64 protein-coding genes, 1 other RNA gene and 1 pseudogene (1 of these 66 running past the window's edge) are annotated in these 57,017 nt (G+C 35.3%); 34 read left to right on the top strand and 32 right to left on the bottom strand.

Features of this window, described 5'->3' with window-relative positions; translation table 11 throughout:
- From P6N22_RS04530 to rpmI, 3 genes are all read right to left on the bottom strand, one after another.
- Positions 1-636, bottom strand: the 5' portion of a protein-coding gene (locus tag P6N22_RS04530; protein WP_280330612.1) for a GGDEF domain-containing protein. It extends 237 nt beyond the left edge of the window; only the first 636 of its 873 coding nucleotides appear in the window; its start codon is at positions 634-636; the stop codon falls past the left edge of the window.
- An 81-nt stretch (positions 637-717) separates the two neighbouring features.
- On the bottom strand, positions 718-1,074 hold the full coding sequence (rplT, locus tag P6N22_RS04525) for a 50S ribosomal protein L20 (protein ID WP_280330610.1): 357 nt from the start codon (positions 1,072-1,074) through the stop codon (positions 718-720).
- Positions 1,075-1,177: 103 nt separating this feature from the next.
- Positions 1,178-1,369: a 50S ribosomal protein L35 gene (gene rpmI / locus P6N22_RS04520; protein WP_280330608.1), complete on the bottom strand. Its 192-nt coding sequence runs from the start codon at positions 1,367-1,369 to the stop codon at positions 1,178-1,180.
- An 81-nt stretch (positions 1,370-1,450) separates the two neighbouring features.
- On the opposite strand from rpmI, the gene P6N22_RS04515 reads away from it, so the two are divergent.
- Complete coding sequence (locus tag P6N22_RS04515; RefSeq protein ID WP_280330606.1) at positions 1,451-1,678, top strand: hypothetical protein; 228 nt, start codon at positions 1,451-1,453, stop codon at positions 1,676-1,678.
- 8 nt (positions 1,679-1,686) lie between these two features.
- Here P6N22_RS04515 and P6N22_RS04510 read toward each other — a convergent pair whose 3' ends face one another.
- From P6N22_RS04510 to ffs, 4 genes and pseudogenes are all read right to left on the bottom strand, one after another.
- Entirely contained in the window at positions 1,687-2,052 is a 366-nt protein-coding gene (locus P6N22_RS04510) for a CZB domain-containing protein (RefSeq protein ID WP_280331121.1), read from the bottom strand.
- Positions 2,050-2,514: pseudogene (locus P6N22_RS04505) on the bottom strand (methyl-accepting chemotaxis protein); the annotation flags it as partial. The gene P6N22_RS04510 and the pseudogene P6N22_RS04505, both read right to left, overlap by 3 nt.
- Before the next feature lie 461 nt (positions 2,515-2,975).
- A complete protein-coding gene (locus P6N22_RS04500; protein WP_280330604.1) occupies positions 2,976-3,494 on the bottom strand; it encodes a PAS domain-containing protein in 519 nt (172 codons plus the stop codon).
- Between the two features lie 126 nt (positions 3,495-3,620).
- Positions 3,621-3,718, bottom strand: an RNA gene (gene ffs, locus P6N22_RS04495) — signal recognition particle sRNA small type.
- A gap of 55 nt (positions 3,719-3,773) precedes the next feature.
- Here ffs and P6N22_RS04490 point away from each other — a divergent pair.
- The 7 genes from P6N22_RS04490 to P6N22_RS04460 are packed head-to-tail and all read left to right on the top strand — an operon-like array spanning position 3,774 to position 11,036.
- Positions 3,774-4,301, top strand: a complete 528-nt coding sequence (locus P6N22_RS04490) for a hypothetical protein (RefSeq protein WP_280330602.1) — start codon at positions 3,774-3,776, stop codon at positions 4,299-4,301.
- The gene (locus P6N22_RS04485; RefSeq protein WP_280330600.1) at positions 4,298-5,950 is read left to right on the top strand and encodes a glycoside hydrolase family 3 N-terminal domain-containing protein; all 1,653 of its coding nucleotides are present in this window, start codon (positions 4,298-4,300) and stop codon (positions 5,948-5,950) included. Before P6N22_RS04490 ends, P6N22_RS04485 begins: the two co-directional genes overlap by 4 nt.
- The gene (locus P6N22_RS04480; RefSeq protein ID WP_280330598.1) at positions 5,943-7,415 is read left to right on the top strand and encodes a sodium:solute symporter; all 1,473 of its coding nucleotides are present in this window, start codon (positions 5,943-5,945) and stop codon (positions 7,413-7,415) included. Before P6N22_RS04485 ends, P6N22_RS04480 begins: the two co-directional genes overlap by 8 nt.
- Entirely contained in the window at positions 7,408-8,484 is a 1,077-nt protein-coding gene (locus tag P6N22_RS04475) for an anhydro-N-acetylmuramic acid kinase (RefSeq protein WP_280330596.1), read from the top strand. The genes P6N22_RS04480 and P6N22_RS04475 overlap by 8 nt, the downstream gene beginning before the upstream one ends.
- Positions 8,475-9,410, top strand: coding sequence for a phosphotransferase (locus P6N22_RS04470; RefSeq protein WP_280330594.1), 936 nt, complete (start codon positions 8,475-8,477; stop codon positions 9,408-9,410). Before P6N22_RS04475 ends, P6N22_RS04470 begins: the two co-directional genes overlap by 10 nt.
- Complete coding sequence (gene murU / locus P6N22_RS04465; protein WP_280330593.1) at positions 9,407-10,078, top strand: N-acetylmuramate alpha-1-phosphate uridylyltransferase MurU; 672 nt, start codon at positions 9,407-9,409, stop codon at positions 10,076-10,078. Before P6N22_RS04470 ends, murU begins: the two co-directional genes overlap by 4 nt.
- Positions 10,053-11,036: a lytic murein transglycosylase gene (locus P6N22_RS04460; RefSeq protein WP_280330591.1), complete on the top strand. Its 984-nt coding sequence runs from the start codon at positions 10,053-10,055 to the stop codon at positions 11,034-11,036. Before murU ends, P6N22_RS04460 begins: the two co-directional genes overlap by 26 nt.
- On the opposite strand, the gene P6N22_RS04455 is transcribed toward P6N22_RS04460, so the two are convergent.
- Positions 11,019-11,507: a GAF domain-containing protein gene (locus P6N22_RS04455; protein WP_280330589.1), complete on the bottom strand. Its 489-nt coding sequence runs from the start codon at positions 11,505-11,507 to the stop codon at positions 11,019-11,021. The genes P6N22_RS04460 and P6N22_RS04455 overlap by 18 nt on opposite strands.
- On the bottom strand, positions 11,500-12,009 hold the full coding sequence (locus P6N22_RS04450; RefSeq protein WP_280330587.1) for a GAF domain-containing protein: 510 nt from the start codon (positions 12,007-12,009) through the stop codon (positions 11,500-11,502). The genes P6N22_RS04455 and P6N22_RS04450 overlap by 8 nt, the downstream gene beginning before the upstream one ends.
- Positions 12,010-12,078: 69 nt before the next feature.
- Between P6N22_RS04450 and arsC the strand changes: the two genes are divergently transcribed.
- Both arsC and P6N22_RS04440 read left to right on the top strand, forming a co-directional pair.
- Complete coding sequence (gene arsC, locus P6N22_RS04445; protein WP_280330585.1) at positions 12,079-12,429, top strand: arsenate reductase (glutaredoxin); 351 nt, start codon at positions 12,079-12,081, stop codon at positions 12,427-12,429.
- A 69-nt stretch (positions 12,430-12,498) separates the two neighbouring features.
- The gene (locus P6N22_RS04440) at positions 12,499-13,452 is read left to right on the top strand and encodes an NAD(P)-binding domain-containing protein (RefSeq protein WP_280330584.1); all 954 of its coding nucleotides are present in this window, start codon (positions 12,499-12,501) and stop codon (positions 13,450-13,452) included.
- Between the two features lie 10 nt (positions 13,453-13,462).
- Here the strand turns inward: P6N22_RS04440 and P6N22_RS04435 are convergent, their stop codons facing one another.
- Together P6N22_RS04435 and P6N22_RS04430 are read right to left on the bottom strand one after the other, a co-directional pair.
- A complete protein-coding gene (locus P6N22_RS04435) occupies positions 13,463-13,900 on the bottom strand; it encodes a deaminase (protein ID WP_280330582.1) in 438 nt (145 codons plus the stop codon).
- Complete coding sequence (locus P6N22_RS04430; protein ID WP_280330580.1) at positions 13,900-14,739, bottom strand: SurA N-terminal domain-containing protein; 840 nt, start codon at positions 14,737-14,739, stop codon at positions 13,900-13,902. The genes P6N22_RS04435 and P6N22_RS04430 overlap by 1 nt, the downstream gene beginning before the upstream one ends.
- A 93-nt stretch (positions 14,740-14,832) precedes the next feature.
- On the opposite strand from P6N22_RS04430, the gene gltX reads away from it, so the two are divergent.
- Positions 14,833-16,218: a glutamate--tRNA ligase gene (gene gltX, locus P6N22_RS04425; RefSeq protein ID WP_280330579.1), complete on the top strand. Its 1,386-nt coding sequence runs from the start codon at positions 14,833-14,835 to the stop codon at positions 16,216-16,218.
- Between the two features lie 32 nt (positions 16,219-16,250).
- Here the strand turns inward: gltX and P6N22_RS04420 are convergent, their stop codons facing one another.
- From P6N22_RS04420 to P6N22_RS04370, 11 genes are all read right to left on the bottom strand, one after another.
- Positions 16,251-16,391, bottom strand: coding sequence for a hypothetical protein (locus tag P6N22_RS04420; RefSeq protein ID WP_280330577.1), 141 nt, complete (start codon positions 16,389-16,391; stop codon positions 16,251-16,253).
- 134 nt (positions 16,392-16,525) lie between these two features.
- Positions 16,526-18,226 carry a type II and III secretion system protein gene (locus P6N22_RS04415; protein ID WP_280330576.1) on the bottom strand — a complete coding sequence of 567 codons (1,701 nt, stop codon included), beginning with the start codon at positions 18,224-18,226 and terminating at the stop codon, positions 16,526-16,528.
- 9 nt (positions 18,227-18,235) lie between these two features.
- Positions 18,236-18,688, bottom strand: a complete 453-nt coding sequence (locus P6N22_RS04410; protein ID WP_280330575.1) for a hypothetical protein — start codon at positions 18,686-18,688, stop codon at positions 18,236-18,238.
- The gene (locus tag P6N22_RS04405; protein ID WP_280330573.1) at positions 18,678-19,562 is read right to left on the bottom strand and encodes an SAF domain-containing protein; all 885 of its coding nucleotides are present in this window, start codon (positions 19,560-19,562) and stop codon (positions 18,678-18,680) included. The genes P6N22_RS04410 and P6N22_RS04405 overlap by 11 nt, the downstream gene beginning before the upstream one ends.
- A 14-nt stretch (positions 19,563-19,576) precedes the next feature.
- Entirely contained in the window at positions 19,577-20,413 is an 837-nt protein-coding gene (locus tag P6N22_RS04400; RefSeq protein ID WP_280330571.1) for a type II secretion system F family protein, read from the bottom strand.
- Positions 20,413-21,363, bottom strand: a complete 951-nt coding sequence (locus P6N22_RS04395; protein WP_280330570.1) for a hypothetical protein — start codon at positions 21,361-21,363, stop codon at positions 20,413-20,415. Before P6N22_RS04395 ends, P6N22_RS04400 begins: the two co-directional genes overlap by 1 nt.
- Positions 21,345-22,910, bottom strand: a complete 1,566-nt coding sequence (locus tag P6N22_RS04390; RefSeq protein ID WP_280330567.1) for an ATPase, T2SS/T4P/T4SS family — start codon at positions 22,908-22,910, stop codon at positions 21,345-21,347. Before P6N22_RS04390 ends, P6N22_RS04395 begins: the two co-directional genes overlap by 19 nt.
- Complete coding sequence (locus tag P6N22_RS04385; protein ID WP_280330566.1) at positions 22,901-24,094, bottom strand: AAA family ATPase; 1,194 nt, start codon at positions 24,092-24,094, stop codon at positions 22,901-22,903. The genes P6N22_RS04390 and P6N22_RS04385 overlap by 10 nt, the downstream gene beginning before the upstream one ends.
- 2 nt (positions 24,095-24,096) lie before the next feature.
- A complete protein-coding gene (locus tag P6N22_RS04380; protein ID WP_280330564.1) occupies positions 24,097-25,749 on the bottom strand; it encodes a hypothetical protein in 1,653 nt (550 codons plus the stop codon).
- A gap of 17 nt (positions 25,750-25,766) precedes the next feature.
- Positions 25,767-26,048, bottom strand: a complete 282-nt coding sequence (locus P6N22_RS04375; RefSeq protein WP_280330562.1) for a hypothetical protein — start codon at positions 26,046-26,048, stop codon at positions 25,767-25,769.
- On the bottom strand, positions 26,045-26,443 hold the full coding sequence (locus P6N22_RS04370) for a prepilin peptidase (RefSeq protein ID WP_280330560.1): 399 nt from the start codon (positions 26,441-26,443) through the stop codon (positions 26,045-26,047). The genes P6N22_RS04375 and P6N22_RS04370 overlap by 4 nt, the downstream gene beginning before the upstream one ends.
- A 404-nt stretch (positions 26,444-26,847) precedes the next feature.
- Here P6N22_RS04370 and P6N22_RS04365 point away from each other — a divergent pair, with 404 nt between their 5' ends.
- Genes P6N22_RS04365 through P6N22_RS04345 form a run of 5 tightly spaced genes read left to right on the top strand, consistent with a single transcriptional unit; the run spans position 26,848 to position 32,817 of the window.
- Positions 26,848-27,234, top strand: coding sequence for a FixH family protein (locus P6N22_RS04365; RefSeq protein ID WP_280330559.1), 387 nt, complete (start codon positions 26,848-26,850; stop codon positions 27,232-27,234).
- Positions 27,235-27,280: 46 nt separating this feature from the next.
- Entirely contained in the window at positions 27,281-28,426 is a 1,146-nt protein-coding gene (locus P6N22_RS04360) for a TolC family protein (RefSeq protein WP_280330558.1), read from the top strand.
- Positions 28,423-29,424, top strand: a complete 1,002-nt coding sequence (locus P6N22_RS04355) for an efflux RND transporter periplasmic adaptor subunit (protein WP_280330556.1) — start codon at positions 28,423-28,425, stop codon at positions 29,422-29,424. Before P6N22_RS04360 ends, P6N22_RS04355 begins: the two co-directional genes overlap by 4 nt.
- Positions 29,424-32,543, top strand: coding sequence for a CusA/CzcA family heavy metal efflux RND transporter (locus tag P6N22_RS04350; protein ID WP_280330554.1), 3,120 nt, complete (start codon positions 29,424-29,426; stop codon positions 32,541-32,543). The genes P6N22_RS04355 and P6N22_RS04350 overlap by 1 nt, the downstream gene beginning before the upstream one ends.
- Positions 32,527-32,817, top strand: coding sequence for a heavy-metal-associated domain-containing protein (locus tag P6N22_RS04345; protein ID WP_280330552.1), 291 nt, complete (start codon positions 32,527-32,529; stop codon positions 32,815-32,817). Before P6N22_RS04350 ends, P6N22_RS04345 begins: the two co-directional genes overlap by 17 nt.
- Positions 32,818-32,832: 15 nt before the next feature.
- Here P6N22_RS04345 and P6N22_RS04340 read toward each other — a convergent pair whose 3' ends face one another.
- The 4 genes from P6N22_RS04340 to P6N22_RS04325 form a co-directional block, all read right to left on the bottom strand.
- On the bottom strand, positions 32,833-34,497 hold the full coding sequence (locus tag P6N22_RS04340; RefSeq protein WP_280330550.1) for a GMC family oxidoreductase: 1,665 nt from the start codon (positions 34,495-34,497) through the stop codon (positions 32,833-32,835).
- Positions 34,494-34,982 (bottom strand): gluconate 2-dehydrogenase subunit 3 family protein, encoded by a 489-nt coding sequence (locus P6N22_RS04335; RefSeq protein ID WP_280330548.1) that lies wholly within the window; start codon positions 34,980-34,982, stop codon positions 34,494-34,496. The genes P6N22_RS04340 and P6N22_RS04335 overlap by 4 nt, the downstream gene beginning before the upstream one ends.
- Before the next feature lie 104 nt (positions 34,983-35,086).
- On the bottom strand, positions 35,087-35,527 hold the full coding sequence (locus P6N22_RS04330) for a DoxX family protein (protein ID WP_280330545.1): 441 nt from the start codon (positions 35,525-35,527) through the stop codon (positions 35,087-35,089).
- A gap of 26 nt (positions 35,528-35,553) precedes the next feature.
- Complete coding sequence (locus P6N22_RS04325; protein WP_280330543.1) at positions 35,554-35,865, bottom strand: hypothetical protein; 312 nt, start codon at positions 35,863-35,865, stop codon at positions 35,554-35,556.
- Between the two features lie 82 nt (positions 35,866-35,947).
- Here P6N22_RS04325 and P6N22_RS04320 point away from each other — a divergent pair, with 82 nt between their 5' ends.
- From P6N22_RS04320 to P6N22_RS04305, 4 genes are all read left to right on the top strand, one after another.
- Complete coding sequence (locus tag P6N22_RS04320; protein ID WP_280330541.1) at positions 35,948-36,487, top strand: alpha/beta hydrolase; 540 nt, start codon at positions 35,948-35,950, stop codon at positions 36,485-36,487.
- 65 nt (positions 36,488-36,552) lie between these two features.
- Positions 36,553-38,175, top strand: a complete 1,623-nt coding sequence (locus P6N22_RS04315) for a methyl-accepting chemotaxis protein (RefSeq protein ID WP_280330539.1) — start codon at positions 36,553-36,555, stop codon at positions 38,173-38,175.
- Entirely contained in the window at positions 38,156-38,737 is a 582-nt protein-coding gene (locus tag P6N22_RS04310; protein ID WP_280330537.1) for a CheB methylesterase domain-containing protein, read from the top strand. The genes P6N22_RS04315 and P6N22_RS04310 overlap by 20 nt, the downstream gene beginning before the upstream one ends.
- On the top strand, positions 38,737-39,516 hold the full coding sequence (locus tag P6N22_RS04305; protein WP_280330535.1) for a CheR family methyltransferase: 780 nt from the start codon (positions 38,737-38,739) through the stop codon (positions 39,514-39,516). The genes P6N22_RS04310 and P6N22_RS04305 overlap by 1 nt, the downstream gene beginning before the upstream one ends.
- Before the next feature lie 9 nt (positions 39,517-39,525).
- Here the strand turns inward: P6N22_RS04305 and P6N22_RS04300 are convergent, their stop codons facing one another.
- The 3 genes from P6N22_RS04300 to P6N22_RS04290 form a co-directional block, all read right to left on the bottom strand.
- Positions 39,526-39,738, bottom strand: coding sequence for a hypothetical protein (locus P6N22_RS04300; protein WP_280330534.1), 213 nt, complete (start codon positions 39,736-39,738; stop codon positions 39,526-39,528).
- 131 nt (positions 39,739-39,869) lie between these two features.
- Positions 39,870-41,228 carry an ATP-dependent RNA helicase DbpA gene (gene dbpA, locus P6N22_RS04295; RefSeq protein ID WP_280330532.1) on the bottom strand — a complete coding sequence of 453 codons (1,359 nt, stop codon included), beginning with the start codon at positions 41,226-41,228 and terminating at the stop codon, positions 39,870-39,872.
- Entirely contained in the window at positions 41,225-42,454 is a 1,230-nt protein-coding gene (locus P6N22_RS04290; RefSeq protein WP_280330530.1) for an EAL domain-containing protein, read from the bottom strand. The genes dbpA and P6N22_RS04290 overlap by 4 nt, the downstream gene beginning before the upstream one ends.
- A 101-nt stretch (positions 42,455-42,555) precedes the next feature.
- Here P6N22_RS04290 and P6N22_RS04285 point away from each other — a divergent pair, with 101 nt between their 5' ends.
- Both P6N22_RS04285 and P6N22_RS04280 read left to right on the top strand, forming a co-directional pair.
- The gene (locus tag P6N22_RS04285; protein ID WP_280330528.1) at positions 42,556-43,209 is read left to right on the top strand and encodes a response regulator transcription factor; all 654 of its coding nucleotides are present in this window, start codon (positions 42,556-42,558) and stop codon (positions 43,207-43,209) included.
- A complete protein-coding gene (locus P6N22_RS04280) occupies positions 43,202-44,338 on the top strand; it encodes a HAMP domain-containing sensor histidine kinase (protein ID WP_280330526.1) in 1,137 nt (378 codons plus the stop codon). Before P6N22_RS04285 ends, P6N22_RS04280 begins: the two co-directional genes overlap by 8 nt.
- On the opposite strand, the gene P6N22_RS04275 is transcribed toward P6N22_RS04280, so the two are convergent.
- From P6N22_RS04275 to P6N22_RS04265, 3 genes are read right to left on the bottom strand one after another with little or no spacing between them, the layout of a single operon-like run.
- On the bottom strand, positions 44,328-45,209 hold the full coding sequence (locus P6N22_RS04275; protein WP_280330524.1) for an HpcH/HpaI aldolase/citrate lyase family protein: 882 nt from the start codon (positions 45,207-45,209) through the stop codon (positions 44,328-44,330). The two genes, P6N22_RS04280 and P6N22_RS04275, sit on opposite strands and share 11 nt — an antisense overlap.
- Positions 45,210-45,265: 56 nt before the next feature.
- Positions 45,266-46,246, bottom strand: coding sequence for an iron-sulfur cluster assembly scaffold protein (locus tag P6N22_RS04270; RefSeq protein WP_280330522.1), 981 nt, complete (start codon positions 46,244-46,246; stop codon positions 45,266-45,268).
- 33 nt (positions 46,247-46,279) lie between these two features.
- Positions 46,280-47,500 (bottom strand): NifS family cysteine desulfurase, encoded by a 1,221-nt coding sequence (locus P6N22_RS04265; RefSeq protein WP_280330520.1) that lies wholly within the window; start codon positions 47,498-47,500, stop codon positions 46,280-46,282.
- 183 nt (positions 47,501-47,683) lie between these two features.
- Between P6N22_RS04265 and P6N22_RS04260 the strand changes: the two genes are divergently transcribed.
- The 12 genes from P6N22_RS04260 (at position 47,684) to P6N22_RS04205 (ending at position 56,883) form a co-directional block, all read left to right on the top strand.
- Positions 47,684-48,193, top strand: a complete 510-nt coding sequence (locus P6N22_RS04260) for a hypothetical protein (RefSeq protein ID WP_280330518.1) — start codon at positions 47,684-47,686, stop codon at positions 48,191-48,193.
- Between the two features lie 34 nt (positions 48,194-48,227).
- Positions 48,228-49,487, top strand: coding sequence for a 3-isopropylmalate dehydratase large subunit (locus P6N22_RS04255; RefSeq protein WP_280330516.1), 1,260 nt, complete (start codon positions 48,228-48,230; stop codon positions 49,485-49,487).
- Positions 49,488-49,568: 81 nt separating this feature from the next.
- The gene (locus P6N22_RS04250; protein ID WP_280330514.1) at positions 49,569-50,690 is read left to right on the top strand and encodes an OmpA family protein; all 1,122 of its coding nucleotides are present in this window, start codon (positions 49,569-49,571) and stop codon (positions 50,688-50,690) included.
- Positions 50,691-51,275: a molybdenum cofactor guanylyltransferase MobA gene (gene mobA, locus P6N22_RS04245; RefSeq protein WP_280330513.1), complete on the top strand. Its 585-nt coding sequence runs from the start codon at positions 50,691-50,693 to the stop codon at positions 51,273-51,275.
- Positions 51,276-51,300: 25 nt separating this feature from the next.
- On the top strand, positions 51,301-51,771 hold the full coding sequence (gene moaC, locus P6N22_RS04240) for a cyclic pyranopterin monophosphate synthase MoaC (RefSeq protein WP_280330511.1): 471 nt from the start codon (positions 51,301-51,303) through the stop codon (positions 51,769-51,771).
- Positions 51,752-52,027, top strand: a complete 276-nt coding sequence (locus P6N22_RS04235) for a DUF493 domain-containing protein (RefSeq protein ID WP_280330509.1) — start codon at positions 51,752-51,754, stop codon at positions 52,025-52,027. Before moaC ends, P6N22_RS04235 begins: the two co-directional genes overlap by 20 nt.
- Positions 52,028-52,036: 9 nt before the next feature.
- Positions 52,037-53,032: a DUF6781 family protein gene (locus P6N22_RS04230; protein WP_280330507.1), complete on the top strand. Its 996-nt coding sequence runs from the start codon at positions 52,037-52,039 to the stop codon at positions 53,030-53,032.
- An 86-nt stretch (positions 53,033-53,118) separates the two neighbouring features.
- Complete coding sequence (locus tag P6N22_RS04225) at positions 53,119-53,700, top strand: DUF2231 domain-containing protein (RefSeq protein ID WP_280330505.1); 582 nt, start codon at positions 53,119-53,121, stop codon at positions 53,698-53,700.
- Between the two features lie 6 nt (positions 53,701-53,706).
- Positions 53,707-53,847 carry a hypothetical protein gene (locus P6N22_RS04220; RefSeq protein ID WP_280330503.1) on the top strand — a complete coding sequence of 47 codons (141 nt, stop codon included), beginning with the start codon at positions 53,707-53,709 and terminating at the stop codon, positions 53,845-53,847.
- The gene (locus P6N22_RS04215; protein WP_280330501.1) at positions 53,844-54,113 is read left to right on the top strand and encodes a hypothetical protein; all 270 of its coding nucleotides are present in this window, start codon (positions 53,844-53,846) and stop codon (positions 54,111-54,113) included. The genes P6N22_RS04220 and P6N22_RS04215 overlap by 4 nt, the downstream gene beginning before the upstream one ends.
- Before the next feature lie 239 nt (positions 54,114-54,352).
- Positions 54,353-55,744 (top strand): sulfite dehydrogenase, encoded by a 1,392-nt coding sequence (gene soxC / locus P6N22_RS04210; protein WP_280330500.1) that lies wholly within the window; start codon positions 54,353-54,355, stop codon positions 55,742-55,744.
- Positions 55,744-56,883, top strand: coding sequence for a c-type cytochrome (locus P6N22_RS04205; RefSeq protein ID WP_280330498.1), 1,140 nt, complete (start codon positions 55,744-55,746; stop codon positions 56,881-56,883). Before soxC ends, P6N22_RS04205 begins: the two co-directional genes overlap by 1 nt.
- Positions 56,884-57,017 lie beyond the last annotated feature (134 nt).

Here is a 57,017-nt window from a genome sequence, read left to right as displayed (position 1 = left end):
CCATCTGGCAAACACGTCACTAGTACGTATATTTTTACCAATAATCTTGGTTAACTCAATTAATACTTTATCCCCCATATCGTGACCGTAGTTGTCATTTACCATTTTAAAGTGATCAATATCAAATAAGATCAGCGAAACTTGTGCACCGTCTTTTTGCTTGTCAGCATAGGCTTGCTGTAGCATTGTATTGAAAATTTGTCTATTGTATATATCTGTTAAAGGATCTTTGTACGCTAGCTTTTCTAAAATTCTTTTTTCGTTTTGTAAAGAGGTAATATCTGTAAACACGATGACATACATGTCATGATACTCATCTAAACGGCCTATGCTTATCTCAAAAGCTCTTCCCTCTCCATGAGAGTTTAACATCGACACCTTTATACCTTTAGGATTTTTACATAAGAAATCAATCCAGCCTTCATCCTCTTCTAAATTTTTTGCAGAGAAATAATCAGGATGTTCTAAAAAAAAATTACATATGCATCTGTTATTTTTTTTTAAATCATCTAAAGAATCGAGTCCCAAAAAATCTAAAAAATTTTGATTTGACAGTACAACTTCTTTCCCGTTGGTCACAATAAGAGGGTTTGGAATGATATTAATAATAGTTAAAAAAGTGGAATCTTGGATCATAATATATTGTTACGTGATTATATTCGAAATTTTAATAGAGGATAAAAACAGACTAAACCCGAAGATGGGTTTAGTTTATAATTATGCTAATGCAGCTTTTGAAGCTTCTACTACTTTAGAGAAAGCAGCAGCATCATTCATAGCCATGTCAGCAAGAATTTTACGGTCAAGCTCGATGCCAGATTTTTTAAGTCCGTTCATGAAAGTTGAATAGTTCATATCGTTTAAACGACAAGCAGCATTGATACGGATGATCCATAATTTACGGAATTCACGTTTCTTTTGCTTTCTGTCACGGAACGCATACATCATTGAACGTTCTAATTGTTCCTTAGCTTTTCTAAAGTGTTTACGACGACCACTATAGAAACCTTTTGCTAATTTTAATATTTTTTTGTGTCTTCTTCTACGAACAACACCAGTTTTTACTCTTGGCATTTTATTTCCTTATTTTTCTTTACCTAGCTATTTTTATAGTCAAGGTGCCACTACTGTGGTGGACTTGCCCAACAAGAATGTTGGAGAGTTAAATCAACTAAAATTAGTTAATCATTGCCTTAATATTTTTAGCGTCAACTTTAGCAACCACTTTTGGAGTGTTTTGCTCACGACGAGTTTGTGCATCTTGTTTAGTTAAGATGTGGCTTCTAAACGCAGTTCCACGTTTAACTTGACCATTTTTCTTAACTTTAAAGCGCTTAACAGCACCTTTTACCGATTTCATTTTTGGCATCGTTGGCTCCTTTGTAAAATTCTCAAAATTTGAGACGCGAATTATACCATAATTTTTCTAATCTTTTGCTATACTTTGTATATGAATTCAATAAATCACGTAAAAAATGCTCTAAGCGAGCTGGATAACGAAGTAGAAAAAATATTATTGGATTGGTCGATTCCGCTTAATGAAAAAGACAATCTTATGCTGCCTCTGTTATTGCAGAAAAAGGTTTTAACACAAACTTTGGAAGACTTGGAATATCTACGCGATAATCCACCTTCACCAAACCAACCGTGCGGTATTTCAAAATACAGGGATGAATAGTTTCAAAACTATTCATGCGCCTCTTGCACCATAATATCCAGTAGTCTAAACAATTCACTGCTTGCCTCTTCCATTTCAGAAAAGTTTTTAATAATAACTTCTTTATTTTTAAAAACCGACTTTTCTTTAACAAATTTCATATTCTCTGTAACACGAGTATGGATAGTTTTGTGTGGCTGTTTCATTGCTATATAGGCTTTCGTGTGTCCGAACTCTGCTTCCCCTTCTCCATGATACCAATGTCCAAAACTACAATGGTCATGATCACACATAGAAATTTCATTTAATGATTCACTAATCACTGCAGAATATGCCATATTTTTATATACGATATGATCGATTTTTATAATTGTAGCGAGATTAGAGTTTTCCATTAATGAAGAAACTTGTGCGTTGTCAGCTGCACTTTGATTTACATTTTCTAAAGCTATTTTTAGCCCTTGAATCCCTTCATTAGATTCAACTGCTATGCTCTCTATTTCTTCGGAATTCTCGTGAATACCATTTGCTTCTTGTTGCAATGATTTTGTTGTCACAGAAATTTCCGCAGTAGCACGCTGTGTACGTTCGGCAAGTTTTCTCACCTCATCGGCAACAACGGCAAAACCACGACCATGTTCCCCTGCACGAGCAGCTTCAATTGCCGCATTAAGCGCCAGTAAGTTTGTTTGATCAGCAATGTCTTTGATCAGATCTAAAACTGATGTAATATCATTTGCTTGTGTTGAGAGAGTATCGATAGCTTCACTACTCTTGATAATCAGATTTGTTAAATGTTCTATCTTGACACTAAGCTCATCTATAGAAAGAAGACTTTGACCTGCTTCTCTAGCCATTTCTTTAGATGAACCAGCAATTTTATGAATATTTTCCAAACTATCATCCATGGCATGTTGGATTTTTTGCAAGCTAGATTTCATACCTCCGCCAAGTTTATTAAATGTGCTTGTTAATTCACCTTTAGTTTTAGATTTTTGCCCAAGTATAACACCTTCAACCCCTTGTGCTACAAGCAGAGCGTTCTGTTTAAAAGCACCCTTTAAGCCATGAGGATCAATATTTCTATAATCAAGCCCTGAATTGGCACTGTCGATTGAGGTTTTTGTTTCCCTCATAAACGCTTCTGTCTGATCGAGTAAATTATTAACGGACCATGCAATCTCTCCAAGCGGATCAGATTTATCAATACCCACAATTCTAGAGTCCAATTTTCCAGCCGCAGCATCTTTTACTACATTGAGAAGTTTTTCAAATAGTTTTTTGTCAACTTGCACTTCATTTGTATTTTTACCGAACATCATAAACTCCCATTTTGGACTGTATTGATGAACTCATCATAACTCATACCACGTTCTTGCAAGACATTTGTCAGATAAGTATTTGAAGCTTCTATGCCACCCTTCTTCTCTTCTTCTAAAAGTTTTTTATAAAGTTCTATGATAATATTTAGATTTTCTACATTCGGTTTTCTACGGACTGAATAATATCCGATTGCTTGATGATTTTCATCAACTGATGTAGTTACGTTCGCATATACCCAGTAGTAACTACCATCAGCTGAAAGATTTTTCACGTAGGCAAAGATCTCTTGCTTGTTTTGCACCCTATCCCACAAAAATTTAAAAATTAGTTTTGGCATATCGGGATGACGAATGATATTATGTGGCTGTCCCAACAACTCTTTTTCATCCAATCCAGCGAATTGGATAAAGATCTCATTACAATAGGTAATTCTTCCTTTTAGATCTGTTTTAGAGACGATAAAATCATCTTCTTGCATGACCAATTCATGGTTATTAGGAGTAACATCTTTCATAGATACAACCTTCAATATTTTTCTGTTATTAAAATAAATTATATAACTTGGATCTTAAAGTAATCTAATGAGTTTTGTTTTAATAAAAAGGTAAGTGATGAAATAATGATGATTTTTTGAAGGTGCCCCCCTCCAGATCCCTGCGGCACATAAGAGCGTAAGGTGTGCTGCTGTGTTCCCACCCTGACACATTATCTTACAAACCTATTGCACAGGTCTAAAGAAGAGCGACGGAATTATAACGAAAAAAGCTTAAACAAAATTTCTGTATAATTGGTCATGATCTATATAGTAACTGCACTTAAAAGCGAAGCACAAGCTTTTGTTGACAAATATAAGCTTACAAAAACAACTTTAAAAAACTATACTCTTTTCTTTAATGACACAATGAAAATAGTTGTCAGCGGCATTGGTGTGGAAAACACCCGTTTAGCGACACAAACTCTCATTAACCACTTTGATATAACAGATGATGATCTCTATGTCAATATTGGTGTATGCGGCTCGGATAAAAAATACGATATTGGAGAACTGCTCAAAGTCGGTTCAATCATCCACAAAGAACTCCCTTATAAATTTGATGAAGGTATTATCCTTACTTGTGTTGATGAAGAGATAACAGGTGGGGTATATGAAGCAGTTGATATGGAAAGTTACGGTTTTTACGATGCAGTTATTCATAATCCTGCCATTAAACATTTTACAATATATAAAGTTGTCAGCGATCACTTTGAGCCCCATACCCTAAATAAAGATATGGTAAAATCGCTAATATTTAAACAACTAGACAATTTGGAGCTTTTTTGAAACTACTGCTTAGCTTTTTACTCTTATTCCTTTCACTACACGCGGATGTAAGCGATACACAACTCAAAGATATGATCGCAAAGATGTTGATAGTAGGATTTGAAGGTGAGCAGACAGAACAAAAGTACAAACTCGGCGGAGTTATCCTTTTTGACAAAAACCTCAAAGAGCCTCAAAAAACAAAAAACATTATCTCTGTGGAACAACTAACACAACTAACAAACAAGATAAAAACAGCTAAAAATGCCCCGCTTTTTATCTCTATAGATCAAGAGGGCGGCAAAGTGGCACGTCTGAAAGAAGATCGCGGTTTTTCTAAAGCCCCTTCGGCTAAAGAGGTAGCAACTTTTTCTCTTGATAAAGTACATCATGCGTATCAAAAACAATCTCAAATGCTCCATCGATACGGTTTTAATATGAACTTTGCTCCGGTAGTTGATCTAAATCTCAATCCAGACAACAAAGTGATCGCAAAGCTTGAGCGTTCATACGGGAAAACACCCAAAGAGGTTGTCAAATACGCTTCAATTATGATCGAAGAACAAAACAAAGCGGGAATTGTATCAGTACTCAAACATTTTCCGGGACACGGTTCTTCTCTCGAAGACTCCCATAAAGGGTTTGTAGACATCACAAACACTTGGCAGGAAAAAGAGCTTGAACCCTATAAAGAGCTTATTGTACAACACAAAGTCGATGTGATTATGACAGCACATGTGTTCAACAAAAAGCTTGATCCTACATATCCAGCAACACTCTCATACAAAATCAATACAAAACTGCTTTGTGAACAACTCGGCTTTAAAGGCGTGATTGTGAGCGACGATATGCAGATGAAAGCGATTTCAGAGCACTATTCACTCAAAGAAGCTGTAACACTGGCAATTAACAGCGGTGTAGATATGCTCCTTTTTGGCAATCAATTAGGCACTAATACACCCGAAGAGCTTGTAGAGACTGTTTTTAAACAAGTCAAAAACCATAAAATTCCTCTGCAAAGAATTCTGGATTCCAATAAGAAAATAGACCTCTTGGCTTTTAAATCTAAACTTGTACAAAAACCTATCATCTTTACAAACCGTAGAATTACAATGACCAAAGAGTATATCAAACAACACTACGGCAAAAACGTTGAGAATATTAGAATCACACCGGAGATGATTGTCCTGCACTGGACGGCGGTGATCGGCTTTGAAGACTCCTATAAACGTCTCTATCAGGAAGAGCTATTTACCGATCGCAAAGATATAGCATCTGCATCACTGCTCAATGTCTCTGCCCATTTTTTGGTTGACAGAGACGGTACAATCTACCAGCTTATGCCGGACAACTGGATGGCCCGTCATGTAATTGGGTTGAACTACTCTACAATCGGTGTTGAAAATGTCGGCGGTGAAGGGAATAAAAAAGAGGATCTCACACCTGCACAGGTAAAATCTAATATAGCTCTTGTTCGCTATCTCAAAGCTAAATACCCTACGATTAACTACCTTATCGGTCATCAAGAATACCGCGAATTTGAAAACACTCCGCTTTGGCTTGAACGCGACAAAGGATACAGAACAGAAAAAGCAGATCCCGGAGAGAAATTCATGAATGCAGTCCGCTCCAAAGTTCATGATTTAGGATTAAAATCTCGCTATGAATAGTGCATTTTCCCCTCTTGACTGGGCAATATTTGTTTTTTATCTGCTTGTTTTAGCTTTTAGCTCCTATATCTTTTCACGTGCAAAAATAAACTCGACAAAAGAGTACTTTACTTCATCAAACTCTATCTCGGCATTAGCTGCGGCAATTTCAATTGTGGCAACAACACAATCTGCCGCGACTTTTTTAGGTGTTCCTGAATTTTCTTACAAAAACAACTTTACTCTCCTTGGATTTTACTTTTCATCTTTACTGGCAGTGTTATTTGTAGCCTATGTTTTTGTCCCTAAATTTTATGAGATCAAAGCCCTCACCGTGTACGAACTCTTAGAAAAACGCTATGGAGCAAAAGCAAAACAGCAAGCAGGTTTAATGTTTCTGGTCGGACGTGTATTAGCAAGCGGTGCACGCCTTTACATCGCTGCACTTGCGATTAGCATGATACTCTTTTTAGATATCTCTTTATTTCACATGCTTATCTCGATTTCACTTTTACTTGCAGGAGCTTTGATCTATACCTATTTCGGCGGTGTCCGCTCAGTCATTTACAGTGATATTATCCAAACTATCGTCTATGTAAGTGCCGGTATTGTCGTGTTTTATTATCTGTATACTTCATTGAGAATAGAAAATATCTACGAAACTCTAAACTCTCTTGGAAAATTACAAGTTGTTGAAACATCACTAGATGGAAAGTTCAGTATCTTTGGTCTTCTTGGAGGCTGGCTGCTTTTAAACATTGCCGCTTTCGGACTTGATCAGGATATGACACAAAGAGTTTTATCTTGTAAAGGGACTAAACAAGCACAATACTCACTCATACTCTCTATAGTTATTACGATTCCTATCGTTCTTTTATTTCTTGGACTTGGAGCCCTACTGTTTTTACATTATCAAAACAACGACGTGGTTCAAAGTTTCGGCTCTGAAAAAATCACTATATTCATGTACTATATCCTCAATGAGATGCCTGAAGGTTTACGCGGTTTTGTAACGGTAGGGGCAATTGCCGCGGCTCTTTCTTCAACTAACTCCGTTTTAGGTGCTATGAGTTCGGTAGCTATAGAGGATCTTTACAAACCCTACAAACTAAAACACTCTAAAAATATCGATGAAACACACTTTTTAAAAGCTTCCAGATTGAGCGTACTGTTTTTTGCATTTTTACTCTTTGCCATGGCAACTCTGAGCTATTTTTGGCAAAGATATTTAGAAGTTTCTTTGATCTCTTTTGCTCTTGGCGTAATGGCGTTTGCCTACACGGGACTTTTAGGTGTATACTTTGGAGCTATATTTACAAAACGAGGAAGTGCCAAGCTTGTACCGGTAGCTCTTTTTGGCGGATTTATCACTGTACTGCTTTTACAAACTTCTGCTTTTGGCTTTTCGCTCGGATATGATTGGCAGATTGTAGCAGGTTCTGTGGTAGCATTTTGTATTATGATGATAGGGAAAAACAATGGCTAAATATATCGGCGTAATGAGTGGGACTAGTCTTGACGGTATTGATTTAGTATTATGCGAAATAGACCAATCAACGTGTACACTCCTAAAAGCAGGCGAATTTTCCTACGATCAGAGTTTAAAAACAGAAATCCTTGATATGATTCACTCTACAACAACTCTAAAAGCCATAGGTGAACTAGATGTAAAACTGGGAAAAATGTTTGCCTCTGCCATCAATACGTTTATAGAACAAAACAAAATTTACAAAGAGGAAATAACTGCTATCGGTCTGCACGGGCAAACACTTTGGCATGAACCGAATTCTGAACATCCATTTTCTATGCAACTGGGAAAATCAAGTGTTGTAGCGGCACAAACAGGTCTGCAAGTAGTCAGTGATTTTCGCTCAAACGACATAGCAAATGGCGGACAAGGAGCGCCTTTTGCTCCCGCATTTCATCATTTTGTTTTTGACAGACTCTATAAAAACATCGCAGTTGTAAACATTGGAGGGATGGCAAATATCACGCTTCTTGGCGATAAGTATCTCGGATGGGATAGTGGCTGCGGGAATGTCTTACTCGATTACTGGATCGAAAAAACACAAAACAAACCTTACGACAAAGAGGGTGAATTCGCAAAGAGCGGCAAACTCAATGAAGCACTTTTAAATAAGATGTTGGATGACCCCTATTTTTCGAAAAAGCCGCCAAAAAGTACGGGACGTGAGTATTTCAATCCTACATGGTTAGAGCATTATCTCATCAAATTTTCAGATCTAAGTGATGCAGATATTCAAGCAACGCTTACCGAGCTTACCGCTCAAACAATTGCCAAAGATTGTACTGATGCAGAGGATATAATCCTTTGCGGAGGCGGAGCTAAAAACAGCTATCTGCAAGAGCGAATTGCAGATTTAAGTCAAAAGAGTGTCAAAACCACTAATGACTACGGTGTAGACAGCGACTTTTTAGAAGCAATGATCTTTGCCTGGCTTGCACACAAAAGGATCCATGAAGAACACGTTGATCTTCAATCTGTAACCGGAGCACAAAAAAATTCGATCCTAGGTGTAATTACATGCAATTAGAACAGGTTTTACAAAACACCCCCTATCAAGATTATAAAATTGAAGTAGCCTCTGCAGATGCAAGTTTTAGAAGTTACTACCGTTTAAAAAATAAAGAGCAAACTTATATTTTAATGGATGCTTCACTTGAAAAAGAATCTCTCAAACCATTTTTAGATGTCACGAAAAAACTGCTGAATGTTAATGTGAAAGCACCAAACATTTTTTACGAAGACTTGCAAAACGGTTATTTGGTACTTGAAGATTTCGGTAATACGAATCTTTTAGATGTTTTAAATCAAGAGAACTTTCAAACTCTATATAAACAGGCTATCGATGAGATTGTAAAGATGCAGCAGGCAGATACCACTGCCCTGCCTCTGTACGATAAAGAGTTTTTACATTTTGAGATGGACTTGATGCGGGAATGGTATTTGGAAAAAAAACTTTCTCACTCACTCACTCAAGCCCAAGAGGAGATGTTAAAGAAAACACTTGACAGCATCTCAGAAGTTGTGCTTTCCCAACCCCAAGGTGTTTTTGTTCATCGAGATTTTCACTCCCGTAATATTATGCTTAATGAAAACAATGAACTTGGAGTAATTGACTATCAAGATGGCATGAACGGTGCAATCACTTACGATCTTGTTTCACTGTTAAAAGACTGTTACATCTCTTTTGATCGTGGTTCGATTGAGAAATTGGTACTTTATTTTCGTGATCAGCTTACACCGGAAGTTACAAATGAGCTTTTTTTAAAATGGTTTGATTTTATGGGTCTGCAACGCCATATTAAAGTGCTTGGTATCTTTTCACGTTTACATCTTCGTGACGGTAAAGAGGGGTATTTAAAAGATATCCCACTTACTCTTTCATATGTATTAGATACAGCTTCGAGATATGATGAAACAAAAGAGTTAGCCGAATTTTTAGGAAAATTTCAATGAAAGCGATGATACTCGCAGCTGGACGTGGTGAACGTATGCGCCCACTTACAGACACTACTCCAAAACCACTTTTAAAAGCAGCCGGTAAAGAACTGATTGTCTGGCATCTGGAAAAACTTGCAAAAAATGGTTTTAAGGAGATTGTGATCAATATTGCTCATTTAGGAGATCAAATCCCGCAAGTCTTGGGAGACGGCAGTCGCTGGGGAGTAAACATCTCTTACTCAGATGAGCAAGATACGGGAGCCTTAGAGAGTGCTGGGGGGATTAAAAAAGCTCTGACACTTTTAGATAAAGAACCTTTTTTGGTTGTCAATGGAGACGTTTTTTGCGAGTACGATTTTGATCCTGATTTTGACCTCCAAAACAAGCTTGCACACCTTATTTTAGTCCCCAACCCCTCACATAATGAAAAAGGGGATTTTGGCTTAGAGAACTCTTTAGTATTAAACCAAGATAATGAAATGTGGACATTTTCAGGTATAGCTTACTATAATCCAGAAATATTTAATGATCTAAAACTCGAAAAATCAGCCCTTGCACCTCTGCTTAGAAACCTGATAGAACAACAACAAGTAAGCGGAGAGATTTTTAAGGGCTTATGGAGAGATATAGGGACACCAGAAAGGTTACAAGAGATAAATGAGATACTTACTACTTCTTCTTAGCATTTTTTCCACTTCCCTTTTTGCAAAACACTACACTAACTGTACGTTCCAAAATCTGCACCACAGTGATATATGTAAAAAAGTGGTTAAACGTGGTGTAAGCTATGACTATGCCAATAAATTTTTACTCTCTTATTTTAAAACACAAAAGTTTGACGAAGTTAGTTGGAAGTATCTCAAACCGAAATATGTTCAGTACCATAAACATAAAGAGAGAAAAGCAAATAATGTACTGGTATCACGTGTTCCCAATATTGTAAAAAATATAAACAAGCATCAAAAAGCGTATGATTATGCAGAAAAAAAATACGCTGTAAACAAAGAGATCATCGCGGCAATTTTATTAAAAGAGACAAATCTGGGAAAAATCAAGCCGACACATGATGCCTTTATAGTTTTTAATACAATCGTAACAAGACTGCCAAAGCCAGAAACATCAAGAGAAAAATGGCTGCTCAAGATGGGAAAAACGAATATGGCTACAATCATAGAGTATTGTTATAAAAACAAGTTAGCACCTGAAAAATGTAATCTTCCAAGCTCTTATGCAGGGGCTATCGGTATTCCGCAGTTTATGCCAAACAGTTTCATTTATGCCGAATCGTATAAAAACAAAGTTCCCGATCTAACGGATATGGATGATGCTATTGTCTCTGTAGCAAAATTTTTACATAAAAAAGCCGGTTTTGATACTTTAATAGACTGGAAAAAAATGGATAATGTCCCACAAATAGAACAAGAGTGGTATCAGTATGAATTTGACAATGAAAATACTTCTTTTGCGTATGAAAAAAATTCTAAAACGGGTAAACCGTACAATTATTTTTGTAGTGACAAACCCGAACTTGATTATCTTAAAGAATACATGAAAAAGATTCTACGCTATAACAATTCATCGAACTATGCAATCGGCGTACTCCGATTGGCACATGATGCCTCTTTACTTCTCGCTAAGTAAAACTAGCTCTAAAGTACCGCTGATATAGTTTGCAAAGAAAGTCAGTACTTCAAGATCATTTTCGTCAAAATCAAAACGGCTTTTGTTGAGAAGTTGCATGATTCCCATTATCTCTCTTTTTGAGTTAAAAATAGGAATTGTGATTATATTTTTTGTTTTATAACCGCTTTTTTTATCGATACTAGGTAAAAATCTTGGATCTTCATATGGATTATTAACTACCTGTGCTTCTTTTTTCGTATATGTATCGCCGACAATTCCTGAATCTAAAGAGATAACAATACGCCCACCTATACCGTCACTTAATTTTGTCCATAAAATATTTTCAGCTACATCTACTATAAAAATTGAACAGCGATCTGCATGTACTATCGTTTTTGCTTCTTTTGAAATAAGCTCTAAACTATCTTCAATGTTTTCTACTTTAACTAACTCTTTTCCAAATGCCGCTATTTGATTAAACTTATTCATTACCTTCCTCACCTTTAGCATAACTGTTTAATAACTCAATAAAACCGCTCACGTAATGAGCAAAAAAGATCATAAATCTCACATCTTCGTCATCAAAATTTTCAGGTTTATTCAGCAATTCTAAAACACCGATAATATTTCTCTGTGAATTAAAAATTGGAGCTGTAACGATATTATGTGTTCGATATCCTGTCTTTTCATCAATCTCTGTTAAAAATTCTGGATGTGAATATGCATCATTTGTTACTACCGGTTTTTTGACTTTAATTGTATACCCAACAATCCCTTTATTGGCTGGGATAGTGATTCTTTCTACCTCATCGGCCAATGTAGTCCATAATTCATTTTTTATGCTGTTATAGATAAAAATAGAGCATCTATCTGCTCCTACTATCTCTTTAACATACTTTGCAATATGGGGGATCCCACTTTCTAAAGATTTTTTATTCAGTAGCTCTTTTGCAAACTCGGCTAATTTTTGTGATTTGTTTTCATACTTCATCGCAACAGCCCTCTTAATTTGTATTGGAAATATTATAGTGTAAAATTGCAAGAAAAAAAAGGAGTTGTTATGGAAAAAATAACAATCTGGCATAATCCGAGATGTTCAAAGTCTCGTCAAGCACTCTCACTTTTAGAAGACAACGGTTGTGAAAAAGAGGTTATAAAATACCTTGAAAGCACTCCAAGCAAAGAAGAGTTAAAAAATGTTTTATCAATGCTTGGAATATCGGCTAGAGAACTTATGAGAACAAAAGAAGACCTTTACAAAGAATTAGATCTTCAAAATGAAACAGATGAAGAGAAGCTTATCGATGCAATGGTAGCCAATCCTAAACTTATAGAGCGTCCAGTACTTATAAAAAACGGTAAAGCAATCATTGCAAGACCACCGGAAAAAGCATTAGAGCTACTTTCATAGGCAAACACTCATTTACCGATAATTATGTTAAACTTTTCCAGAATCAAAATTTCTAGGGGAGTTTTACAAATGGAAAAAATATATAATTTAGCAATTGTAGGTGCAGGGCCGGCAGGAATTGCAACTGCAGTTGAGAGTTATCTTCTGGGTATTCGGGACATTGTCCTTTTAGAAAAAGACGTAAACCACAACTCCACTATTAGAAAATACTATAAAGACAACAAACGTGTCGATGTTGAATGGAAAGGGCAAAAAGTTGAACTTGACGGCAACATCTACTTTATAGACGGCACAAAAGAATCAACTTTAGACTTTTTTGACGAAATCCTCGATAACCATTCAGTTGAGCTCCAAACACAAGTTGAAGTACAGTCTATTCAGAAAGAAGAAGACTATTTTGAAGTGTTCATGGCTGGTCAAAGTATTAAAGCGAAATATGTAGTTGTAACGATCGGACGTATGGGAAAACCAAACAAACCCTCTTATAAAATTCCACCAAGCATTAGAAAAAAAGTGAATTATACGACTGATGAGTGTAGTGCAGATGAAAAGATCTTAGTCGTAGGCGGTGGAGACAGTGCTGTTGAATACGCCGTTGATCTTTGCTCCAAAAATGATGTTTCCATCTGTTATAGACGTGAAACTTTCAGACGTGCAAATCCGACAAATCAAAGGGATATAGCAAACGCCATCATGCATAAAGAGGTAAATCCTCTTCTAGGTGTTGATATAGAAGGTTTAGAAGATGAAGAAGGTAAAGTAAAAGTATTGTTTAATGATGATACTATCGATACTTATGATCGCGTGATCTATGCTATCGGGGGCACAACACCGAGTGCATTTCTTTCTAGCTCGGGTATTAAAGAGAAAGATGGAAAACCCGTACATAATGGATATTACGAAACAAATATAGAAGGGCTTTTCGTAGCAGGTGACATTACACAAGAAAGCGGTGGAAGTATTGCACTAGGGCTTAATCACGGTTATGCAATCGCCTGCCATATACAAAATAGAGAATGCTAAGAACTTTTAGCTACTCTGCTAGTTTTTCAATACTCACACCATTATCGCGTAAAAACTTTGAAACAACCTCGGAATGAGTATGTTCATACTCGCGTAAAAAAACTATACGTTTTATCCCCGCGGCAATAAGGTTTTTACTACATTCGCTGCAAGGCTCTAACGTTACGTATATAGTAGCATTCTCAATAGAAATTCCCTTTCTTGCAGCCCAGATAAGGGCATTCATTTCAGCGTGAATTTCGTATGTTTTACTCCAGTCATGATGCTCTTGAGTATATTCATTATCCCAGTGTTCACAACAGTTTACATATCCTGCTGGTGTACCGTTATAGCCCGTGCTTAAAATTCTGCCATCTTTTACAATCACAGCACCAACTTGTTTTGAAACACACTTAGATGCAGTTGCTATTTCACAGGCAATATTTATAAAATTTTGGTCGCTAAGCATTACTCAGGCATCCTGATTACATTTATATCTGCATTGTCACGTAAACGAGCAAAGTAATCACTCAAAACTACTTCTCTTTTCTCTGCCATAATCTCATTAATGATCTGATTTTTAACACTTTCAATGCCACCCTCTTCTGCAGATGTAATAGACTTGATATAAAAACTCATAAAACCCCCTTTACCGTTTGGAACAATAGGAGTAAAACCGTGTTTAGGTGTTTGTGCTAAAAGAGAAGCAAGTTCTGGAGAGATTTTGTCATATGGAAGTACTTGTTCATTTGTAGCAATCTCTGGAGAGTAAAACATCGGATTGTCAACTTTTTCCTGTAAAAGAGCTTTTGATTTTGCATCATAAATTACTACAGTAAATGACGAAGGGTGCATATACTCCTTTTGATGCAGTTTATAATACTCTTCAATCTCCTCTTGACTCGGTTCCTCAATAGAAGAATACGCTATCGCAGAGTAAAGTTTTTGAGATAAAAGTTTTTGTTTTATTTTCTCTTTGAACTGAGTTGAACTCATTCCACTTGATTCTCTAACCGCATCGTAAAAATCACTGATGCTCATATTATTACGAGAAGCGAGATTTTTAATATCGTCATACACTTCAGAAGATGAAACTGTAATCTTACGATCTTTAATTTCAGCCGCTTCAAGTTTTTGACGGATCAGAGCATCCGTTGCTTTTTTTGCATCCACTTTGGAGACACTCATCTCTTTTTTAATATCTTCCAAGGTAATCGCTTCATTTTTTACAACAACTGCCACACCATCATATACTTTTGCTTCTAATAATCCCGTAATAAATAATAAAACAAATAAAACTTTTCTCATACTTTTCCATATATTTTAAATTGAAAGTTATTTTACCCATTTTTAACCAACAATACCCTAAAATTGCACCACTAAAATGAAAAGGGTTTATAAATGGTTGTTACTCGTTTTGCTCCAAGTCCTACTGGATACTTACACATCGGTGGTTTAAGAACTGCTCTATTTTCTTATCTTTGGGCTAAGAAAAATGGTGGAAAATTTGTTCTTCGTATCGAAGATACTGATAAAGCTAGAAACTCTGAAGAAGCTACAGAGGCTATCTTAAAAGCATTTGAGTGGCTAGGATTAGAAGCTGACGGTGAAGTAACATACCAAAGCCAGCGTGATGATATTTATGCAAAATATATTGAGCAACTTCTAAATGAAGGTAAAGCCTACAAATGTTACATGACAAAAGAGGAACTTGAAACTCTTCGTGAAACACAAATGGCAAATAAACAAAGAGCAAAATACGACGGAAGATACCGTGATTTTGAAGGTACTCCACCTGAAGGAATTGATCCTGTTATTCGTATCAAAGCTCCTGAAAGTGGTGAGATTGTAGTAAGAGACGGCGTAAAAGGAGATGTTGTTTTTAAAGCGGAAGACATCTTAGATGATTTTATTATTGCAAGAGCTGATGGAAGTCCGACTTATAATTTTGTTGTTGCTATTGATGATGCATTAATGGGGATCAATGAAGTTATCCGTGGGGATGATCATCTTTCAAACACTCCAAAACAGATCGTAGTTTACGAAGCACTCGGATTTGACATTCCTAAGTTTTACCATGTACCGATGATCCACAACTCACAAGGGAAAAAACTCTCTAAACGTGACGGTGCGACAGATGTAATGGCATACAAAGATATGGGTTATCTTCCGGAATCACTGCTAAACTTTTTAGTACGCCTTGGATGGAGTCACGGTGATCAAGAGATCTTCTCAATGGAGGAGATGATTGAACTGTTTAATCCAAAAGATATCAACAGATCTGCTTCAATATATAACACTGAAAAATTAGACTGGTTGAACTCTCACTATATTAAAAATACGTCCAACGAAAGACTTGTTGAACTATTAAGTGATTATGACCTAGTTCTTACTTCTCACGATAAAAAAGAGATCCTCCTAGATGCACTAAAAGAGAGAGCAAAAACTGTTGAGGAATTAAGTAACTTATCTAAAGAGATTATTGCTACACCTGCTAGCTATGATGAAAAAGCTGTAAAAAAAGCAGTCAAAGAAGATACATCTGCAATTATCGATAACTTTAAAGCAAAACTTATTGCCGCTGAAGGAATTCATATGCCTACAGAGTATCATCATCTAGTTGAAGCTGTTGTAAACGAAATGGAAATTGGATTTGGAAAAATAGGACAACCTCTACGTATAGCACTTCTTGGAAAAATGGGTGGACCAGGTCTGGATGTAATTATGTCTGTAATCGGAAAAGAGGAAACTTTAAAAAGAATCGAGAGCTTTTTAGGCTCTCTTTAAAGGGAAGAAAGTTTTTACTTTCTTTATCCCCCTTAGTTAGTTAACGCATTTTGGATTGTAGTATTAGCATCCTGAATTAACGTCTGTTGAGAACTAGTCATAAATGTCTGTACACCTGCTACTAAACCAACACCTACAATTACTAACATTAATGCAACTAACACTCCACTCATACCTTTTTGAGACTTTAAACGCTTGAATATTTTTTTCAAGTTCTTTCCTTTTTTTGTGATATACATGTGATTATTTTATCACAAAAAATTATAATACGCAAATAGAATTTAGTTACAATAATTATCATAAATTGTTATATTTTATTTGTATACTTCCTTGAAATCCATAATGAAGGTTCTAATTTTTCACATTCTTCTAAACAATCCTCCGTAATCTCAAGCCACTCTATTCCATCAATAAACTGAGTATTGTTTGATTTAAATTTATGTCCATATTTCCAAACAGTAACCCTAGCCGAGTCAATAGTTGAAGGCTTATCTCGTATATAAATATTTTCAATGCTCACCGCATACATAGGCTGCTGTGCTTTTTCTTCTGTTTCTTGAGAGACTTCTATAATATCATCTGCAACAACTTCTTGCTTTTCCTCTTCAATTACATCTACACCAATCTCATCCTCCGTAGAACGGTTTAGATCTTCAACTACAGTTTTTTGTACTACAATATCATTTCTTACCGCTAAAGGCTCTTTTACAACTTCTTTGTCATTATTCATATCTAAGAATGTATCATGCAGTTTTATACTCTCTTTTGTAAAGTCCCTGTAAATTCTACTGTCATCACGTTCATTGTTTGTATCAACTATCTCTGGTACTAAGAAGAATAAGAGGTCATTCCCTTTGGTACTAGTTACAGTATGTGTAAACAGTCTTCCCAAAAGGGGAATATCTCCAAGTACCGGTACCTTTTCTTTCTGATCTATCTCTTCGGAATGGAGGCGTCCTCCAAGGGCTATAATTTGCCCAGATTTAACAACTACGTTTGTTTTAATTGTTTTACTTACAAAAGAGGGAACGGAAATGCCTGCCCCTAGTTGAACGTTATGATCCATATTTGTATCAAAAGAACTATCTTGAATATCCACATCGATATACATAAAGTTTTCTTTTTCCATAAACTTTGTCTTAAGTGTCAATGTTAAACCATACTCTTTTTCTGAGACTCGAATAGTTGGAGCAGTACCTGTGTTTTGTGTCATTCCTGTAGGAATATATACTTCTCCACCAACGCGAAATGATGCATTTTGCTCCTCTGTTGTAATCAGTACCGTATCATCTAAAATTTTCCCTATACCTTTTTGCTCTAAAAAATTCAGTGTAGCTGTTACAGACCTACCTGTTGATGAACTAAATTGTCCAAAGTTATCTAAAAGCCAGCCACTAAAGGTTGCACCGTTTCCAGCCAAAGGGTTTAATGCAACATTAGTATGACGATCTAAAAATCCTAGTCCTGTCACACCGCCAAGATCTTTCGCTTTTTGATTATTGATTTCAACTAAATACAATTTAGTTCTAATCATTTTATTTACTCTATTTGTTTCAGTCAGATCCATTGTAGTATTAAGATCAACTCCTGCATTTTTTAGTAATTTATAAACTCTCTTTTTATTATGTGGGTCTCTGAAAGTTCCTGTCATAACTGTAGAACCGTCACCAATTTTATTGATTTTCAAACTAGGTTCTACAAAATTGAGCATCTTTTGAATATAACCTAGGTTTTTATTCACGTAAACATGATAATTTTGCATAGAGCCATCTCTATAAACCAACAAGATAGATGTAGTTCCCGTTCGTTTTCCAAATATTTTTAAAAACCTGCTTGCACCTTCACCTCTTAATAAAGAAACATTGATCATCTCCCTATTTCCGACAACCACTTTTTTTATACTTTTATGAAGAGGAACGATGTTATACTCATTATCAAATACAACTAAATCATTCCCATTTAAATATACACTTATAAATAAAAATATCAGTGTTATAATCTTTTTCATTTTATTCCCTTATTGACATTTAACTACGACAGAGATATTTTGATCTGCATAAGAATAAGTATTCATCTGTGTTGTTAATGTTTTGTTTTTTATATATGTTCCATTGTAATCATAGGTTGTCGTAATTGCAATTTCCCCAAGTTTTTGAGCATCGCTTATACTTGAAAAAGTTGCACTTGTTTGATTTGGACACAATGTATTTACACGTTCCAAATACCTTTGAAAGTCAGTTGCATTACCATCTGAACCATCTGTAAAATCACGTAAATCTGCCCTAGCAACCATAAAGTCTGACGTCATATTCGCAACAAGCTTAAGTTTATAGTCTGCTTGCATAACATTCCAATAATCCAATAAAATAACAATGGAGAATACAAGTGTTGGTAATACAACCAAAAGTGTAGCCATAATCTGAGGTAATCCAAGACTACCTTTTCTAAACGTTCTACTATTATTGTTCATATGAGATACGTGCCTCATCTGCTTGAAGTATTCTTTTTGTTGTGCGTTTTACCTGTGAAACGTAATCAGCTAACATCTTCTCTTTTTTCTTTTGAACGTCTTCATCCTGTATTTTTGAGCATTTAACTATCCACAGATGTCCAGTATTGTTTGTGTTATAAACTCTATTTCCATTGAGTTCAAGGGTTTTATAATAAAGCATCAAAAAGTTTTTAATCTCTTTAGGGGAGAACGACAATACTATATTTTGAGCAAATACAGAATTACCTTTCGCATCTGATGAAATATAACTCTTGATTGTTCTTCCGTTTACGACAAAACTCTCAATAGTTACATTTAAAGCAATATATTTCGTTTTAAATTCACTTTGACGACCATCTTTTTTATTCTCAACTGAAACAATATCTATCTTGTCTCCTTTATGCAAGGATGAATCAATATTTTTAAAGACAGATAACGGAAGTGAGATCGTATCACCTTTAGTTTCTTCTAATTCCAATGCTTCTTGTTTAGTATCTGCTTTTAGCGTTATACTCTTTTTTTCCTCGGGCTTTGCAAGTGCTATCTTTTGCTCTCTAATAGGCTCATTCTGATAAATGTCAACTACTGCATATCTTCCAATTATCTCACTTGCCGTAAGTGGTGTCCCTACAATATACTCCTTTGGCAAAGCAGCTTTCTTAATCGTATCAGCATTTAAAAGTTCCCCTTTACGAATATCTCTTGCAGTTACAAAAACTTCAACAAGCTTTACTTGTTTCACTTGTTCTTCAAGCATACTTTGTTTTGAGTACATCAATAAAGCAAGTGACGTCATAAACAACACCAATCCAATTAAAATAAGTATTATTGTCTTCATCTGTTTATTTTTCATAATTCCCCTTTATATTAAAATCCCGGCATCAAAGCATCTGCAGCCATTGGAAAAACCATCATTGCAATGATGGCTGGTAAAATGAATAAAAACATAATAAATGTGATCTTTATATTCATCGTTGCCGCTTTTTTTTCGATATTCAACATCTCTTCTTGTTTAATCTCAACTGCCTGATTTTCAAAAACAGATTTTACGCCTATCCCCGTCTCTTCCGATAAACGCATAAAACCAGCAATAGTAGCTATCGCTTCTGAGCCTGTTCTTGTTGCTAAGTTTGTACATGCCACTTCATTTCCGTATGTAATAAACTCATATTTAAAAATTTTTGATTCTTCAATAAGATCTTTTCCCAAAACATCCGTAGCATCTTGTGTTACTTTATCTATAGCATTGTTAAGTCCCCCACCACCTTCTAAAATAATGATTAAAAGGTCGATAAAAATAGCTAAATCATTCTCTATTCTTGTAATTCTTGCTTTCATTTGTTCATCTATATACAGAAATGGAGCTACACCCATAATTCCTAAACCGATAATGACAAACAAAATATTAAATAGCTGATCCATATTCAAAATAAAAACCAGTGAAATAATAGAAGCTCCGGCTAAAATAGAAGCAAGAAGAATCTCATTGAAAGCTTTTTGTGTAAGCCCTGCACGCGTAAGCTTAACTTTAAACTTCTCTTTTGTCCTATTTTCCGATTTGCTTATTAAAGAGATCGAATCATCCAAATTAAAAATATGATGAATGAGCTTATAATGTTTATATTTAATAGCAAGTAATAAAAAAAGTCCTACGCCCATAAACACTATTGATAACACTAAAAGTAGAGTTGCAAATCCAATCATTACTTATCTACCTTTGTTATAAAGTTATTTGCCAGCATTCCAAGAAAGATCCATAATATAATTCCTAAAAGCTGAAACCTTCCATATTCGGACTCCATAAAATATTGATGAATTTTTCCATCAAAATTGCTATTTAACATAAAGTATAAAAGAACAGCTATCCCTACAACAACATAAGAACCAAAGTTTCCTTCCCTTGTAACTACATCCACTTTATCTTGCATCTTTTTTCTATAAGTAATGGTCTGCTCAACTTTTGCCAATGTGTTGGAAAATTGTCCACCACTCTCTCGACCTATTTTGATTGCTAATGCAAATATTTTTAATTCTTTTGAATCAACATGTTTATACATATTTTCAAAAGCTTGCATTTCACCAACGGTATTTTTCTCTTGAAAAAAATCGGAAAACACTTCTTTGAGTAGTTTTGAACCTGATACAGAAATGGACTTTGAAAGTGCCTGCTCAAACCCTATACCGTTTTTCATCATCTTTACAAGCACAGAGATAGCTAGTGCTAAAGCACGATTAAACTCTTTTTTTCTGTTTCTAATAAGAACCATTAAAAACATATATGATAGTAACAATCCAAACGGAGTACCGATTACAAAGCCTGCCCAGTGTTGTAAAAATAAAGCTACTAAAAAATCTACTACACCTACAAATACTAAAACAAACAATAGATATAACCATACCGGTAGTTTTATTCCTGCTAAAAGTAAATAGGAACGCAGTTTTGCAAGTAAAGATTGCTTATCTGTAGTTTGATATTTTTTTGCCAAAAGTGCTTCTACTTCAGAATCTTTGGAAAAGACTACCTCTTTAACATACTTTAAGTGGATTGCTCTTTCATATTGCGAATAAAAAATATAGAGTAACATCGTACCGCTGGCACTCAAAATAAAGAGCAAAAAGATATCAAAGAAATTCATCATTGCAGGTTCGGCCATCTTTCTAAAATATTTTTTGAATTACCTAGCGATGCTTGAACAATTTCTGACATATAGTTGCTTTTCCAGCCACACATTCTACTTGGATGAAAATCTCTTAACTCTTTTATAATCATCTCTTTTGTTACTACAAAATCGTTATCAAAAATACGATTCTCAAGAGTAACACCGTGTTGCAACATTTTATTTACAGCCCTTGTTGATGCAGATACCGCTTTAAAATTTCCGGATGAATCCATCGGATTATCGCTATTTAAAACTCTTGAAAATTCAAAAATATCTAGCATAGAAACTACACCGTTATCCTCTACCCTTTTTTCTGGTTCTGAAATCTTTACAATTCTTCTTCTACCGTCAGGAAAACGCACTATTTGTACAATCAAATCAACAGCTGAAATGATCTGTGATCGAACAAAATTCATATTTGCCGTCGGACGTGCTTCTAAAAACATGTTTTCAATTCTTACAATTGCCTCTTTAGTATCATCTGCGTGAATTGTAGTCATTGAACCGGGGTGTCCTGTATTCATAGCATTAAGCATGGTTACAATTTCAGGACCACGACACTCTCCTACTATGATTCTTCTAGGACTTGAACGTAACGCTGTACGAAGTAGTGTTTCTATAGTCACTGCTCCTGCACCCTCTTCATTTTCCGGACGTGCTTCAAATGAACGAATTGCATGACAAGGCATTTGAGGCTTCATCTCTTTTGTATCTTCAATTGTAAGTAGCTGATCCCCTTCATCTATAAAGCGCGTAAGTGCATTCAAAAAAGTAGTTTTACCGCTTGAAGTACCGCCTGAAACTACAATATTGAGCTTTCCTTTGATTGCTTTTATCAAAAAATATGCCATTTTTAAATCAATCATATTGCTATCGATTAAGCTCTCAAAAAGTAATGGAATCTCACGAAACTTTCTAACTGTTACATATGAACCTGCTTTACCATCTTTATCTAGGTTGGCAGCGATTGGAGGAATTTGTATTTCAATACGGGAACCATCAGGAAGTTTAGCTGAAGCGATTGGAGATGACTCATCAACTTTTCTATTTGAAACACTTAACATACGAGAGATAATTCTTCTTAGGTCCTCTTCACTACGAAAACGAAACGGTGTTGCAAGAGTTTGCCCCTCATAAATTACATCTATATAATCTTTTGTATTAACAATGATATCATTAAGTCCGCTTCCAGCAAGTTTAATAATTGTTGTGATCGGTCCATAATATAAAAGATTATCTATTAAAAAGTCTGCTATTTCAGTTTTTAAAGTCGTTTTTGGAATATTAAATTCACTAATGTGTTTTAAAACGACCTCTCGAACCATTTTCTCTGTAAGTTCTGCCTTAATATTTAGTTTTTCAATAAATTTGTCATAAATATTACAAGCGAGTTCATAATATTGTTCATTTCTATATAGAAGTGGAAAGCAAAAAGTTGTACAAGAAAAATCTTCAGTAGTAATTACATCTTCCAAATTTTTTGCTTCTGTTTCATTCTCTAAAGCATTTGAAAAACCTTTTATTTTTTCTCTTAAAGCCACTCTTTTATCCTTGCCAAGATAGATTTACTATGTTCCTGTTCATACTGATTGTTTTGTTGCTCAACAATAAAAAATTTATTGATCATTTTACGTAAACCATCCATAAACGGTGCATCAGGACAAGCATCACATACTAATTTTGCTTCATTCCAGCATTCTCGTAAATGAAGTGCGTCATTTGGTAGAGAGTGTGCTATTTCAAAGTTGTGTTTTAACCCTTTAGAGAGGATTTTTTTTGCTTCTTCATGTGTAACGCTTCCATAAGCATCTGCACGATTTGCAATAATATGTGTTTTGTTATACCAACCGCTGCGGTCAATAATATCTATATATGTTTTTAAAATTGACATTGATGGTATATTAAACTCTGTAATTACAAAAATATCATCTGCTAATTCTTGAATGTCAATTTCTAAATCTTTATCTTTAAATACACCTACATCAATTAGAATAAAGTCAAAACTCTCTTTTATATGCATAATAAAATTCAAAAATATTTGAATGTTTTCAGTACGGGAAAATTCCTCTTTATCTGTATGTTTTTGAATACCGGGAATAAAAAAAAGATTGTTGCTTAATTTCATGAGCCCATTATTGAAAAGCTCTTCAAACTCCATACTTTGAGCATGTGTAATGTCTACAATAGTCTTACTTGGCTGAATAACATCAAAAAACAGATTTGAGATCGCCTTTGTATCGGTAAAGTCAAGTAATAAAACATTTTTATCTAAATGCTCATCCGCTATCGTTTTTGCCAGATTCATAGTAATAGTTGTTGTCCCTACTCCACCATTGATACCAGTAAAAACAGAGACATTACTGTTACCTTTTCTTTCTTTAATTATGTTTTGAGAATTTGTAATATACTTGATTAGTTCATCAGAGTCTACCTCTGCAATATTGAGATAAATATCAACTCCAAGCTTTCCAGCCAATAACGAAAAAGCCACATCATCTTTTCCCATTAAAATCATATAAATATTGCTTGAAAATCCCATATTCTCCAATGCATGAATATCTTCCAATGTATCAACTTTATATAAAAGAACAATATCACGGTTTCTATTTGCTGCATAATAATTTATAAACTCTTGAATAGATGAAAAATTTTCTAGTTCTGTATACTCATCTCGCAATTCAAAACAACACTCTTCATAGTTTGGTGTCACATATGCTATAACCATATTTACTCGCCTCTTTTAATCTCTATTAATTTATATGTTGATGTTGTTCCAGCAGCTTCAGGTGTAAAGCCTTCTTCTTGTTTTAGGTGTAAAATCAGCCCTTTGTGTACTTTTTCATCATAACTGACAACACTATAATCTCCTGTGTCAAAATCACTGTCATACGTCCCGCTACCAGAAGAACCAAAAGAGCTAAAGAAAGAGAAAAAACCACTAAACATACTTGTACTTTGATCTTTGTTACGATTACACCAGTCCATCAAATCAGCTGATGGAACATTTCTATAATATGTCATCCCCATGGCTGACACAATTTTTAAATTATATACACTGCCATCATTAGCATATGTATGTTCGTCATAAGTCGGAAACATCATCATAAAAACAGATTTTCTATGTCTTACGGTACAAGACTCTACTTCTGTTCCGTATGAACTCTCCAACCCTAACAATGAAAAATGAAGAAAGTCTGTAACATTCGTGCCATCTGTTTCTATAAAAGTTAAAGGCATAGGGTTTGTAAAGTTAAAATCTACGCTTACCACTTCTGTATCAGTCGTTGACTCACTGCCAAAGAAACGAAAAATAGAGCTAAAAACAAAAGTTATCGGTTTAAATAATTCACTTAGAAATGTAGTACGTCCACTTACTGTTTCAGTAGCTTTGGTACTTAAATAATTTACCCCGTCAAGTTTTCCTGCAAGACTAAGCAGTGTGGTCTCTGTATCTTCTGCAACAAGATGGGGTGTCATCTTTACCTCTGTTGTAGTATTTACAAAAGGGATAAAATTCGAAAGCCCAAAAAAACTGACTGCTTTACATGTAAAACTACTTGAATTCAATGTTAAAAAAAGAATATTACACTCTGTACGTTCTCCAACTAGTTCACTATTATAATCAAGTAAAGTGGCCTGTGTAGCAGTCGCACCATTAGTCAAAGCCGTATCTAATTCATTACTGATAGCTTTTTCAAGCATATAATCATCTTGTAATCCAAACGAGATATTTGCAATATATCTGTTTCTAATCTCTGGAGAATCTGTAGAAGTTAGAGTTGTCCCTGCAGAAGTAGAGAAGAAGCTACTCATCATTTTAATCAATGTTCCAAAGAAACTTGTTGGTTTGTCTTGAGTAGCATCTGAACCGTTACTGTCTTGATAATAAGCACTATCTCTAAAAACATCTAAAGCATAGAATGCATCATCATTTGCAGAGTTGTAATTTGATGCGCCGTCAAAAGGGATTCTATATTCACCAGAAGCTAAATTATTCCCCGATGCATCAACTTTCATATCTGCATTGTTCAGTATCCCTTTGTTTACTAAAAAAGGTTTTTGACCTGAACACCCTTGAGAGTCAAGCCCGGCATCTTTACATAAATAACTGCTCTCAACACTCATTCTTACTTTTCCTGATGTTATAATCTCAGCAAAATTTGTTTCATTTGAGCCTGTCCCACTCCAAGAAAACTTTTTCCAAAAATTGTCCACTTTAAAATCTGTTGTTTTTATAGTAACTGTTTGTTCATACAAATTGTTTCCGTATTTATCATCTCCAATATATGTTTCACTTGTAAATGTTACATTTGTATCAGTTGCGTTTGCCAATAAAGTTGTACTTACAAACATCATTAAAAATATTGTTATTCTTCTCATCAACTTTATTCCATCCCTTATTCTATTTTATTTGAAACCATAATATATTCTATATAGGCATCAACTTTTTGATCTATTTCGTCTTCAGTTAAAGTAAGGTTTTGTGCTTCTGCTTCAGCCTTGACTTTATTTCTATAGCGTACAGAAGAGATCAAAAGCTTTTCTTGTAAATGTTGTAAGTTTGTCACATTATTTACGGTATGAAGATCATCATTTGATCCACCCATAAATGCAATAAACCAAAACAGCATCATTACTGCAATTAACAATGGTACTAATGCAGCCGAAGCTTTTCTCATATATTTCCTACCATATAAGCAACTAGTGAAGCTAGTGTCATTGCTGGTGCGAAAGCAAACGACTTTTTTTGTAATACTGCCAAGATAAGAAGGTGTATTACTCCCGATAATGCTATAAAAACACCAACTTGCTCTAAACCTAAAAAAAGTGCACAAAACACACCAAACCTGATATCCCCTCCCCCAAAGGTCATGCCAAAAAGGATAGGGATAACAAAAACCACGATAACGATACCCATAGCTATAAAATCGTTTACAGTGAGTATTCCATCTCCCCATTTTAAAAACAACATCATTATTATTGACGGGAGTATAATTTTGTCTGGAATTAATCTTTTTTTATAGTCTATAAAAGAGATAATTGTTGCAATTATTATAAAAAATACTAATAACAACAATTACTCCATTTAATCAAATAATATAACTTTTTGTGATAATTTTGTGATTATAGGGGAAGAGAGCTTAACTTCAATTGAAATACATAAAAAAACAATTTTAAATATTGTTCAATTATTTAAACTTCATATCAGTATTTGTTTTAGTAATATTTATACATTTGATTGTGTGTCTATTGATTACAGATAAGCAGACTCAATTATAAATTCGTTTTGTTGTTTTAGCATTAAATACACTATCTTTTCCCGGTTCATCTTCACGCATTTGCAATAATATATTGTTTTTTTCTTTGCTAATACACCTGTGCCTTCAGCCACATTGGCTCCAGATTTTTCAAGTACACAAAGAGACCACAAAACTTCAGTAAAATACCCTTAAAACCAAAATAAAAAAGGAGTTGAATATGAAATCATTAATAAAATTTTTGTTTGCAATGCTCGTCACTATTACACTAGCACATGCAGCAGCATTTGAAAAAAATGCAAATTTCAGAACAACGCATATCAATATCTCTGCACAAAAACCTTTAACTGCTGGTTCTAATGAGTTGGTATTACTTATTAAAAAAGAGAATACACTCATAAGTGATGCCAAAGTCTCTGTAAAAGCTTTTATGCCTGCGATGCCTGGTATGCCGGCAATGGAATCAAAAGCAGATGCCGTAAATAAAGGTAATGGAGAATATATTGTAAAACTCAATCTTGTAATGAACGGTACTTGGCAGCTTCACGTTTTTATAACACCTAAAAAAGGTAAGAAGCTCCGTGTAAAAACGACTCTAAACTTTTAAAGAGCCATTCATGCACTTATATAGGTTATCGATAATATTCATTTTTTTGAGTAGTTTATTCGGTGCTACTCTGGATGAAATTATTCAAGATGCAATTATCAAAAATAACTCGCTTGCTTCGATCAACGAGAAGATCCAAGGTTCTGCCTTTGCTATAGAAGCAAGTGACAATCTCAAAAATCCAAAGCTTACCATCACTTCAAACTCCCTTGACAGTAATGAAAAGATGTCTCAGAGTATTGTAACGCTTCAGCAGGAGATTCCGTATTACGGTAAACTTGATGCCGAGGAGGCAGTTGCAACTTCTAATGAAGATTTACTCAAAGAGCAGTTAAAACTTCTAAAAGTACAACTTGTTAAAAAAATAAAACAGCAGGCATATACTCTTTGGCAACTACAAGCACTCTTAGGCGTTACTGATGAGTATATACAACTGACACAACAAAATATAGAACTTTATGAATCTTATGCTTCGATCAACAGTAGCCAACATATGGGGATCATGAAAGCGGAACTCAGTCTTAGCGATCTGCGTATTGAACGAAGTAAACTGACAGCACAAATACAAAGTACCTACGAAGAACTTTCCTATCTTGCATCTACACATATTGATAAACTTGATATTGATCTTTCAATAGATACTAAACCCTCACTAAGCGAGCTGAAAAATGAACTTTCTCAAAATCCTGAACTGGGTATTGAAGATAAAAAAGTTGCTCTGCAAAGTGCCAAACTTGAGGCAATCTCACTTGATAATTATCCAAATATCTCTTTACTTGTAGGCTATGCTCATAGAGAGAAATTTGATAACTACTTCAATTTTGGAGTCGGCATCACTTTACCTATCTACTCAACTGAAGACGACAAAGAGCAGATACAACAGGCTGAACTACTCTCTTCTAAGAGTAAAAGACAAGATACAGTCCTTCTTATAGATGCAAAACTCGGCATTTATTATGCACAAATGCTCTCAGCCTATGAGATCTATCATATTGTTCACGATGACGCACTGCCTAAAGTGGAGCATATGTTTGAACTCTCAAGTGCTTCGGTAAGTACTGGTGCTGATCTTTTCAAATATATCGATGTGCTTTTTACAAAACTCTCTTTGGAGAAAAAAAGCATTCTTGCAGTAGCTTCATACCATAAGAACAAAGCAAACATAGAGGCCTTAACAGGAGCATTACAATGAGTATCTTCAAACAAATTTTAGTTTTATTAACCTTTGTCACTCTCTTAAACGCCGGAGAGAATGTTACGCAACTTTTTAGTGTCCAGACAGTTAAAGTACAAAAGATGGATGTTGCAAAAAGCTTTAAAAGTTACGGCTACGTCAAAGCTGATGAAGCTAATATTTATATGATTATGCCCCGTTTTAGCGGATTTGTAGAGAAAATTTATGTTGATGCAATCTATAGTTATGTTCAAAAAGGACAAGCACTCGCAGCTATTTACTCACCTGAGGTATACAAAGCAAAAGAGGATTACCTCAACTCTTACTATTATACAAAACGAAACAATACAAACGGTATGCTTAAAAGTGCACGTACAAAACTTGAGCTTCTTGGAATAAGTAACAAAGAGATAGAAGATGTTATAAAAAACAAAAAAGTCTCTAAACTTACTACCATTTATACACCGAAAAACGGTTATTTGTTTGCAAAAACCATAGTAGATGGCAGTGCTTTTAAAGCAGGAAACATGCTGTACAAAATTATCAATACCGACTCTCTTTGGATTGAGGCAAAACTCTTTGACACTCAGCTCGCATCGATTAAAAACACACAAAGTTTTGAAGTTACGACGGCAACAACCGACACCCCATTAGTTACAAATAAAAAAGTGCTTTATCCAGATGTAGATCCAAAAGCCGCAGCTTATACCCTGCGGCTGATAGTGAATGATCCTACACATAAACTTATTTTGGGACAATATGCAACACTCAAAGGGATAGATATCAAAAAGCAGTATCTCGTACTGCCAAAAACTGCTGTTATTCGTAAAAACGGAAAATTCTATGTTTTCATGGTAGGTGAGTATGAAGGTGAATATGAACCGCTGCAAATCATGGCGAAACTCCTTGACACTGAGCATTACATTATTACAGAGGGATTAAACGAAGGCGATGAAGTAGTCAATAATGCGCTGTTTATGATGGATAGCGATGCGCAAATAAACGGATTGTACTGATGATAGAAAAAATAATAGCTTTTAGCCTAAAAAATAAATTTCTTATATTGTTTACAACGCTCTTTTTAATAGCGGGAAGTATCTGGAGTATGAAACACACCCCTCTTGATGCCCTGCCAGATCTCTCACCGCCTCAGGTAATCGTACAGATAAAATACAATGGACAATCCCCTCAAACAGTAGAGGAGCAAGGGACTTACCCGCTTGTATCACAATTTTTAGCAATCGCTGATATTGAAACGGTACGTGGATATTCCACTTACGAAACGGGACTCATCTACATCATTTTTAAAGACGGAACTGATCTTTACTGGGCAAGAAGCCGTGTTCTTGAACAACTCGCAAGTGTACAGTCTCAATTGCCAAAAAATATGAAAGTAACTTTAGGACCTGATGCAAGCGGTGTAGGATGGGTTTACGAATATGCCCTGAGCTCAAAAACAAAAAACCTTTCCGAACTCAGAACTATTCAAGACTATTACTATAAATATGCACTCATGGGTGTTGATGGTGTCAGTGAGGTAGCTTCTATCGGTGGTTTTGTACCAAATTATGAAGTGACTATCAAGAATGACACTCTGGTTAAATACAACCTTGATATTGGGGATATCGCTAAAATACTCAAGCAAAACAATAATGATACAGGGGGACGTATTGTTATTAAAAACGGTTATGAATGGATGGTACAGGCAAAAGGTTATGTCCAAGACCTCAAAAGTATACGCTCACTTACAATTACAAATAAAGAGAATATCCCTCTTACTCTCGGTGACATAGCAACAGTACAGAAAGTTCCGGCTCCTCGCCGCGGTATGGCAGACCTTGATGGAAAAGGCGAAGTTGTAGGGGGAATTGTACTCGTACGCTATGGAGAAGATGTCTATAAAACTATCCAAAACATAAAAAAGAAGATGCAAGAGCTCAAAATTGATGATGTGAACGTTACAACTGTATATGACCGTTCATCTCTTATTGACGGTGCTTTAGATACTCTCAAAGACACTCTGATCGAAGAGAGTATTATCGTGATTGTTGTCATTGCACTCTTTTTACTCCACCTGCGCTCATCTTTAATTGTGCTTATCACACTGCCACTTACAGTCGGTGTAACATTTCTTCTAATGAAACTCTTTGGTATAGGCTCCAATATTATGAGTCTTGGGGGTATTGCCATTGCAATCGGTGCGATGGTGGATGCATCTATCGTAATGATAGAGAACTCCCATAAAATGCTGCATAAATTTGAAAATATCCAACAAAGAGTACCAAATAAACAAGAACGTTTTGAGATCATTTTAAAGTCCTCTCAAAGAGTTGGACGTCCTATCTTTTTTGCTCTTGCACTTATCGTTGTCTCATTTTTACCTATATTTTCACTGGGCGGTCAAGAAGGTCTGCTTTTTACACCCCTTGCTTACACAAAAACCTTTGCTATGACTGCGGGTGCACTTCTAAGTATCACTCTGGTACCGGTACTGATACTTCTTTTTGTCAAAGGCAAAATCATCCATGAATCAAAGAACCCGATCAATCGCTTTTTTATTTGGCTATATCGTCCAATAATTATTTATGCCCTTAAATTCAAGTACTTCATCATAATTGTTGTCATTTTACTGCTAAACATGATCTTTCCGCTTGTTTATTCACTAAAATGGGAATTTATGCCTATGCTCAATGAGCAAACTTTTATGTATATGCCGGTCACTCCTTATGGTATCAGTGTCGATCAAAGCAAAGCTCTTACACAAAAGACCGATATGATTATCAAAAGTATCCCTGAAGTCGAGCATGTCTTTGGTAAAGGGGGACGTGCTACTACTGCTACAGATCCCGCTCCTCTTGGTATGATCGAGAGTATCATCACTTTTAAACCTAAGTCGCAGTGGAGAGAAGGCGTTACTTATGATTCTCTAAGAAATGAACTTGAAACTGCCCTACAAGTTCCTGGGCTTACTAATTCATGGACATATCCGATCCGCGGACGCATTGATATGCTTCTTAGCGGTATAAGAACTCCCATCGGAATAAAACTTTACGGTAAAGATGCCAAAGGATTGCAAAAATACGGCAAAGCGATAGAGGAGCAACTTCGCAGTTTTGATAAAACACTTTCCGTGTTTGCGGATCAGGCTAGTACTGGGTATTACCTCTATATCGATATTGATGAACAAAAAATAAAAAGATATCATCTCAGCAAAGAAAAAATACTTGAATACACATCTTTGGCAATCGGAGGGCTCAAAGTCTCTACTCTTTACAAAGGCCTTGAGAGATATGCTATCACAATTCGTTTGGAAGATATTGACAGGGACTCTCTTGAAGCAATCAAAAATATTCAAATTAAGACTCAATTCGGCTTTGTACCGCTTGGCGAACTTGCTAATGTTTACTATAAACAAAACCAATCGGTGATTAAAAGTGAACTTGCAAAACCGGTTACTTTTATCTATATCACTCCAAAAGAGGGTGTTAGTGCAAAAGAGTACGTACAAGAGGCACAAAAATATATTGATAAAATAAATTTTGAAGACGGCTATTACATAGAGTGGGCAGGGCAATCCAAGTATCTTGAACGTGCTATGGCGCAGATAATTTGGATCATCCCTGCCGTACTATTGTTTATTTTAGTACTGATCTATTTCGCACTGAAAAAAACGATCCCTTCACTAATCGTATTTTTTACCCTACCTTTTGCATTGCTTGGCGGGTTACTCTATATCTATATGTTGCACTTTGCAATGAGTGTTGCCGTGATCGTAGGTTTTTTAGCCCTGCTTGGTGTCGCCGCTGAGACTGCGATTGTAATGATTGTATACCTGCAAGAAGCTGTAGATGAGGCGAAAAAACACTCTAAAGAATTTGCTATAAAAGAGCTTCATGAAGCAATCTATATAGGAGCTGTACAAAGGGTACGTCCAAAACTGATGACTGTATTTGCAATACTTGCAGGACTTGCACCTATTATGTACACAAACGGTATAGGGAGTGAAGTGATGCAGCGTATTGCCGCACCTATGCTTGGAGGTATTGTCAGCTCTGCGATCTTAAGTCTTGTTATAATTCCAATACTTTATGAGATCTATGCACGATGGGAGATGAAACATGAAACAAATATTTAAAGTGCAAAATGTCAAATGCGGCGGTTGCGCCAATACTTTAAAAACAAAGCTGGAACCTCTGTTTGGTACCATTGAAGTAAATCTTGAAGTGATGCCTAGAGAGATTACACTCAATTTTGATCCAAAGCAGGAGCAAGAGCTCCGTAAAGAGCTCAGAGCTCTCGGCTATCCAATGGCAGATGAACATCTTGGATTTCTACAGGATAGCACAGCAAAAGCAAAAAGTTTTGTTTCCTGTGCTGTTGGAAAGTTTGAACTTTCTAAAGAGCAATGAGCTTTCAAGTCCTTTTCAAAGCTGCAAAGTTTTCAAATGCTCTTGAATCCGATCTGCCACACGGAAAGAATTGGCATAAATCGTCCACGTATAAGGAACACTTCCCCCTGTCGGCATGAAACTCGCATCGCTTACGTAAAGATTTTCCACTTCATGTGCTTTACAGTTCTTATCGAGTACCGAGGTTTCCGGATCATTTCCAAATCTGCATCCGCCCGCTACCAAATTAGGAGGTGGAGCATTTGAGATATTAGACTCTATTTCAACTGCTCCCATCTGCTTTAGTACTGAAATAGCCTTTTGTGCCAAAAACTCTCCAACTTTTAGATCGTGTTTATGCCCGCAAAGGTTAATAACACCTACATTTACACCGTATTTGTCTTTCTCTTGCTCGTCAACACTTACAAAACATTTATCGGTAGGCAACCAATCATTAAACACTTCAAAAGTAAGCACTCTTGAGGTAGTCAAACGATTATGAATCTTCTCCATCAGCTTTTCACCCCACATCAAATTCCCATTTTCATTATAAAGTTCTTGATTAACTCGGGGAATTATATTTTGATGCTCAAACAAGAAATCAATCGTACCGCCTTTATAGTTCTTTTCATCCTCTGTATATTCATACCAGTCTTGCAGGCTTCTGTTAAAAAATACACCCACTTGCATCAACTCTTTTTGCTGCTGCAATGTCAATTTATCAAAAATAAAACGCCCGCTTCCAGTCCCACCTGCCGAAAAAATCAGATTTTTTCCAACTTGCCCGTTAGAGTTTGCCAAACCGCTTGGGAAATACTCATCTTTTGAATTCAACAGAAGTCTTGAAGTCTCGATCGCTTGAGCTGCTACAACAAAAATCTTGGCATTGACTACATGAGTAACGTTATGTTTTGTCTTGTAAAAAGCTTTTGTAACTCTTTCACCGTCACTCTCCAGATGATACACAAATGCATCGGTAATTATTTTTGCCTTGCACTTTTGCAAAAGTGCTGCTCTTGCACTCCCTTTTGCACCACTTGCGCAACCATAACTTCCACAAAAATTTGAATAATAACAACTGTTTCTCTCTAAAGCACTTTTTGACAAAATGGCACGCGGTGTCGGAATAGAGCTGTAGCCTAACTCTTCACAAGCTTTATCAAACCATTTGACAGCATTATTGGTTTGCAATTCAGGGTAGGGAAAATCTTTGCTCGATCGCATCTCCTGAAATTTATGCTGTACAACCCTGCCACTTACACCGATCACTTTTTCCACTTTATCGTAATAAGGTTCTAAATCCTCATAAGAGATAGGCCAGTCAACAACATTTGCACCTTCAATTTCTCCATATGTAGAAAGGAGCCTAAAATCCTGCGGTTTGAGTCTGTGAAAATAACCGCTCATCAGGTTTGAAGAGCCACCAACTAAAGAGCCGTTCCAAAAATTCCAGTTATATTCTGCCCCATCATAACGGGTATATTTTCCGTCTTCATATTCGTTTATAATATGCTTTTGTTCATCTAGTGGCGGAGTAAAAAAATCACGGCGAGAAACTGCCAGTTCATCTTTATTAAAATCTTTTTCACTGTAATATTCCCCTTTTTCCAAAACAATTACTTTGTATCCGGCATTGCTAAGTTCATAAGCTATCGGAGCAGCACCTGCTCCACTTCCTATTATACAAACGTCATAGCTCATATATACACCTTCTTCGGACGCGGCAGACCACCCGAAAATTCAAGCCATTTCCAACCTGCTTGATTATTGTTACCGCTATAGATAGGATCGCCTAACATCGCTTCAAACGTGTAACTCATAATGTCATATAAGAAATCCTCTCCCCACTTCGTATCAGCAATTTCTGTTAGGATGTTTTGTCGTTGATGTGCAGGCAGTTTGATATACTCACGTTTATACTTTTTAATTGCCTCTTCGTTTAACCATTTCACACCGTTTTTCAAAAACTCCTTATCACTTTTAGAGATTTTTTTATGTCTGAAAACCAAGTGCATATACGATATAGTTTTGATATTTAATTCCACTATTTTTGGGACAAGATCTTTTTGTAGAACTTCTATCGTTTTATAGGGTGTAGTAACACCAAATAAACTACATCCGTCAAATAAAAATACCGATGAGCTTAAAAAGCCATATTGTAAAAATTTTCGTTTTGAAGCATCCATCCGAAAATTATATAGTAAATTTGTGTATGTTGTGTGTAAAAATTTTAACGAAAGCATCCAGATAGGAATATGTTTCCTATCTTCTGTATAAAAGTTTTTATAGCTTAATTTTTATCTCCAAAAATCATTCTGTCTAAAGAGAATTTTCCAGCTCCATGAGACAAAAATATCAATAAAAACAACATATAATAAAGCGGTATTTCAAAACCGTTTTGTCCTGCTTGAAATCCATGAGGCAAATGTACCGTTACAATAGCAACGATCATTACAATAATAAGAGGGATTGAAATAGCTCGAATAAATAGTCCTAAAGTAAGTAAAACGACACCCGTAATCTCTGTAGTTGCAGCCATGTAAGCATTTAGTGTCGGTAGTGGAATCCCTAATGTACCAAACCACTGGGCAACTGCAGAAATATCACTCCATTTCATCATAGCAGGTTCATAAAAACCGTATGCGACTATCAACCTTGCAAACAATAATGCACAAGACTTTAAATTTTCCGAGAGTCTTGAAAACTCCATATAGATATCTTTTATACACATAACTAACTCCTAACGGAGTGCAGGTGTTATGAACCGCACTTACCTACACCGCATTTCATCGGTTTTTTATCATCTTTTTTCATCATTTTCTCTTTCGTCATCTCACTTCTTTTACCTTCACATTTCTCATTATCCATCATGTTTTTACGCTTCATCTCTTTTTTCGTACCGCATTTACCCTCTTTCATCTTTTCGTCATCCATCATCTTGCGATCCTTCATTTTCTCTTTTGAGTTACCGCATTTTCCCATGCCTTCATCAGCACTTAATGTCATAGTACTGAAAGATACCAACAGCATAGCAGATGTGATTACACTGATAAAACCTAACTTTTTCATTTTTCATCCTTTTGTGTTAAACTTCAAGTATTGTATAACATTTGTGTGTAGTATTTGTGTAAATTATAATAAAAGGTTTATTTTGTATAAAAAAATTTTACTCTTACATGGCTGGGGTGGAAGTGATTTCCCCCATTGGCAAAGTTGGCTGGCAGGAGAAATAGCTAAAGATTACGGATGTGTGAATTTTTTAAAGTTCAGTAATTTTGATGTTCCTAAATTCGAGACATGGAGTAAAGAATTAATTCATACTTTAAACGAGTTCAAACCAGATATTGTTCTATGTCACTCTTTGGCAAATATTTTATGGTTTCATCTTGCCAATAAAGGACTCTTGCCACAAATAAAAGATCTTTACCTCGTAGCTCCTCCAAGCCTAACTTGCCAGATCGCAGAACTTCAAGAATTTTTTCCCGTTGCTCTTCCTCACAACCTGTATGCACAAAACACAACATTTATCTACTCAACTAACGATCCATATATGGATGAAAAAGAAGCACAACATTTACAAGAACAATTAAGTGTACGTACTGTTAAACTTGAAAATGCCGGACATATCAATAGTGATAGTAACTTTGGAAAATGGGAGTGGATCTTAAAAGATATTAAAGATTTACCGTAAAATATTTTTATAATGAACTTTAATGACTATTGGATATAATTCTGTATTACAAAAAAGGGGTTTAAATGTCTTCACTCAGTCTGAGTAAACAGATAAGCTTAGGATTTGCTCTTATCCTAGCTGGTATGATTATTATGGGGGTTGTAGCAATTAGTAATATGTCAAGTGCAACTACTAATTCTAAAATTCTAAATGATGCCTATATTAAAGAGGTAGAAATAGCTAGTGCGCTAGAGAGAGATTTTGCAAAAGCAAGAATCAAAATGATTAAACTCGGCGGAGGGGATCTGTCAAGTAAAGCTCAACTCGATACCAACTTTGAAACTATTTTTAAAGAGATAGAAGCTTTAAATGCACATGCTATAGAATATCCTCGTTTAAAAGCTCTCAAAAAAGAGTTACCTGATGTTCAAGCAAAACTAATTTCTTATAAACAAGTTAGCGATGATCTAGCGAAACTATACAAACAAAATGGAGAAAATGCAGACGTTTCAGAGCTCAATAAAAAGGCTACTCAATATGCTTTGGCAGCATTAAATTCTGTTGAAAAAGTTAATAAAGCTGGATTAGCGGGGACACAAAAACTTTCTACAGCATCAATCAATGCACTTGAGAAATCATCAACATTAATGATTATAGTATTGACTCTTGCACTTCTTATCAGTATTGCTATAGCATATTATATTATTGTTATCGGTATCAATAAACCGTTAGCTAAATTCAAAAGTACTATGTTGCAGATTGCTCAAAATAAGGATTTAACACTTAAAGTAGATACTAATGCCCCGCAAGAGATAGGTGAAATTGCGATAGAGTTCAATACATTTACGACTGAACTTCATAGTCTGATTGACAATACAAAACGTTCTTCAAATGAAAATGCTTCAATCGCACATGAACTTTCAACAACTGCTTTAGGTGTTGGAACAAATGTAGAAAAATCGGTAACGGTGATTCAAGAAGCGAATGATACAGCTGTGAAAATTCGTGATGAGATTCAAACATCCATAGCGGATGCTGTTGAAAGCAAACAAGAAATTATCCGTGCAAACGAAAACCTGACATCTGCAAGTAACGATGTAAGGGCAATGAATACAAAAGTACAATACACTGCACAAACTGAAATTGAGCTCTCTGATAGAATGAATACACTTTCAAGTGATGCGAATCAAGTAAAATCTGTCTTGGAAGTTATTAGCGATATTGCAGATCAAACAAACTTATTAGCACTAAATGCTGCAATAGAAGCAGCGCGTGCAGGTGAACACGGTCGTGGTTTTGCCGTTGTTGCCGATGAAGTAAGAAAACTGGCAGAGCGTACACAAAAATCTCTTGTAGAGATTAATGCTACTATTAATGTAATCGTTCAGTCTATTATTGATGCAAGTATGCAGATGAATGACAATTCTCAAGAGATCCAAGCTTTAGCACAGTCTGCTTCGGAGATAGAAGCTAAAATCAATGAAAGTGTTGAGATTGTACAATTGGCAGTGAAAGCAACTGATGCTACGGTATCTGACTTTGAAGCTACAGGTAAAAGTGTAGATGAAATTGCTTCAAAAGTATCTTCAATTAATGAGATTTCAGCTACTAATGCAAGAAATGTTGAAGAGATTGCAGCAGCTGCAGAACATTTAAACTCAATGACAGAAGAGTTAAACAGTAAACTTGAAGTCTTTAGAACGTAATAAGATTGTGCTTATCGGTGCCTCGACAGGGGGACCTGCACATATAGAAAAAATTTTAAGTGCACTACAAAGCCCCCTCAACTATACTCTTATAATTGCGCAACATATGGGAGCAGAATTTTTACCCAGTTTTGTTAAGCGCCTTTCACTTAAAACAGGTCATCCTATTTTATTAAGTGAAAATAACCAAACATTGCAAAAAGGGCATATCTATATTGCTACAAACCATTGCCGTCTGTCTAAAGATGCTGAACATATAAAATTTCAGGTAGAAAAATCCAATAATGCTATGTTTAATCCTGAGATAAACCAACTTTTTGGCTCAGCTGTCTCAATTATTTCAACAAATAAACTTCTTGCCATATTGTTAACAGGAATTGGTGATGACGGTGTACAAGGGTGTCAACTTCTTGCCGAGCATGGTGCAGAGTGTATAGCTGAGAGTGAAAAAACTGCGATCGTATATGGTATTCCCGCCCGAGCAAAAGAGCAAATTCCCAACATCAATGTTTTAGATCTTGATCAAATAATTGATGCTATACAAACTTTTGGAGCAGCATAATGTTAAGTTGGTTATTTCCGAAAAAGACACCTTCGTCAAGCTTTGGAGATCAAGAAATTCAAGAAGATTTTTCCAATATCGAGAGCATCGCTGATTATTTTAAAGATTTAACAGGTGTTACGTTTGATAAGCAAATCTCTATACTTAATTCAAAAACAAAAAGTTTTTGTCTAAGTTATGGAATTTACTCTTATAACGAATTATTAGAAAAGATTTCACACGATGAAGACCTCAAACAAGACCTTATCAATAGACTTACCACAAACGAAACATTTTTTTACAGAGAGTTCAATCAAATTGCCGAACTCGTTTCACTTATCAAACAAGATACTCATCCTGTTCGGATTTTATGTGCTCCGTGTGCTACGGGAGAGGAAAGCTATTCAATTGCTATCGCTCTTTTAGAAGCAGGTGTTCCAAAAACAAAGTTTACAATCATGGGGATAGATATAAATTCAGAAGCTATCGAAAAAGCAAAAGAAGGTATTTATAGGGAACGTAATGTCCGTAACCTCTCCGATGAAATACGTCAACGCTACTTCACGCAACATGGAGATATGTTTCATCTTACACCGGAAATCAAATCACTTATTGAATTTAAAATATTCAATATCTTTGAAGAGAATTTTAAAAAATTAGAAAAATTTGATTATATTTTTTCACGTAACATGCTTATCTATTTTGATATGCAGACAAAACAAAAAGCGGTAAAAATACTAGAATCAATGCGAAAAGATCAAGCTAAAAAAATATTTTTCGGACATGCCGATCTTTTTTAGCTCTGTTCCTTATGCATAAACATCTATTTTCCCACTCACTGTAGGTGTAACCTCTTGCGTCTGAGTAGATTGAAAAACCTGTGCCTTATTCGCTGTTTGGTTTGTAGAACTTAAAAGTTGTTTGTTATCCTGTGAACTACTCTCTTTTGAAGAGGGATCAACTCTACCAAACTGTACGGGACTTGAATAAGGAGATTGAAAAAGATACTGTTTAACTTGCATAACTTCCTCCTTCATCAGCTTCTATTTCTAATATTATAACACTATTAAAAATATTTTTTCAAGTTTTTACTCTGAAGGAAGTCTATAGTTTACTTTTATTTTTTCCTGTAAAAGCGTCAAATAGGCATTATTTAATCAAGTATCCAAATTGTAAATTTCTTCTTTTTGATTGTGTCTTTACTTAACTTTTTTTGCGCTTTTTCGATTAAATCACTTTTAATAGCGACATAAGACTGTTTGTCATATATATCTATTTTACCAATATCTTCTCTTGTAAAAGTTCTTTCTGAAGTCAAAGCACCCAAGATATCCCCTGCTCGTAACTTATCTTTTTTCCCACCTTCTATTACAAGCGTTGCATATTCAGAAAACATACTAAAATGTTCATCATTTTTTAGCTGTTCATCATTCATTGCCTTAATAGGCTGGTACTCTTCTACTTCAGCAGCTTCACTATATAAACTTACCGCTAAACCTTTTGCACCTGCACGTGCGGTTCGCCCTATTCTATGTGTATAAATCTCTTTGGAATGCGGTAAATCATAGTTTATAACCATAGCTAGTTCTTTAATGTCTAGTCCCCTTGAAGCAACATCTGTCGCAATTAATACCCTGCAAGATTTGTTTGCAAACTGTACCAAAGTATCTATGCGGTCATACTGTTCTAAATCCCCATGAAGAGATAAAGCATCAACTTTACTCTCTTGCAAAAACTCCGCTATCTCATCAGATTCTAATTTTGTATTGACAAAAATAATTGCATTACTCGGTTTGTAATGTGCCAGTGCATTTACAAGTGTCTCTCTTTTGTTTTTGGTAGATATAAACAACTCTTCAATCTCATTTTTTTCTTCGATCTCTGCACTGCTTACCTCTATAGGATTTTCTTGAAACTTTTTACTGATTTCTAATACCTCATCGTTATAAGTTGCTGAAAAAAGGAGTGTCTGCGGTCTTGATTTCATATGAGAATGAACCTGTTCTATCTCTTCTAAAAATCCCATATCCAACATACGGTCAGCTTCATCCAGAACAAACGTATTTAAAGCACTCAAGTCCAAACTAGCATGATTTAAATGTTTTAATACTCTGCCTGGAGTTCCTACAATTATATGAGCATGATGTGCCAAGCTTCCAAGCTGTTTGTTAAATGATTCACCACCGATAAGAGTCAAAATCTTAATATTATGTTGAAATTTGGCAAGTGCACGTAATTCCTGTGCTACTTGCTGTGCAAGTTCCCTTGTCGGACATAATACTAAAGACTGTACACGGAACTTTTTCACATCTAGATTTAATAAAAGAGAGATTCCAAATGCTGCCGTTTTACCGCTTCCTGTCTTTGCTTTAGCTAGGATATCTTGTTTCGAGTATATATGTTGCAGACTTTGCTCCTGAATAGGAGTCATAAACTCATATCCAAGTTTTTGAAGGTTTTCTACCATACTTTCTGGCAGATTTAAAGTTGAAAATGTTTTTTTATCGCTCAAGCTTTTTTTGCCTCAAAATCAATACAATCTGCAAGTGCTTTTTTAATACTTGTAGGTTCTAAATTATATTTTGTTTCAAATGTAATAATGCCCTCTATATTAAACACTTCGACATCTTGTACCAACTGAAAAATATCTCCCATAAGTCCTTTATGCTCTAAAATAGCATCTTTTACTTCATTAGAAATATGTAAACTATCCAACAGTTCTGCCAAAGGTGCATTCAAGACAACATCCAATGCAGAAAGTATGCCTGTAAAATACGCTTCTCCCAACATATTTGAACCACTCTCAGGTTTGACGATTTTTAATACTTTTTCCATCATAACCGCACGTGTTTGAATCGTTTGCATTAAAGGGGAGTGTTCATTAGAGTGGGAAACTGTTTTAGAGTAAATCATCAACATCAACCATTCCGCTAGTTTCATACGTCCTAAAAGTGTGATTACATGGTGAATACTTGATATTCTTTTCATAAAAAAGAATGCACCCGAATTGATAAACTGCAATAATTGTAAAGAGATCTCAGGATTTTTCTCAAACTCATTTGCCAACTCGTCAATATTTGTCTCTTGCATCAAAAGATTATAAAGGTGCAGAACATTTGCTCTGGAAGCTTCAAGTTTTTCACTTTCTAAAATTTTTGGCTTTGCAAAATAGTACCCTTGGAAATAATCACATCCTATCTCTTTGGCCAAATCAAACTTTTCATGAGTATCTATCTTCGAACCAATAACTTTTATATTTGATGCTTTTAAACTCTCAATCATCGTCTCAACTTCTTTTTCCAACTCTTGTGAGAAGTCAAGTTTAAAGTAAGAGATATAATCCATTACGACATGATATTTTTCAAAAGTATGAATCGTTAAAGTAGTATCTGATATACCAAGCAGATACCCTTTCTTATGAAGCTGATGTAACCTTTCAAGAATTCTTTCATCCATTTCAATGTCATCAAACAATGAGAAAATAAAAAATTCATTCGGTATTGAAAAAATAAGGTCACTGAGTAAAAACTTTTCATCAATTTTAATAAAAGCACGCTTCTCTTTTAAAACCTCTTTGGTACCAAATCTATTTAGAATACTACTGATTACGGCAGAACTGGCATATCTGTCATCCGTAACATCACTTCTTTTTTTTGAGTCTCTATATAACACTTCATATGCAAATAAAGATGCATCGTCTCTTAAAATAACTTGTCTTGCTAAATATACGTGTTCCATAATTCCATACCATTTTCGTTCTTATTAATATAAGTATATCACAAATAACTCTTTTTTTATTTTTTCACTTCTGCTAAAATAGTTCTATAAGGTTGTATAACATGCATATTTTGTTACTTGAAGATGATCCTGTTTTAGCAGATATATTAATAGACTATTTACGTGAAATTTACCAGGTTTCACATGCTTATAATGCAAATGAGGTAGATACCTTGTTGGATAAAAATCAATATGACCTTTTTATATTTGATATCAATGTTGCAGGAAAAAACGGGATAAAATTGCTTCAAGAACTTCGTAAATTCAGTTATAACACACCTGCAATTTTTATTACCGCTTATCAAGATACAGACCATTTAAAAAAAGCTTTTGATGCCGGAGCTCACGACTATATCAAAAAGCCGTTTGAACTTGATGAACTTAATCTCAGAATCTTAAATCTCAAAAAAATTTTTCATATAGAAGATGAACAGTCGATCGAACTCGCACCAACCGTTTTCTTCAGTCCACTCTTAAAAACAATCTCTAAAGAGGGCAAGACAATATCTCTCGGACAAAAAAACACACAACTTTTAAATTATTTTTTGAAAAATCGTTCACGTATCATCTCAAGTGAGGAGCTCACACAAAATATATGGGATTATGATTCAATACCCAGTGAGGCCACTCTTCGTTCCCATATACGCGATCTGAGAAATATCATAGGCAAAGATAAAATCAAAACTATCCGCTCTGAAGGATACATCTATGAATAATATCACTAAAAAATCGTTTTACTCCTTTTTGGCACTTTATCTTATCAGCTCTTTTATATTTCTCTCTCTTACTGCTTACTGGTTTTATTCTTCCCAAGTTGCAATGGAAAAAAATAATAACTTTTATAAAATGAATCATATTGCAGATGTGGTTAGTTCGGAGGTTATACATGCAGCTATGATGCATGAAAAGTTTCATTTAAAACATTTCGATCGAGCGAGTGTGGCATTGATTGATAAAAACAAAAAACTCATCATAGGAAACTTGGTACAAAAAGTAGACTTTACAAAAGATTTTTATATGGATAAAGATATGTTTACACTCGTCTCAACACGTTCTGCAGGCCATCTTGGAGTAGCATACATAGTTATACAAAGTGATGAATGTATTAAAAACATGGAAAAAATTAAAAACAAAGTTGCTTATGTAGTTGTAATCACAGCTATCTTAATTATTATTATTGCAGTCTTTCTATCATATATTTTTCTCAAACCGATTAAAGATAAAATGAACGAGATTGAAGCCTTCGTAAGAGACACTACACATGAATTAAATACACCTATTACTGCTCTCATGATGTCACTTTCACGTCTTAAAGCCAAGCAAACATATGATCCAAACATCTTAAATAACATCTCAATCAGTACAAAACAATTGCATGATATCTATGCAATTCTCTCCTATGTCAGCTTTGATACGCAAGAAGCAGAAGAGGAAATCAACTTTGCACAAATTGTCCAGGAACAGATAAACTATGTAAACGAGTTAAGTAACAAAAAGAATATTACAATTAAAGCAGATCTCCAACCTTGTTATCTCACTATCACACCAACAAAGGCAAAAATGCTTATCAGTAATCTGCTGGGTAATGCAATCAAATATTCACACCAAAACGGAACTATAGAAATAATAACGAAAGAAAACTTTTTTAGTATTCAAGATTATGGCATAGGGATACCCAAAGAAAAGCTTCATACTGTATTTCAAAGATTTGTCAGAGCTTCAGAGTATAGCGGTGGCTTTGGTGTCGGACTCAATATTGTTGAAGAGATTGCGAAAGAGTACGACTATATAATTCAACTAGAATCGCAAGAGGGTATAGGAACAAAAATAACGCTTAACTTTTAATCCCATAAACTTCTGCACGCTGCACAATAGTTTCTGAATAGTGCTGCATCGTTTTTTGCTCTGCCATTTTTCCGTTTTGCTCAAATACTACATTTTCACTCTGAAGGATCTCTTGTGCTTCGTCATACTCCTCTTGAGTCACCTTATAAAGTTCATTTAGAATATCTATCTGTGCAGGGTGAATAATAGTTTTTCCAAAAAGCCCCTCTTTAAGATCACGTAAAACATCACGCTTAAACCCTTCATCATCTTGAAAACAAGGATATACGCCTCCACTGATCGAGAGTCCTGCACTTTTAAAAATTGCTATCAAATTTCCAATAACTGCACTGCCTGCTGCAAAATCGAAAACAGATTCATCACAAGACCTTCGCATACTCAGCTGCCTCAACATATCTTCAAGTCCGAAACGAACTAACAAAATTTTATGTTTGTGTGTTAGTATTAACTCTTTTAATTGTTGTAATTTCTCTACATTAAAGAGCTCTTCACCCTCTATACTAGGCATTATATAAAAATCTGTTCTCTCCAGAAGATGTAGATATTGTGTTCCATTTGTTAGTGAAAATTTTGGTAAAACAAAACCATCTATATTCTCTATACCTTCCATTTCTAAAAGTGTTTGTAGATGATTTACATCACGCGGACGGATAAATATAAATGGAGATGTATCACTACAAACCTCTAAAGTAGAAACAACTTTTTCATAACCATTTTGTAGTTGCTCATCATCAAGTCCATCTTCAAAATCAATAACTAATGAACGCAATTGCGGATATTTTTGTTTTGAAATAATAGGTGCTAAGTTTTTATGAATTGCAGGAATGAACAGTGTTCCACCGAGTTCTATGTGAGTAATTATTCTTTTCATAAGGTCATTTTACTATGACACCGTGAAAGTGTCAAGTAAAATGGAAGAGGAGTGTTTTAGATTGGTAATACGCGGATTTTGTCAGAAAGTTTTTCTTTTAATGTACTTTCAATCGCGTATAAAGTTCCTGTTGCACTTGAAGCACATCCGCTACAAGCACCAAGATAACGGATATAGATATCAATAAATGGATCGTTTGCTTTGATATCGATGATTTCCATATCTCCACCGTCCATTACCAGGAATTGACGAATATTTTCATCAATGATTGCATCTACCGCTTTAATTTGTTGTACTAAAGTCATCTCTGTAAAGTTTGCATTCCCAGCTAGAGAAGCATCAGCAGCAGCTCTCATCTTCTCTTCATCCATCTCTTTTCTTGTATCTGCCAAGATATCTACTAAGTAGTAATCCATAGCTTCGTGTCCACCCGGTTTAATACAAGATTTACAAAAACCTCCTGCTTTTGTATAGTCAGTGATCTCTTCAACAGTTTTAAGGTCATTTAACTTGATAACCTCTTTTAACGTTGTTAAAGAAACACGAGCACATTCACAAACAATGATCTCTTCTTCAAAGCTATCTGCATCAACACCCATATAAAGTCCAGCAGCTTTTTTAATTACATCGTAAGCCATAACTGAACAGTGCATTTTTTGAGGTGGAACAGCCGGAGTATCCGGATCGTCACGAAGTGCAAACTCAACATCGATATTTGTAATTTTTACAGCTTCTTGTACAGTTTTACCAATACAAAGCTCAGTCATAACATCTGATGAAGCGATAGCCGTACCACAACCAAATGATTTGAATTTCGAATCTACAATTTTATCAGTCTCTGGATCTATCTCCCAGTATAAACGAACTGCATCACCACAAGATTCAGCACCAAAGTCAGCAACAATCAGTTTGTTTCCACGTGACTCTGCATCTGCTTCAAAGATCTCCCCTTGATGTTGAGGATTATTCATTAATGTCGTTACTTTATTTGAATACGCGTCCCAAAGAGACTCGCCTAACATATCAGCCTTAGCCATAATATTCTCCTGTTATTTAATTCTTATAATTTCTTAATGGTGGTGATGATGAAGTTCACATTCTTGAACTTCTCCACCTTTTGTCGGTGCTTGTTTAGCAAACGAACTAGAGATGCCTCTTAGTCTTTCAACAGCTTTTTTGAAATGTGCAATTGCATAATCGATCTCAGCATCAGTCGTAAATCTTGAAAGCGATAAACGGATCCCCGTGTGAGCAAGTTCATTATCAGCTCCAATTGCAAGCATTACACTATTTGCTTCAAGGTCTTCCGATGCACAAGCAGAACCTGTTGAAGCTCCAATTTCACCGTTATTTAAGTCCCATAACATACCTTCACCTTCAACACCTTTGATTGAAACAAGGATAGTATTTGGTGTACGATTATCTCTGTTACCAACAGTGAATGTATCGTTTAACTCTAAAATAGCATCTTCCAAACGATCACGTTTTGCACGAATTGACGCCATTTTCTCTTCAATATTCTCAGTAGCAAGTTCTAATGCTTTTCCCATACCGATAATATATGGAACATTTAAAGTACCTGAACGGCGTCCACCCATTTGGTCACCACCATGTAATAATGGAGACAATGGTTGTGAATCTTTAATATAAAGTCCACCAATACCTTTTGGTCCATGGAATTTATGTGCTGAAAACGACAAAAAGTCTACATGAACATCTTGTAAATTAACTGGAATCTTTCCAACAGCCTGTACACCATCTGTATGAAAAAGCACACCTTTTTCTTTACAAATTTCACCAATCTCTTTAATAGGATTGATCATACCTGTTTCATTTGAAGCCCACATAACTGAAACTAAAGCTGTTTTGTCAGTTATAAAAGATTTTACAGTGTGCACTTCAACTACACCCTCCTCATTTACAGGAAGGTATGTAACTTTTACACCTTGTTCCTCTAAAAATTTACATGTAGATAAAACAGACGGGTGTTCAACTTCAGTTGTCAAAATATGGTTCTTTTCACCGTTTACAATATGATCAATCCATACAGATTGTAAAACCCAGTTATTTGATTCTGTTGCACATGATGTAAATACAATATCATCGTTATCACTTGCACCTAGTGCTTTATACGTTTGATTTATTGCATTCATAAGTGCCGGATGCGTAGATGAACCAAATTTATGAAGTGAATTTGGATTACCATACTGCTCAGAAAAGAATGGTAGCATCGCTTCAACAACTTTTGGATCACACATTGTAGTAGCATTATTATCTAAATATACTTGCATTTTTACCTCTTAATATTAAGAATGATTTTCATTCTTTTTAAATAAGACAAAATTTGTCTTCTTTTAGTTTTGACATCATAATAGCTTTATGGTTATGAATAGCTTAAGGAAAACTTACACCTAATTTGACTTAAGAATTAAAACAGCATATAATACCGAAAATTTCCTCCAAAGAGTACCTCTATGTGCAACTTTAACGACCTCAACGACGAGACAAAAACATTTTTAAGCCTTTTTATGAAAAAAGCTGCTGCAAGCGTTGGAGGGGAAAATAATCTGCTTTCATTAATAGAAGCGATTAGAGCAAAACACTCCCCACTTATAAGTTCTAAATCACAAATAGCTTCCAATAAAACAATTTTAAAATGGAATAAAGTAATTTTCAAAGATAAACTTCTTGTACTGGATAATATTATAGTGATGCATCGACAAGCTCAAAATAAAGAATTTAACATTTTAGATGAAAAAAGTTTAAAAAAGAAAAAGAAAATTATCAACTTTGTCAAAACCCTTAAACCTATCGAATTTGTAGTAACACCGCAAAACCCTAATGATGGTAATGGCTTTAGTTTTGGAGTATTTGATACTTTGGATCTCGATAATGAAATTGTAAAATTCAATCCTATCTTTTTAGCCTTTTTCTTCTGTTCAGTTGAATTTACTAAAAAAGCACTTAAGTATGATATGGTATAATCGCGGAATTATTTAACTTTTTAAGAGGTTTAAAATGGGACAAACCATAACTGAAAAAATATTTTCTGAACATGTTGGCAAAGAGGTGTATGCTGGAGAAATCGTTCGCTCACCGATTGATATGGTTATCGGAAATGATATTACGACTCCTATTTCGATCAAAGCATTCGAAGATAGTGGTGCGACAAAATTAGCAAATCCTGATGGTTTTTCGATCGTACTTGACCACTTCATCCCTGCAAAAGATATTGCTTCGGCTAATCAAGCAAGAATCTCTCGTGATTTTGCTAAAAAACATAAACTCAAAAACTTTTTTGATGAAAAAGACATGGGAATCGAACACGCTCTTTTACCGGAGAAAGGACTTGTTGTTCCAGGTGATGTAATCATTGGAGCTGATTCACATACTTGTACACACGGTGCACTTGGAGCATTCTCAACTGGTATGGGATCAACTGACTTGGCATTTGCGATGATTACAGGTGGCAACTGGTTTAAAGTACCTGAAACTATCAAAGTAAATCTAACTGGTAAACCGGGTAAATATACAACGGGTAAAGATATTATCTTAGAGATCATTAGAATGATCGGTGTTGACGGTGCACTTTATAAAACTTTAGAATTCACTGGTTCAACTATCCCTTATTTAACTATGGATGACAGATTCTCTATGTGTAATATGGCTATCGAAGCTGGTGCAAAAAGCGGTATCGTAGCTTATGATGATATTACTGCGGAATTCTTAGCTAACAAAAATCTCGCACGTGAACCAAAAATTCATCAGTCTGATGCAGATGCTACATATTGTATGGAATTAAACATCGAAGTTGATAAACTTGATCCTGTTATTGCTTACCCTTTCTTACCTTCAAACGGACACAGTGTTGTTCAAGCAGTAGCTGATAAAATCAAAGTTGACCAAGCATTTATCGGTTCATGTACAAACGGCCGTTTAGCAGACTTAAAAGTTGCAGCTGAGATCTTAGACGGTAAAAGAGTACATGAAGATGTAAGACTTATCGTTACTCCGGGAACACAACAAATCTTACGTGAAGCAACAAAACTTGGGTATATAGATATCATCGTTGATGCAGGTGGCGTTGTAAGTAATCCTACTTGTGGTGCATGTCTTGGTGGTTACATGGGTATCCTAGGGGATGGCGAAGTTGCGATCTCTACAACAAACAGAAACTTCGTAGGGCGTATGGGTTCACGTAGTTCAAAAGTTTATTTGGCAAATTCTGCAGTAGCAGCAGCTTCTGCAATCACTGGATACATTACAGATCCTAGATAATAAAACTATAAGGTAAATGAGACTAAACTTTATCAAATCTCTCAAGTTTAATTATAGCATTAAACTTACAAAGGAATTCAGATGAAGAAATTTCTATTACTTTCAGCACTCGTTTCTAGCGTACTGCTAGCTGGACAAAAACAGTATGAAATCTCTCCGATGATCGGTTATGATCTAGCGGAGGGAAATATAGGTATCAAACACAATGGTCACTACTTAGGTGCCTTAGAGGTGCAGTTTAACTCTCCTAATTCTAAAATCTCTCCGGAATTTTCTATTCTTTATTCACCAAAAGCAAAATATGATATTGGTGGCGATACAGCTATCACTCGCGGTGCTTTTAACGGTGTATATACTTTTGACAGTATAGACAATCTAGTACCTTTCGCTAAAGCAGGTATTGGAATTGAAAACGTAAACAACGAAACTTCTGGAAATAAAAACGGTTTCTTCTTAGATGCAGGTGCAGGTTTAAAATACTTTTTTAATGATAATATCGCTTTAAAAGCAGAAGCAATTTATCTTGCCAAAGCTACTGGAATCCAGAACAAACGTTTTGATAACAATCTTATTGCAATGGTCGGTTTAACATTTGCTTTTGGTGAAACTGCTGTTCAAGAAGAACCGAAACAAGAACCTATTAAAGAGGAGCCAAAAGAGGAAGTTGTTGCAGCACCTGTTGACGGTGATGATGATAACGACGGTATTCTAAATTCAAAAGATCAATGTCCAAATACAGCTGCAGGGGTAGAGGTTGATGCGAACGGTTGTGATAATGACATAGACAAAGACGGCGTTGTAAATGCACAAGATATTTGTCCAAATACACCTTTAGGTGCACAGGTTAATGATGAAGGGTGTCCAAAAGAAGTAACATTGAACATTAATTTTGCGACTAACTCTGCAAAAATCAAAGACTCATCATCTACACTTCTAGACGAATATGCAAAATTCTTAACGACATATACAAATTATAGTGCTCATATCGTTGGACATACAGATAGCCGCGGTGCAGCTGCATACAACAAAAAGCTCTCAGAAAAAAGGGCAGAAGCCGTAGTTCAGGCACTCATAGCAAGAGGCGTGGACACTAAGCAACTCTCTTGGGAAGGTATGGGTGAAGAGCAACCTATTGCCGACAATAAAACTTCTGAAGGTCGTTCACAAAACAGAAGAATCGAAGCTCAGCTTACTAGACACTAGATGATTGATATTCCTTGCGTCATTTTTGCTGGTGGAAAAAGCTCTCGAATGGGAGAAGACAAAGCGCTTCTTCCATTTGAAAAACATAACACTCTGACAGAGTACCAACTCAATCAACATTCGAAAACTTTTCAAAATATCTATATCTCTTGCAAATCTAAAGAAAAATTTGATTTTAACGCAAATTTTATAGAAGATCTAAACCAAGAGCTCTTTGCTCCTACAACTGCTTTTATCTCTATATTTCATAGATTAGATAATGATAGTTTTTTTGCAATCAGCGTCGATACCCCTTTTATAGATAACACCATTATTAAAACTTTAGTGGAAGAGGACAATGGTTCTTTCGATGCTGTCGTCGCAGTAGTAGACGAACAAATACAACCTTTGTGCGGTATTTACCACAGAACCCTACTCTCTGCATTTACAGATATGGAAGAACAAAATATACATAAACTTAATTATTTGCTGAAAAACTCTAACGTAAAATTTGTCCCTTTTGAGGATAAAAACAAATTTTTAAACCTTAACAACAAAGAGGAATACCAAAAAGCATTGGAAATTATTAACGCCTCTTTGATATAATAGTAAAAAAGTAAAGAAATAAAATATGAACTTAACACATTTAGATGAAAATCAAAGGCCAAAAATGGTCGATGTCAGTGATAAAAACGAAACAACTCGTGTAGCAGTAGCAAGTGGTATCATAGAAATGAGTCAGGATGCTTATGATGCAATCGTTAATGAAACTGCAAAAAAAGGACCCGTACTACAAACAGCAGTAATCGCTTCAATTATGGGTGTCAAAAAGACAAGTGAACTTATCCCTATGTGCCACCCGCTCAATTTAAGCGGTATCAACTGTAACGTTGAAGAGTTACCGGAGCTTCCCGGTTTTAAGCTTACAGTCACTGCGAAACTCAAAGGGCAAACAGGTGTAGAAATGGAAGCCCTCACTGGAACTTCGATAGGGCTTTTAACGATCTACGATATGGTAAAAGCGATTGATAAAGGTATGATTATTCGCAATGTACAATTAGAATCCAAATCAGGAGGCAAAAGTGGAGACTTTAAACGATAGACTAAAAGATGAAAAATTAGAGCTTACATATCCATGTTCTTGGTGTTATAAAGTCATCGCAAGTGAAAGAGAAGCACTTGAACAAGCTATCAGAGATGTACTAGACGAAAGAGAACATAAACTTACACATTCAAATAATTCCAGAACAGGTAAATATGTAAGTATGAACCTTGATCTTTTGGTACATAATGAGGATGATAGACAGTTTATTTATGATGCTTTAAAACAACATCAAAATATTAAAATGGTGTTATAGGAGTACTACATGGCAACAAATACTTTAGAAAAAAAAGTTGATGAACTTTTTAAAAACTTAGATCCTGCAAGTTTAGAACTGCAAAAAATTGAGACTATCTCTACTGGTTTAGTCCAGACAGAGATCTCTAGCATTGAAGAGGAACTTGAAAACCTTTTAGAGAAGAAAGAAGAGTTGGAACGTGCGATTGAAAAAAAATCGGAAGCTATTCAGGAAAAAAAGTATGAAGTATTTAATGCCCTTGAAGCAAAACTCCAAAACTATCCCGAAAGCTATGCAAGACTACATCAAATTAAATTACAGTCAATCGATCTGTATGAAATATTGAGTGAAATCGTTGAGTCTGCAATTATTACCGCATTAGAAAAAGAGCGTGACAGTGAATTTAAAGAATACCTCATTGAAACAATCAAAGAGATTACATTTGAATCTATAAAAGAGGGACCTCTTAACACAATCCGTATCAGAAAAATTCTTTCAACAATTTTGGGTATTGCTATAGAGATTGCTGAAGCAGAACCAAATAAAGCAGAAGATATTTTAACAGCTACAACCAAAGGGATGCGTTCAGGTCTTATAAAATCAATTCACAGATTTAAAAAGAGACTGGTTTATATGCCTGTAGAAGCAAAACATATACTCATCGAGGATTATGATACTATCATGGAAGATCTTAACCAAACAGATACAATCTTCTCTCAAGTTATTATCAACCAGGCATCCCAAAGTTCATCAGTTGTACATAAAATTCTTCTTGATCTTAACAAAGAGATGAAATATGATCTAGAAGAGCTACTCCTTGTTTCAAAAGAAACTGCTGAAGTGATGAAAAACAGATTTGCGAATTTTGCAAAAATAGCAGTCAAAAAAGCTGATTCAGCTATACATTCACCAAAAGCACAAGAAGCTAAAAGAATTGGAAAGCAAGCTTTTGAAACTGCTAAAATTGCTTTAGGCAGTGCAATTAAAACAGCAAAAGACGTTATAGATAAAAATAAAAGTTAAATTATAATTTATTATACTGCTATTAAAGCTAGTTTTTAAAAAACTTCAATATAATTGAGAAACTTTAATATTTAAAAGGATCAATAATGATGTTACACCCGGCTTCAGCACACTTTGGTATGGTATTACCAGTAGTCGCAGCAGTTTTTGGACTTGCATATCTTGTAAGCAGATCGGAAACTATGTCAAAAATTTCAGCTCGTACAGCTGTAGTTGCAGCACTAGCTATGATAGGAGTATGGTACACAGGTTCACAGGCTGGTCCTCAGATATATAACTTTTTAAGTGAAGCAGGAAAACACGAACTTCTAGAACACAAAGAATTAGGACTTTACCTTGCTATTGCAATGACTATAGTTGCATTAATCCAATTCGCTGGTTGTAAATTACAAAAATTCGGTCTACAAGCATTAGGTGTTATTTTAACTGTAGTTGTAATGGCTGTAACATTTATTCAAGGAAAACACGGTGGTGAAATCGTATATGAACACGGTAAGCCATTTCAAATGACACAACTAGAAAAGTATCTTACAGGTGATGACTTTGGTTTTATAGAAGATATGGATGAAGCAAAAACTGCAATCAATGAAAAAATATCTTCTATAGGTGAAGAAACTTGTGCAAAAATCGGTTGTGAAGAAGAAGCTAAAGAGAATGAGGAAGAATAATTCATAATGGATGCAACTTCTACACAAATTAAAGAGATGCAAAAAGAGCTGGACAAATATAAGTCCGGCGATAGTTCTACAACGAAAGAGCTCCTTCAATCTATGAAGGACTCTTCATCTTGGCTCAAAGAGAAACTGGAAAAATGAATATCTTAGTTACGCATACTTTTGAAGAACAACTAAAAGCTGTTTTAGATGAAATGATTGCAGACAAATCGCAAGATGCTCAAAAGTTTAAAATGTATCTCGATACTATATTAATCAATATGCCTACAAAAGCTGGTAAATATAAAATTTCTAAATTTTTTGATGATGAAGATGTTCGAGACATCGAACATGAAGGTTTTACGATCCCTTTTTATCACAATAAACAAAAAAACACTTATTTAATATTAGGAATCATCAAAATATAGCATAGTCCTTATAATAAACATGAATGCTTCTTATAATTGAAACGGATTCTTCAAAAATATGTTTCGATTTGTAACTTTTCTGACAACTCAAAACATTGAATATCACATTATTTTCACAAATGCAGTATAATTAGTTTTGCTAAAATTTATAATTAAGTATAAAATGGCATAATACCTGTTTCGAATTTCGGAGTATATTAATTAACTTATACAATAAACAATTTAACAAAGGAGAGAATGTGGATAAAAAATCTCAAACAGATACTTTATCTAACAGTACTGAAAATAGTATTGGCAGAAGAGACTTTTTCAGAAAAACAGCTGCTTTAGCTGGTACTGCTATCGCTGGTACATCACTTCTTTCTTCAAACGCTATGGCTAATGAGCATGCGGGTGGAGAAGGTGACAAAGCTATTCTAGGTCAACCAGAATGGGCTACAAAATGGGGTGATCCAGTTACTAAAAACCTTTACGGTATGCCTTCAAAATATGAGCATAACGTAACTAGAAGATATACTAAACTTCTTGCATCTGGTAACTTCAGAGCATCAATTGCTGTAACACCAATTCAAGAATCAATGGGTATTATCACTCCAAACGGACTATTCTTTTCACGTTCACACGGTGGTGTAGCTCATATCGATCCAAATGAGCATAGATTAATGATTACAGGTTTAGTAGAAAAACCTTTAGTATTAACTATGGAAGAATTAAAAAGATATCCAAGTGTAACTCGTACACACTTTATTGAATGTCCTGCTAATGGTGGACAAGAGTGGAGAGGTCCTCAATACAACTCTGTTCAATTCTCTAAAGGTTTCATGTCTTGTGCTGAGTGGACTGGTGTATACATCAAAGATATCCTAAAAGACCTTGGTGTAAAACCTGAAGCTTTATGGATGCTTGCAGAGGGTGGAGACTCATCTAAAATGGGTAGAACTATCCCTATGGAAAAAGTTCTTGACGATGCTATGATCGTATGGGGACAAAATGGTGAAGCTCTTCGTCCAGAGCAAGGTTACCCTATTCGTTTACTTGTTCCAGGTTGGGAAGGTAACTTATGTGTTAAATGGCTAAGAAGATTAGACTTCGCTAGCGAGCCATGGTACTGTAAAGAAGAAACTTCTAAATATACAGTATTAAAACCTGATGGTCACATCATGCAACACACTTATGCAAACGAAGTTAACTCAACTGTAACTTCTCCATCTCCAGAGATTGACTGGTCAAACCTAAAAGACGGTGACATTGTAGAGATCGAAGGTCTTGCATGGTCAGGTATGGGAACAATTACTGGTGTTGACATCTCTTTCGACGGTGGTAAAAACTACGTTGAAGCACAACTTAAAGGTTTAGTATTACCTAAATGTTGGACTCGTTTCAGCTATATTCATACATACAAAAAAGGTGAAGAGTTATTACTTACTTCACGTGCTATGGATGATGCAGGATATATTCAACCAACAATTGACCAAGAGTTAACAAAAGTTGGTGTTGAAGCTGTTTACCACAGAAACGCTGTTGAAACTTGGAAAGTTGAAAAAGACGGTAAAGTTACTCACGTTCAAATCCGTTCAGATCTTACACGTGATGCAAACGGTAATGTTGTAATTGAGAAAGGAGAAGCATAATGATCAAGTTTAATAATAAATTATTACTATCTGCTTCAGTAGCTGCATTAGTATCATTAGGATTCTCTGGATGTATGGAAAGTGCTACACCTACTAAAGTATCTATCGATGGTGGTGTATATTATCCTGTAGAAAATGGAAAAACTGGTCCTTACCTTGTAAATACACAAGCAGACAAATATACTATCAACAATGGTCGTGTACCGACAAAAGATGAGTACAATGCTTGGAATACAGATGTAATGCCAGACGGTACAGGTTTACCAGAAGGTGAAGGCTCTGCAGAAGAAGGTTCAGAAGTATACGAAGCAAAATGTGTAATGTGCCACGGTGACTTTGGTTCTGGTGGTGGTGGTTATCCAGCACTTTCTAAAGGTAATGCTTATGAAGCGTACAAAACATTAACACGTCAAAGACTTAAACCAGATACTGACGGTCCATCAAGATTCTTCGGAAGCTACTGGGCAGAAGCTAGTACAATGTGGTGGTACATTAAAGATGCAATGCCACATCCAGCGACTGATACATTAACAGATGATGAAGTATATGCTTTAGTTGCATATGTATTAAATGTTAACGAGATGGAAATTGACGGTGAATTAGTTGATGATGAATATGTTCTTAATCGTGAGAAATTCTTAAAAATCAAAATGCCAGCTAAAGGTGTTTACGAGCCGGTAATTGATGGTCCTCAAGGTCCTGAAAATGTACGTGCTTACTATGCTAATCCGGATAACTTCGGTGCACAAAAAATAAGTGGTGCAAACAAAAACGCTACGCGTTGTATGACTAACTGTCAAGAGCCTACTGTTCATGTAGCTGAAATCACTGTTGGTATTGCTGACTTCCATCCAGCTCTTTCAGATGTAAGAGATTTACCTGCAGAAGAAGAAGGAAATGCTGCTTTTGACGCTAAAGCTGCTTACGCTGAATCATGTGCAATGTGTCACGATACTGGTGCAGCTCCGGCTCCTGGTGATAAAGCTGCTTGGGAAGGTCTGATCGCTCAAGGTATGGATACACTTTACAAAAACGGTATAAACGGTACAGATGCTGGTATGCCGGCTAAAGGTGGTTCATCACTAAGTGATAAACAATTTAAACTTGTAGTTGACTATATAGTTAACCAAAGCAAATAAATCTCAATTAAAGGAAAAGATTATGGAAAGAAGACAATTTTTAAGTATGACTTTAGGTGCATTAGCTTTAGCTGTTGTACCTGCAAGCGTAAGAGCTGAGGATTTCAGAAAATCTAAACCAGCTGTATGGAGTG

Source organism: Sulfurimonas sp. C5, assembly GCF_029872055.1.
GTDB lineage: Bacteria > Campylobacterota > Campylobacteria > Campylobacterales > Sulfurimonadaceae > Sulfurimonas.
Note: the sequence above shows the minus strand (reverse complement) of the source record. Positions and strands in the feature narration are given on the sequence as shown.

Excerpts from the sequence above, each read along its gene's own strand:
- P6N22_RS04400 (WP_280330571.1), bottom strand. The coding sequence starts at position 20,413 with ATGATTGGATTTGCAACTCTACTTTTAGTGTTATCAATAGTGTTTATG.
- P6N22_RS04415 (WP_280330576.1), bottom strand. The coding sequence starts at position 18,226 with ATGAAAAAGATTATAACACTGATATTTTTATTTATAAGTGTATATTTA.
- P6N22_RS04475 (WP_280330596.1), top strand. The coding sequence starts at position 7,408 with ATGGCTAAATATATCGGCGTAATGAGTGGGACTAGTCTTGACGGTATT.
- P6N22_RS04380 (WP_280330564.1), bottom strand. The coding sequence starts at position 25,749 with ATGAGAAGAATAACAATATTTTTAATGATGTTTGTAAGTACAACTTTA.
- murU (WP_280330593.1), top strand. The coding sequence starts at position 9,407 with ATGAAAGCGATGATACTCGCAGCTGGACGTGGTGAACGTATGCGCCCA.
- P6N22_RS04490 (WP_280330602.1), top strand. The coding sequence starts at position 3,774 with ATGATCTATATAGTAACTGCACTTAAAAGCGAAGCACAAGCTTTTGTT.
- P6N22_RS04345 (WP_280330552.1), top strand. The coding sequence starts at position 32,527 with ATGAAACAAATATTTAAAGTGCAAAATGTCAAATGCGGCGGTTGCGCC.
- P6N22_RS04450 (WP_280330587.1), bottom strand. The coding sequence starts at position 12,009 with ATGAAGTATGAAAACAAATCACAAAAATTAGCCGAGTTTGCAAAAGAG.
- moaC (WP_280330511.1), top strand. The coding sequence starts at position 51,301 with ATGAACTTAACACATTTAGATGAAAATCAAAGGCCAAAAATGGTCGAT.
- P6N22_RS04255 (WP_280330516.1), top strand. The coding sequence starts at position 48,228 with ATGGGACAAACCATAACTGAAAAAATATTTTCTGAACATGTTGGCAAA.
- P6N22_RS04230 (WP_280330507.1), top strand. The coding sequence starts at position 52,037 with ATGGCAACAAATACTTTAGAAAAAAAAGTTGATGAACTTTTTAAAAAC.
- P6N22_RS04430 (WP_280330580.1), bottom strand. The coding sequence starts at position 14,739 with ATGAGAAAAGTTTTATTTGTTTTATTATTTATTACGGGATTATTAGAA.
- P6N22_RS04515 (WP_280330606.1), top strand. The coding sequence starts at position 1,451 with ATGAATTCAATAAATCACGTAAAAAATGCTCTAAGCGAGCTGGATAAC.
- P6N22_RS04410 (WP_280330575.1), bottom strand. The coding sequence starts at position 18,688 with ATGAACAATAATAGTAGAACGTTTAGAAAAGGTAGTCTTGGATTACCT.
- P6N22_RS04460 (WP_280330591.1), top strand. The coding sequence starts at position 10,053 with ATGAGATACTTACTACTTCTTCTTAGCATTTTTTCCACTTCCCTTTTT.
- rpmI (WP_280330608.1), bottom strand. The coding sequence starts at position 1,369 with ATGCCAAAAATGAAATCGGTAAAAGGTGCTGTTAAGCGCTTTAAAGTT.
- P6N22_RS04270 (WP_280330522.1), bottom strand. The coding sequence starts at position 46,246 with ATGGCTAAGGCTGATATGTTAGGCGAGTCTCTTTGGGACGCGTATTCA.
- P6N22_RS04395 (WP_280330570.1), bottom strand. The coding sequence starts at position 21,363 with ATGGCCGAACCTGCAATGATGAATTTCTTTGATATCTTTTTGCTCTTT.
- P6N22_RS04335 (WP_280330548.1), bottom strand. The coding sequence starts at position 34,982 with ATGGATGCTTCAAAACGAAAATTTTTACAATATGGCTTTTTAAGCTCA.
- P6N22_RS04275 (WP_280330524.1), bottom strand. The coding sequence starts at position 45,209 with ATGAAAAGAATAATTACTCACATAGAACTCGGTGGAACACTGTTCATT.
- P6N22_RS04480 (WP_280330598.1), top strand. The coding sequence starts at position 5,943 with ATGAATAGTGCATTTTCCCCTCTTGACTGGGCAATATTTGTTTTTTAT.
- arsC (WP_280330585.1), top strand. The coding sequence starts at position 12,079 with ATGGAAAAAATAACAATCTGGCATAATCCGAGATGTTCAAAGTCTCGT.
- P6N22_RS04405 (WP_280330573.1), bottom strand. The coding sequence starts at position 19,562 with ATGAAAAATAAACAGATGAAGACAATAATACTTATTTTAATTGGATTG.
- gltX (WP_280330579.1), top strand. The coding sequence starts at position 14,833 with ATGGTTGTTACTCGTTTTGCTCCAAGTCCTACTGGATACTTACACATC.
- P6N22_RS04455 (WP_280330589.1), bottom strand. The coding sequence starts at position 11,507 with ATGAATAAGTTTAATCAAATAGCGGCATTTGGAAAAGAGTTAGTTAAA.
- P6N22_RS04510 (WP_280331121.1), bottom strand. The coding sequence starts at position 2,052 with ATGGAAAACTCTAATCTCGCTACAATTATAAAAATCGATCATATCGTA.
- P6N22_RS04340 (WP_280330550.1), bottom strand. The coding sequence starts at position 34,497 with ATGAGCTATGACGTTTGTATAATAGGAAGTGGAGCAGGTGCTGCTCCG.
- rplT (WP_280330610.1), bottom strand. The coding sequence starts at position 1,074 with ATGCCAAGAGTAAAAACTGGTGTTGTTCGTAGAAGAAGACACAAAAAA.
- P6N22_RS04330 (WP_280330545.1), bottom strand. The coding sequence starts at position 35,527 with ATGTGTATAAAAGATATCTATATGGAGTTTTCAAGACTCTCGGAAAAT.
- mobA (WP_280330513.1), top strand. The coding sequence starts at position 50,691 with ATGATTGATATTCCTTGCGTCATTTTTGCTGGTGGAAAAAGCTCTCGA.
- P6N22_RS04355 (WP_280330556.1), top strand. The coding sequence starts at position 28,423 with ATGAGTATCTTCAAACAAATTTTAGTTTTATTAACCTTTGTCACTCTC.
- P6N22_RS04500 (WP_280330604.1), bottom strand. The coding sequence starts at position 3,494 with ATGAAAGATGTTACTCCTAATAACCATGAATTGGTCATGCAAGAAGAT.
- P6N22_RS04470 (WP_280330594.1), top strand. The coding sequence starts at position 8,475 with ATGCAATTAGAACAGGTTTTACAAAACACCCCCTATCAAGATTATAAA.
- P6N22_RS04365 (WP_280330559.1), top strand. The coding sequence starts at position 26,848 with ATGAAATCATTAATAAAATTTTTGTTTGCAATGCTCGTCACTATTACA.
- P6N22_RS04385 (WP_280330566.1), bottom strand. The coding sequence starts at position 24,094 with ATGGTTATAGCATATGTGACACCAAACTATGAAGAGTGTTGTTTTGAA.
- P6N22_RS04285 (WP_280330528.1), top strand. The coding sequence starts at position 42,556 with ATGCATATTTTGTTACTTGAAGATGATCCTGTTTTAGCAGATATATTA.
- P6N22_RS04325 (WP_280330543.1), bottom strand. The coding sequence starts at position 35,865 with ATGAAAAAGTTAGGTTTTATCAGTGTAATCACATCTGCTATGCTGTTG.
- P6N22_RS04305 (WP_280330535.1), top strand. The coding sequence starts at position 38,737 with ATGTTAAGTTGGTTATTTCCGAAAAAGACACCTTCGTCAAGCTTTGGA.
- P6N22_RS04260 (WP_280330518.1), top strand. The coding sequence starts at position 47,684 with ATGTGCAACTTTAACGACCTCAACGACGAGACAAAAACATTTTTAAGC.
- P6N22_RS04375 (WP_280330562.1), bottom strand. The coding sequence starts at position 26,048 with ATGAGAAAAGCTTCGGCTGCATTAGTACCATTGTTAATTGCAGTAATG.
- P6N22_RS04420 (WP_280330577.1), bottom strand. The coding sequence starts at position 16,391 with ATGAGTGGAGTGTTAGTTGCATTAATGTTAGTAATTGTAGGTGTTGGT.
- P6N22_RS04250 (WP_280330514.1), top strand. The coding sequence starts at position 49,569 with ATGAAGAAATTTCTATTACTTTCAGCACTCGTTTCTAGCGTACTGCTA.
- P6N22_RS04280 (WP_280330526.1), top strand. The coding sequence starts at position 43,202 with ATGAATAATATCACTAAAAAATCGTTTTACTCCTTTTTGGCACTTTAT.
- P6N22_RS04205 (WP_280330498.1), top strand. The coding sequence starts at position 55,744 with ATGATCAAGTTTAATAATAAATTATTACTATCTGCTTCAGTAGCTGCA.
- P6N22_RS04220 (WP_280330503.1), top strand. The coding sequence starts at position 53,707 with ATGGATGCAACTTCTACACAAATTAAAGAGATGCAAAAAGAGCTGGAC.
- P6N22_RS04315 (WP_280330539.1), top strand. The coding sequence starts at position 36,553 with ATGTCTTCACTCAGTCTGAGTAAACAGATAAGCTTAGGATTTGCTCTT.
- P6N22_RS04215 (WP_280330501.1), top strand. The coding sequence starts at position 53,844 with ATGAATATCTTAGTTACGCATACTTTTGAAGAACAACTAAAAGCTGTT.
- P6N22_RS04440 (WP_280330584.1), top strand. The coding sequence starts at position 12,499 with ATGGAAAAAATATATAATTTAGCAATTGTAGGTGCAGGGCCGGCAGGA.
- P6N22_RS04225 (WP_280330505.1), top strand. The coding sequence starts at position 53,119 with ATGATGTTACACCCGGCTTCAGCACACTTTGGTATGGTATTACCAGTA.
- P6N22_RS04265 (WP_280330520.1), bottom strand. The coding sequence starts at position 47,500 with ATGCAAGTATATTTAGATAATAATGCTACTACAATGTGTGATCCAAAA.
- P6N22_RS04435 (WP_280330582.1), bottom strand. The coding sequence starts at position 13,900 with ATGCTTAGCGACCAAAATTTTATAAATATTGCCTGTGAAATAGCAACT.
- P6N22_RS04350 (WP_280330554.1), top strand. The coding sequence starts at position 29,424 with ATGATAGAAAAAATAATAGCTTTTAGCCTAAAAAATAAATTTCTTATA.
- P6N22_RS04290 (WP_280330530.1), bottom strand. The coding sequence starts at position 42,454 with ATGGAACACGTATATTTAGCAAGACAAGTTATTTTAAGAGACGATGCA.
- P6N22_RS04300 (WP_280330534.1), bottom strand. The coding sequence starts at position 39,738 with ATGCAAGTTAAACAGTATCTTTTTCAATCTCCTTATTCAAGTCCCGTA.